The following is a 57,671-nucleotide window of genomic DNA, read 5'->3' as shown; positions in this document are numbered from 1 at the left end:
GGCACCGATAAGGCCAATGGGGTAATCCCCGCTTTTTAAACTGCGTTTGCGGATACGGGCATTTAAAACCGCCGCTTCAAGGCGCGGATTGCTGCCAATAATCAGCAGCGCATCAGATTCATCAATCCCGGCAATAGTCGGGTTAAAAATATAGCTGGCGCGGCCGAATTGCCCATGCAAGGCCGTATTATCCTGGCGGCAATCGACATTATCGGAACCCAGGGCCGCCAATAGCGCCTTCAGCGCGTACATTTCCTCTACCGTGGCCATATCGCCGGCAATAGCACCGATACTGCCTTTTTCAGCTTTGCTCACCGCCTGACGAATAGCAGCAAAAGCCTCTGCCCAGCCGGTTTCCACCAGGCGGCCGCGCGCCTGACGCAGATAAGGGCGGTCAAGCCGCTGGCGGCGCAGCCCGTCCCAGACAAAGCGGGTTTTGTCTGATATCCACTCCTCATTGATGGCCTCATTCACTCGCGGCAAAATCCGCATTACCTCACGCCCGCGCGTATCCACGCGAATGGCGCAGCCCATAGCGTCCATAACATCGACAGTTTCTGTTTTTGTCAATTCCCACGGGCGGGCATGGAAGGCATAAGGGCGGGCGGTCAAAGCGCCGACAGGGCAAAGATCAATAATATTGCCCTGTAATTCCGAGGTTAAGGCCCGTTGCAGATAAGTGGTAATTTCCGCATCTTCCCCGCGTCCTGTCAGCCCGATTTCATCACTGCCGGCAATCTCAGCGGTAAAACGCACACAGCGCGTGCAATGAATGCAACGCGTCATTACTGTTTTAATCAGCGGCCCGATATATTTATCTTCAACGGCCCTTTTATCTTCCGCATAGCGTGAAGAGGAACGGCCGAAAGCCATGGCCTGATCCTGCAAATCACATTCACCGCCCTGATCGCAAATCGGACAATCCAAAGGGTGGTTAATCAGCAAAAATTCCAGCGCGCCTTCACGCGCTTTTTTCACCATTGGTGTATTGGTAAAAATTTCCGGCGGCTCACCATTGGCGCCGGGACGCAAATCTCTCACCCCCATTGAGCAGGAAGAAACCGGCTTGGGCGGCCCTCCCTTCACTTCTACCAGGCACATACGGCAATTACCGGGAACAGATAAACGCTCATGAAAGCAAAAACGCGGAATCACCGCCCCCGCTGCTTCTGCCGCCTGCAATAAAGTATAAGAATCCGGAACCTCAATTTCCTTGCTGTCAACTATAATTCTCGCCATTTTCCTAAATCCGCTATTATTCCGCAATCCCGGCGGCTTTTTTATTGCTTTATATTGAGGCTTTTCAAATTCTCTAAACCGCTGCCGCCGGTTACAAAACATATTTTTGCCATCATCGCCGCCTTGTCCCCATAATCATTTCTCCTCCCGCCTGCGGCCAAATTTACCCGGCTGCCGCCAAAACATTATTCCGGCTTTGCACGGCGCACCGGGTATAGGCTTCAATCCGCTTTTCTATTTCCGGGCGAAAATTGCGGATAAGTGCCTGAACCGGCCAGGCAGCAGCATCACCCAAAGCGCAGATTGTGTGCCCTTCAATTTGTTTGGAAATGTCAAAAAGCAAATCAATATCGCGCTTTTGCGCCCGCCCCTCCACCATACGCGCCAGCAGGCGCATCATCCAGCCTGTCCCCTCACGGCAGGGCGTGCATTGACCGCAGCTCTCATGTTTAAAAAAGACAGATAAACGCCAGACAGCTTTAATAATATCGGTAGATTTGTCCATAATAATCACCCCGCCTGTGCCAAAAGAAGATTTTACCTCTTTCAACCCATCAAAATCCATAAGGACATTCATCATATCTTCTGCCCGCACAACCGGACAGGAAGCCCCGCCGGGGATAACCGCCAAAAGATTATCCCAGCCGCCGCGCACCCCGCCGGCATATTTCTCAATCAATTCACGAAACGGCACCCCCATTGCCTCTTCCACCACACAAGGCGTGTTGACATGGCCGGAAACCATAAATAATTTGGTGCCGACATTATTGGGGCGACCAATGGCAGAAAACCAGGAGGCGCCCCGCCGCAAAATAGCCGGAGCAACAGCAATAGATTCCACATTATTGACCGTTGTCGGGCAGCCGTAAAGCCCCATATTGGCAGGGAAAGGCGGCTTTAGCCGCGGCTGCCCCTTTTTACCTTCCAGGCTTTCCAGCAGCGCTGTTTCCTCGCCGCATATATAAGCGCCGGCACCGTGATGAACAATAATATCGCAATCATGCCCGTGTCTGGTATTTTTGCCTAACAAGCCGGCTTCATAACATTCGTCAACCGCTTTTTCCAGCGCCTCTCTCTCACGAATATATTCCCCCCGCACATAAATAAAAACTGTCCGCGCCCCCATGGCAAAACCGGCAAGGACACAACCCTCCAGCAAATAATGCGGCTCATGCCGCAAAATCTCGCGATCCTTGCAGGTTCCCGGCTCTGATTCATCGGCATTAACTACCAGATAATGCGGACGGCCATCACTCTCTTTCGGCATAAACGACCATTTCATACCGGTGGAGAAGCCTGCGCCGCCGCGGCCGCGCAGGCCCGAAGCCTTTATTTCACTGATAATCCAGTCACGCCCTTTGGCAATAATCGCTTTGGTATCTACCCATGAACCGCGTGCCGCAGCCCCCTTCAGACTTGTATCCTGCAAACCGTGTATATTAGTAAAAATACAGTCTTTATCAGCCAGCATAGTGCTTCATCTCTTTTAGTTACTACCAAAGGCGGCATAATTTATGCCGGAATTTATCTCAATGCTCTCGGACTATGCGACATAGTGAAATCACCTTTAATCGGGCGGCCGAAATGGGCAAGGACAGCAATAAGGCATATTTCAATGCACATGGCCCACCAAATATGCCCGGCAAGCTCAGAAAAATGCTCATACCAGGTCAAATTCCACGGCCAGCCTGTAATATCCTTATTCACCCCGACCATACGGAACCCGAATAAGGGAATAAAGAAATAATGCATAATCACAGTGATAATAATGCCGTAAAAAGCGCCATACCATGCGCGAATCTGCGGCCAATACATTGCAATAACAACATAGACAAAAGCGAAAACAAAACTAAACCCCCAATGATAAAGGCTAACCAGCCCCCAGACATTATTGCCGTTATAAACATAATCCAGCGAATGGGAATTAACGCCGAGCCAGCCCAGCCAGGCATCAATATTGGCGGCCGGCGGAACCATGTCACCGGGAGCGCGCGGCGGTGTATTAACTTCGCTGCCCCATTTCACCATAGAAGAAAAAAAGCCCCCGAGAATTGTCGTCCAAATGACAATTTTCACGTTAAGTTTATCCTGAAATTTTGCTAACATTTCCAAATCTTCCTATTCTTTTCTAATGTTTAACCAAACAGCAAAATCTACAAGGTAACACTACTAAGAACCCTCAATATCAGCAAAAAGAGTCAAAATGACCCCTGCTTCACTATAACGCCTTTCCTTCCACAATATTGTATCGGTCTTGATGCCTGGAAGATTTGCCTTACTCCCTTTAGCCTTCAATACCGTTTTTCAATCCACTATACCGACCCGTCACAAAATTATGTTTTGCTTTTTCCGTTTTTCTGCGCGCTAATCTTCGCAGGCACTCCAGCCGGGCAGATACAGGCTTCACCTGTCGATTCGGCGCGCGATCATCACTCGCGCTTACGGCGCGGCGCCTGCCTGTTATCAACCGCGCCGGTCATATAATAGCGCATGAAGACATAAGCCATTTCTATCACAAATCCCCAAATAATGCCCCCCCATAATTCGCTGACATGTTCTGTCCACGGCAAATTCCACAATGCAGGCCCGGCACCCCATAAAGGAATAAAAACATAATGCATGAGGATAGTAATGATAATACCGTAAAAAGCGCCGTGCCATAAACGGATTTTAGGATATTTTTCGGCAATCATAATATAAATAAAAGCAAAAACTATAGAAAAACCGTGATGAAACAGGCCGACAAGCATATTGACGCTATTACCGCCATAGACATAAACATAATCCTGTATACTCCCCCAGTCAAACCAGGCCAGGCTGTCATTTATCACTACTACCGGCGGTGCAATGCGCTCCGGCGGGCGCGGCGGCATATCATGCTCACTGCCATATTTTACCAAAGAAGCAAGATAGCCGGCGACCAATGTCGCCGCAATAATAAAGCCAGGGCGATAACAACGCCCCCCCGGCGGTACTATGGCCAACCGGCGGCCTGCATGAGGAACAGCCCGTTTATCCATTATATTTTCCTGTAATGTCCTGCCCTGCGGCGGATTGCAACTGCGACACCCAACACATTTGCTCAACTCCCCTCATTTTTTGCCCGGCTTTGCTCACAACGAACGGCAGCAGGACGATGCCCGCTTTGCGATCCGACAGGCACTTGCGCCCCCTTCCCCTGCTCAAAAGCATCAATAATTTCTTCCAGCCTTGCCGCTGTCATATCTTCATAATAATCTTTAAAAATCATCATGACAGGCGCATTGACGCAAGCACCCAGACATTCCACTTCTTCCCATGAAAGCGTGCCCGCATTATTGGTTTGCAGCGGCTCCTGATGAATGCGGCGGCGGCAAACCTCTCGCAGCTCTTCCGCCCCGCGCAACATACAGGGAGTAGTGCCGCAAAGCTGAATATGCGCTTTTGTCCCCACCGGCTGTAACTGGAATTGCGTATAAAAAGTGGCAATTTCCAGAACACGCATAGCGGCCATAGACAACATATCGGCAACATATTCAATCGCAGCGCGAGAAAGCCAGCCTTCCTGCTCCTGCGCGCGCATTAACAATAAAATAACCGCCGATCGCTGACGCCCCTTGGGATATTTGGCAATAGATTTTTTAGCCCAGGCAAGATTTTCCTTATTAAAGGCAAAAGCAGACGGTTGCACAGCTTCCTCTGCGAGACGACGAACAGACATTAGCGGTCAACCTCTCCAAAAACAATATCGAGCGAGCCCAGCACGGCCGCTATATCAGACAGCATATGCCCCGTGCATATATGATTCATCGCCTGCAAATGCGCATAACCGGGAGCGCGCAATTTTACCCGATACGGCTTATTGCTGCCATCTGCCACCAGATAAACGCCAAACTCACCTTTCGGCGCTTCCACGGCAGCATAAACCTCCCCCTTCGGCACATGAAAGCCTTCTGTAAATAATTTAAAATGATGAATCAGCGCTTCCATGGAATGCTTCATATCCGCCCGGCGCGGCGGCGTAATTTTATGATCAGGCACCATAACCGGGCCGCCCTTTTCTGCCCCCAGCAGGCGCTCCACACATTGGCGCATAATAGCGGCGGATTGACGCATTTCCTCCATGCGAATCAAATATCTGTCATAGCAATCGCCGTTTTTACCAACCGGAATATCAAATTCCAGTTCCTCATAACATTCATAAGGCTGGGTTTTGCGCAAATCCCAGGCCGCGCCGGTGCTGCGGATAATAACGCCGGAAAAGCCGCGATTCCAGGCTTCTTTTTGGGCAATAATGCCAATATCAACATTGCGCTGCTTAAAAATGCGATTGCCTGTCAACAAAGAATCAATATCGGCCACTGCTTTTAAAAACGGCTCAATAAATTTGCCAATATCCTCTATCAAAGCATCTGGCAAATCCTGGTGCACCCCGCCGGGGCGGAAATAATTGGCATGCAAACGGGCACCGCAAGCCCGCTCGTAAAAAATCATCAGCTTTTCGCGCTGTTCAAACCCCCAAAGCGGCGGGGTGAGCGCGCCCACGTCCATAGCCTGCGTGGTTATATTCATCAAATGGTTGAGAATACGGCCTATTTCTGAAAATAAAACACGAATAATGCTGGCGCGTTTCGGCACGACCAGGCCCAGCAATTTTTCTACTGCCAATATATAGGCATGTTCCTGATTCATGGGAGAGACATAATCCAGGCGATCCAGATAAGGTAATGCCTGCAAATATGTCTTTGTTTCCATCAATTTTTCAGTGCCGCGATGCAGCAGACCAATATGCGGATCAACACGGGTTACCACTTCGCCGTCCAGCTCCAGCACCATGCGCAAAACCCCATGCGCAGCCGGGTGCTGCGGGCCAAAATTAATATTGAAATTCCGGATACCAACCTCAGCCATAGTGCCGGCCTCCCTGCCGCCGGGCGGATATTACGGCGCCTCCAAACTTCAAGCCTGCCGCCCAATAAAATAAGGCAAACAGCACTATTATGCCGCATACAGGAAACCCCATTGCCCATTATCCTTTTTTAGCTTTTTCATCACCCGGGAGAATATAATCCGCGGCCTCCCAGGGAGAGAGAAAGTCAAAAGACCGCATTTCCTGGCGCAAAAGCACAGGCTCATAGACAATCCCCTTGACTTCATTATCATAACGGCACTCGACAAAACCGCTAACGGGAAAATCCTTGCGCAGCGGATAGCCCTGAAAACCGTAATCCGTCAAAATACGGCGCATATCCGGGTGGTCGCTGAAATAAACGCCATACATATCGTAAATTTCACGCTCATACCATTCTGCCCCGGCAAAAACAGCGCAGGCGGAAGGAACAGGTGTATTTTCATCAATATGCAGTTTAAGGCGCAGGCGCAGATTTTGCCGCGGCGACAAGAGATGATAACAAACGGCAAACCGCTTTTCTTTATCAGGATAATCGGCACCGCTAATATCTATTAAAGCGATAAACTGGCACTGAACATCATCACGCAGGAGAACCAGCGCATCAATTATGCGGGCAGCATTCACCGTGACAGTCAGCTCGTCATAAGCCAATTCCGCCTTTTCTACCACGGCACCCAGGCGCTCTTTTATATATTCGGCAATTTCACCCAGAGCTTCCGCAGACATAGCCTCTCCTAGCGCTCAATAGAGCCGCTGCGGCGAATTTTCCTTTGCAGCAGCAAAACACCGTAAAGCAAAGCTTCCGCCGTGGGCGGACAACCGGGGACATAAATATCTACCGGCACAATTCTGTCACAACCGCGCACAACCGAATAAGAATAATGATAATAACCGCCGCCATTGGCGCAAGACCCCATGGAAATCACATAACGCGGCTCAGGCATTTGATCATAAACCTTGCGCAAGGCCGGCGCCATTTTATTGGTCAAAGTGCCCGCCACCATCATAACATCAGACTGGCGAGGCGAAGCGCGCGGCGCATAACCGAAACGCTCATTGTCATAATGCGGCATAGAGCAATGCATCATTTCAACAGCGCAACAGGCCAGACCAAAGCTCATCCACATCAGCGACCCTGTGCGCGCCCATGTAATCAGCGCATCAGCCGAAGTTACCAAAAAACCTTTATCCGCCAATTCGGCGTTTATGTTCTCAAACATCGCATTATTCGCGCCGCCGGCCTTCCCCGTTTGCTGCAAGGGGACAGAGTCGCGCCCGGCAGCAGCCGCCTGTGGCCTGTTTGCCTCCTTTATGCCGATCAATCCCATTCCAGCGCTCCTTTTTTCCATTCATAGGCAAAACCTACCGTCAGTAACAGCAAAAACACCATCATTGACCAGAAGCCGAACAGGCCGATAGCGCGAAAAGAAACAGCCCAGGGGAACAGAAACGCAATTTCAAGATCAAATATAATAAAAAGAATAGCCACCAGATAAAAGCGGACATTAAATTTCATACGCGCATCATCAAAAGAATTAAAGCCGCATTCATAGGCAGAAAGTTTTTCCGCATCGGGGGCGCGATAAGCGACCATAAAAGGGATAAACAACAAGGCCCCGGCGATTACCGCAGCCACCGCCATAAAGATAAGGACAGGCAAATAAGAATGCAGCATATCAATCATAGCGTCTTCCGCCTTTGCTATAGTTGCGAAGAGCAGGCACAAAACGCTGAAATTAAAGACCGTTTCACCCCGTTTATCAAACGGCCGCAATAACAGATTGCGCCAACTGCCCCTGCAGCAGGGTTAACGCAGACACGGCCGGGACGCAAGCGGAAAAACAAAATTTCACACAAGCAAAATTTATGGCGAAACCTCTGCCGGCAAAATGCGCCTGCCGCAGCACTGACAGCACCACCCGCCAAATATAGCGAATCGACATTCTGTAACCGCAAATATTACAGCAAAGCAGCGAATATTCCACGCGGAAAATGGCGCGAGTGACGGGGCTCGAACCCGCGACCTCCGGCGTGACAGGCCGGCACTCTAACCAGCTGAGCTACACCCGCGCATCGCAGCGCGCTTCGATAACAGCGCATGGCGTTCGTTTAAGCTGTTCTCATAATGATGTCAAGCGCGGAATTGCAGACAGGCGGAAAAATCAATGCTGCCCGGCTAAAGCCCTGCTCTATATACTGAATCCCCTGATACTACCGGAATACCGATAATTTGCGCTGTTTTTCACTATAAAATCCGGCAATATTTGCCCGTCTCTCATTTAAATCGGGGAATAAATTTCCACATTTTTCGACTGCGGAAAACTTTCCCCTTGCATTCCGCTAAAGTTTTAATTAAAGCATGGAGGCACTTATAGAGCCGGGTTCTTCGCCGAAATAGTGATATTTAGGGGATTTGGCAATAAGGGTGCCATTCAGGGAATCAGGGCGATTAGCTCAGCAGGTCAGAGCGCCTCGTTTACACCGAGGATGTCGGGAGTTCGAATCTCTCATCGCCCACCAGAGGCTATAATTCTGCCATTATATATCGATAATTATTGCCTGCCTGCCGCTGTTGCAGGCTTGATTTCTCCCTCACTTTACTCCATTTTGCTTTTGTCTTTCCGCGTGTTTACGGCACTTGAACAATGCAGAATTTCGGTGGGGCGAATCTATGTTTCCTTATTATCAGACAGCAGTCGGCGGCAGGCTGAATTATGCTGTTTTTATTGCTTTATTAGCAATTTTTCTGCTTGCTGCCTGCACGGCCGGCCGACAGCCTTCTTCGCTGTCGCAAAATTTGCAGCAAGGTGAAAAAAGCAATATAGCGCATTTTTCCGCTCCTGCCTATGAGGGCGGTATAAGCGGACAAGCGGCAGCACCGGTCATAGACCGGGCTGCTGCTATTACAAGGCAGCATAATTATAAATATTTTCTGCTTATGCTTGATGAAGAGCAGCATAAAGCGACAATGCGGCCTCGTTTCGGCTTTTCTTACGGGCGCCAGCCTTACGGCTTTGGTGATGCAGGCGGCCTGGGCGGCGCTTTCGGCGCTGCGCCCGGTTTTGCCATTGGCTCTGATTTTTCTCCTCAGCGCAGCGGCGGAGCAAAGCCGGTGAAATGGACCATTTATATGATGCGACAGGCCGATAAACAGGCAGTTGACGCTTTATCTTTAAACAAAGCGGCGCTGGGTAAAACAGCCTATATTTATAGAGCGCAGGCAACTGCCCGTTCAGGAAACAGTGATCCCATTATTCTGCCTTTGCGTTAAATTTAGCCCGGAATTTCTGCTTAATAAAATTTTAAGGAAAATTGTCATGCCTGTTTCTCCTCCCATTATAACGGCTGCCATATTGGCCATTGGCGATGAATTGCTTTCAGGCCGAACAAAGGATAAAAATATTGCCTATCTGGCAGAAAGACTGACAGAATGCGGCATTGACCTGCGTGAAGTGCGCATTATTCCCGATATGGAGCAGGCTATTATTGCCGCTATCAATGCTTTGCGTCAGTCTTATCATTATGTCTTTACCTCAGGTGGTATTGGCCCGACACATGATGATATAATGGCCGAATCTGTGGCCAAAGCTTTCGGCCGCCTTTGTCTTTTTGACCCAAGGGCCGAAAAAATATTGTCAGCCTATTATCAGGCGCAAAAGCAGGAATTAACAGCAGGCCGGCGGTTGATGACGCGCATGCCGGAAGGCGCAGAGCTGATTGCCAATACTATCAGCGGAGCGCCGGGCTTTAAAATAGAAAACTGCTTTATTATGGCCGGCGTGCCGCAAATTTTTCAGGCTATGGTGCAGGAAATTTTACCTCTGCTTGAAAAATCTGCCCCTGTGCAAACCATAATTATCCCCTGCCCACTCGGCGAAAGCCGTATCAGTAAAAAACTGGGGGAAATTCAACATGCTTTTCCGCAAATTGCCATTGGCTCTTATCCGCAAATTTGCGATAAAGCCGGGCAGCGCTGGCGGCTGGAAATTGTCTTACGCGGCCGCGATCATGAAGCCCTGGCGCAAGCCGCCGCCGCAGTTAAAAAAATGCTTGCCGATTTTGAGGAGGAAACCTAGAATAAGGGGGCTGTTTATATAGGCCGGGTTTCTTTTCGGTCAGCCCCGATAATTCCGGGGCACGTTCTCTATTTCCTTTATGTGAGGTTGTTATGCCGCTCCCTGAAAAAGCTTTTCCTGTCAGTTGGGATCAATTTCACCGCGATTGCCGTGCACTTGCCTGGAAAATTGCCGGGCGGCAACAACAATGGCAGGCGATTGTCGCCATTACGCGCGGCGGCCTTGTGCCGGCAGCAATTATTTGCCGTGAGTTAAATATTCGTCTGATTGAGACTATTTGCATTGCGTCTTATCATGATTATTCCAAACAAGGCGAATTGGTGGTCAAAAAAGGCATTAGCACTGAGCTTACCAAAAACGGCGGCAAAAATGTGCTTGTTATTGATGATCTGGCCGATACAGGCAAAACAGCAGCTATTGTGCGAGATATTATCCCCAAAGCCTGTTTTGCAACTCTTTATACCAAACCGCAAGGCAAGCCGCAGGTGGATATTTATATCACCGAAGTCAGCCAGGATACATGGATCTATTTCCCCTGGGATATGGGCTTTACTTATCAGGAGCCGATTACCCGCGGCGGCGCCTGAAAGGCGGCGACCTTGCGCCGGCAATAGCGCCAAATATTATTTTGGCTGCCGGCTTAAGCTTTCCTATCTCCCGGCTTTATCCTTGTCTTTTCTCTCATTATCCCGCTCAGCGGCCAGACTTCCGGCACTTATTGCAGAAGGGTGCGAACGCTCTGACATATTTCCCGCCGGATCTGCTGCCGCAAAGCCCGCCGGCTGTGCCTCATTTGCCTCACCGTGATATTTACGATAATCAGGACGCGCTATTATGCGGCTTGACGGCACAAAAATCGGCCTTGGCGCTGTTTTTAAAACAGTCTCTGCCCCGGCGGCAATGACAGGGGCCGTTGCTTCTGCCCCGGCAGTTTTTGTGCCCTTTGCCGGCGGCTCATCGGCAAGATTGCTGCCAAATAATTCGCGAATTAAACTAAGCTCCAAAGCTTCTTCAAAACCTGTTTCTGCCGCTAAAGCCGGCATGGGAGCCGCTTTTGTTTCCGCCGCAGTTACAGATTTATCATCTTGCGCCGGGATTGCCGGCTGAGCTGCGTTTTTCTGCTCCCGCTCCCTGAAAGGCATTGATAATTTCGAATTGCCGATATTGTGCATACCGGCTCGATATGGGCTTGCTCTGCCGACCTCCGCAGCCTCTGCCTCGCTCGCCGCGGCTTCTCCTTTATATGGTGACGGCCGGCGCTCTATAGCGGCTGCCCGGCTTGTAAAAACAGTCTCCTGCCTGTTTTCAAGGCCGGAAAAATCAGACCGCTGCTCGTCAAAGGCAGAGAGTCTCTTCCGCATAAAAACAGGCAAAGGAGCCATTGCCGGCGCAGCCTGTAAGGTTCTGTCTGCTGCTTTTTTTGCCGGTGCCGGTTCTGTCTCGGCTATTTGTGCGGCAGCAGGCGCAGCGACAGTTTTCACCATATTTTCAGCAAAACTGCCGATTTCTGCGGGCGCTGCAGCCAGGTTCCGCAAAGCAGCTTCTGAAATTTCGCTGCTTCCCCCTTTATCCAGCCGGTCATTCGGCCCTTTATCTGCTCTGTCTTTACCGGCCGCTTCAGCCGGCAAGCCGGCTATCGCCTGTCGGCCGGGCAGCAATCTATCCGCCGCAATATCCGATTTAAGGCTGAAACCCTGCGTCCAACCGGCAGAAACAAGTTTGATTTTACGCGCTTCCTCGGTTTTATCCGCCATTATATAGGCAAAATCTGAAACTTCACTATGCGCCAGATCATAACGATTCAGATAAGAAACAGCCAGTTCACGAAAAATATAATCCAGAATAGAGCTGGCCTTCTTGATTGTATCATTGCCCTGCACAAGACCCGCAGGCTCAAATTTCGTGAAAGTGAAGGCTTTGACAAAATCTTCCAGCGGCACGCCATATTGCAAAGCAAGAGAGACAGCTATGGCAAAATTATTCATCATAGCGCGGAGAGCTGCCCCTTCTTTAGGCATATCGATAAAAATTTCGCCCAAACGGCCATCTTTAAATTCACCGGTTCGCAAATAAATTTTATGGCCGGCAATAACAGCCTTTTGCGTATAACCTTGCCGCCGGTCGGGCAGCTTCTCCCGTATCGGCGCGGCATTATCTATCTGCCCTGCCGCAATCCTGCCCGGCTTATGGCCTGTGTCAGAGCGCTCTTCCGCCATTGCCGCCGGGGGCATCACCGGCGCCTGCCCGGTTGCCGCCTCACTCTTGCCTGTATCTGCTTCTTCTGCCATCAAAGCAGCAAAATCCGCCCTTTGCAGCACGTCAAGCGAGGGACGACAGAGAGCATTAGCTTTCAGCCCCAGTTTCCACGCCAGCATTGCCGCTTTGGCGCAATCTTCTGCCAAAGCATGATCAGGCATATTTATCACCCCGGCAATACCGCCGGAAAGAAAGGGCTGCGCCGCCGCCATCATACGAATACGGCCTTCTACCGAAAGATAATGCGGCAGCAAATGCCCGCCCGACACGGCATAATCAAAAACGGCATAATCTTCTGCCCGCAAATGCGGCGCGCCTTCCAGGCATAAAGCACCGCAAATATAAAAATCGGCAGCGGCTATTTGCTGTTCAGAAAAACCCAAAGCCGATAAAATATCAAAAGATTCATCGCGTAATTGTGCTTCGGTAAAATTCAAATTCCGGCGGCAAAAATCTTCTCCGAGCAGGCTTTTGGTAAAAATCGCCCTGATATTGGCAGCGTCAGGCAAAACCGCATTTAAAACGGCAAGTTTTTCATCATTAAAACCTTTGGCCTTTAACGCCGCCGCATTAATGGCAGAAGCATTATCCAGCGAGCCGCAGCCAAGCGCATAAGCGAGAATATCGGCAATTTGTTCCGCTTTATAATCAAGGCGGCGCAAAGCCTGCGGCACGACGGAATTGATAGATTTAACCCGGCTGCCGTCAGCCTGTTGTTGAAATTTCACCAAAAATCTGTCAGGCTCCAGCCCCATTGCGGCACAATCCATCACCCGGCCAATGAGCGCATCGGCACCCAAAGCAGAAACCTGGGCATTACGAAAACCGTAAATCCCCCCCAAATGCAGAGCTTTGTCCCAAACAGAACGCGCCAGCTCCACCAGCTCAAGATCGGGGCAATCGGCTGCTTTTAACGGCACGGGGGCAATAGCGAGCTGTTCATAACCCTGCCCTTGCCCATAAACAGCGCGACGGTGATTGCGGATAATGCGCAGCATGGCCGGCGCATTGCGGGCATAGGCCTTGAAAGCCCCCAGTTCAGAAGCAATTTCAGCCGAGGCGGCATAGGCTGCACCGGTCATTAAAGCGGTAAGCGCAGCGCAAAAAGCACGGCCGCGATCTGAATCATAGGGAATAGCCAGCTCCATCAGCAGGCTGCCCAAATTATTATAACTCAGAGCCAAAGGCCGGTATTCATATGTGAGGCGCGCCAGTTTCTCATAAGGGAATTGCGCCATGCTTACTGAAACTTCCAGCACCAGCGTCCATAAGCGGACGGCATGGGCAAAAGCCGCGCTGTCAAAACGATTTTTGTCCTGCATAAAGCCCGTCACATTGACAGCGGCAAAATTACAGGCCGTATCATCAAGAAACATATAGGCCGAATCCGGGCTGGAAGCATGAATCCGCCCCGCCGCCGGGCAAGTAAGCCAGTCATTTATGCTTGTGTCAAAATGCACATGCGGCGCCGCAGAACCCCATGAAGCCAGAGCAATTTTATCCCACAGGCCGCGCGCCTTCAGCTTTTTGTGCACGCTGCCATCGGCGCGGCGGATAAGCGGCCATTCTTCATCTTTTTCAACAGCGTGTAAAAAACTATCCGACAAAGCAAGAGCATAGACGCAATTCTGCCCCAAATCGGCAGCGGCTGACTGATTCCCGCTTGCTTCATCAGCGGCAGCATTAACAGAAAAAGAGTCACCGTAAAGGCCGCGGCGGGCAGATTGAAGGATAGAGTGAATATAATCCGCCGGCACATAATCCTTCCGGGCGGCCCAAACAGCTTTTTTCACAGCACGATTATCGGCAAAATGCAAAGCCTCTTCCGGCGCAGTTTTATCATCTGCCCCGGTAAGGGAAGCCGGCACTCCTGCTGCAACAGTTTCAGGCGCCGCCGCCTGCCCGGCGGGGGAAGACGGCGCCAAAGCTTCATATAGTGCAGTTTCATGCTTTTTGACAATTTTTTCCCCTATCGCCAAAGACAGATACTCCTGCCGCTTTTCTGCCTCCCAGCCAATATAGGCCTCAATATCCGGGTGATCGGCATTCACCACTATCATGGCAGCAGCGCTGTCGGCGGAGGTTTTATCCGGTTTTATTGCTCCGGCAACAGCTTCCCCTATTTTCAAAAAAGACATTAAACTGCCGGAACGGCCAATTTCGCCGTTTATTTCCTCTGCCCCCCGTAAAGCAGAAAAATTGCCGCCGACCGCAGCACTATAATGCGCCGGCTGCATTTCGCGCTGCCATAAATCTGTAAAAGCGCCGGATATTACCTGTCTATCTTCATCTGCCGAATCATTTTGGGCAGAGCGAATATAACAACTGCAGGATTGCAAATGCGCATAAGCAGAAAGAGAGTGGCGAAACTCACCTGTTGCCGGGTCATGATAAAACTGTTTTTGCGCCGGCTCATCAAGGCCGTAAGCCCAATACAGCCCCGTATCAGACCATTGCGGCCTGTCAGGCGCAGCGCGCTGGGTCGCCAGCATAAAACAAATTTCGTCATGAAAAGCGCGGGCATCATTTTCCGAATCAAAATAGCCGCCCTTCCAGCCCCAATACGTCCATGCGCCGGCCAAACGATCAAATATCTGCCGCGCATCTTTTTCCACCGCGATTCGGTCGGGCGGGGGCAGCAGGCGCAGAGCGAGATCATCGGCCTCTGAACGCCATAACCATTCAGGCACATTTTTTTCCGCCATTTTTTTGCATTTTGCCGGCACGGCCACCTTACAAAAGCCGATTTGCAGCAAAATATCCGCCGCTTCCCGGCTGAAATGCGCAGGAATAGTTACAGTATCGACCCCATGAATATCGGGATTATCAGAGCCTTTAATATTGCCGCGAACGGAGTGAAAAAGAATATCAGTATAGGGGGATTGCCCTGCCCGGGTGAAGTGACGCGTAATTTTCATGATATAAATCTGCCCCGCTTGTCTCAAGAGAATTGCGCTATTGGCTATAGGGAAGGATAAACATTATGCGCGCAGTTTTCGCAAACCGGTTATCACAACAAAACCGCGGGCAAAAGGCGCCTGTGCCGACAATCCGTTTACGTGCATATATAATCTCTTATGCAAACTATATATGGCACACGCCCCTCGCTATTCAGGCCGGCTTTCCTGCTATTATCCCACTATAGCCGCAAGCAACATATATAAATTTTCATAATGGCGCAATAATAGAAAAAATCTTTATAGGCTGCCCTCTTCAAATCAATCCTGTAACAGCGCTCTTTCCCTTAACTGGAGCTTATTTTCGCCCCTTCCCTGCAACCGTATCCGCGATTGAGAGGCGCGCTCTGCCCTCATTCAGAGGTCATCTCCAGCAGAAGAACTGCGTAGAAGGACACTTTAAATCAGATAATTGCCCTTATGTTGCAGGCGCGGTTATCAAGGATATAGAGGAATTTTTATCTGGCGGGAATTCAAAGCGGCAGCCCCGCGCAACTCAGTATTTCAACAATCCCCGGCGCATAGGGGATAATTAAAAATCACCGCCAATAAAAGCAGCATGGTCACGCAAGCACCATTATATTTCACCGTCACCCCAACCTTGGGGCCAAAAGGCACATCGCATTAACAAACCGGGGCACGGATTCGCCGCGAGAGGTTTTATGGCCCTCAAACAGCCTTTCCCCCGCAAAACAGCAATCAGGAAACTGGTGACCGACAAAGCCGCCGCAATAATCACCTGGCCGTTTTCACAGGGGTAAGCAATTCATCTAATCCGGTGCGATGGAGCATTTCTTCCCGCACACGATCCATCACGGCAAAAGTGACATTGGCACCGTCTTGTGACGGGTCGATATGAACACGGAAAGGCCGTTTGCCGTATGGCATATCAACGATATGGGCAACGGCTTTGGCAACTTCTGACACGTCCGCATCTGGAGGAACGATTTTGGCAAAAGCATTCTGTATTTTCCCGCCATAGCCTTTATACGGCCCATTTTCATATTCTTCCGCGCGGGCTTTATCGGCAGGACAGGTCGCATGGGCGAAGTGATTTGTCCCGCTTGTAAAAGCGCCGGGCACGATGATCGAGGTTTCAATTCCCCATAATGTCAGCTCGCGGGCATATTGCACGGCAAGCGCGTCCATTCCAGCCTTGGCGGCAAAATATGGCGCAAGATAAGGCGGGGTGCCACCGGCAACGCTGCTGCTGGAAATCCAGACCAGCAGGCCCTGGCGGCCTTTGCGCATATGCGGCAGCACAATACGATTCACACGCTGAGTGCCAATGACATTAATATCATAAAGCTGCGCATATTGTTCGGGAGTGAAGGCTTCCGCCGGGCCATACACCATATGGCCGGCATTATGCACCAGAACACCAAGCCTGCCATGTTTTTTGATAATCTGATCAACGGCTTTTTTGATAGATACGTCCGATTGCACATCAAGCTCAACAGGGCGCAGATCTACATTATTTTCTTTGGCATATTCTTTGATGCTTGCGGCCTGCGGCGCATTACGACCGGCTATGTCGCGCATGGAGGCATAAACGCTATGGCCGGATTGAGCAAGGGTGTTGGATATTAAACGGCCAAAGCCGCTTGAGGCGCCGGTCACAAGGACAGTTTTCTTAGGCATGATAGCCCCCTTTTCCTGGAATCTGTTAAAATTCTTGTCTCTCGCAGTTTTTAAACAATGCCGCCATTGACGCGCAATGTTTGCCCGTTTACCCATGCCCCGTCAGGCCCGGCGAGAAATGAAACGGCGGCGGCAATATCCTCCGGTGTTCCCAGGCGCTCCAATGGCGGCATTTTGGCCAAATGCTCGATTTGCTCCGGTGTTTTGCCGTTGAGGAACAGATCCGTTGCGGTTGGCCCCGGTGCTACAGCATTGACAGTAATATTGCTGCCGCGCAATTCTTTCGCAAAAATATGGGTCATTGCTTCAATAGCGGCTTTAGTCCCCGCATAAACGCTATATCCCGGCAAGGCCAGACCGACAACGCTGCTTGAAAAATTCACAATGCATCCGCCCGCCTGAAGATGCCTGGCGGCAAGGCGCAATGTATTGAAGGTTCCTTTCAGATTGATCGCAATAAGTTTGTCAAAAAGCGCGTCATCAGTATCAGCCAAATTCACAAAGCCCGGCTGCATAATGCCGGCATTATTGACCAGAACATCAACTCTGCCAAAAAGCGCAACGGCCTGATTGAACAGGGCAGAAACTTCGGCAGGAACAGAAATATCGGCCCGAATAGCGGCGGCATGGCCACCGGCAGCTTTGATTTCTTTGACGACTGCATTGGCATCATCTACACGGCCGGCATAGTTAATGATGACGCTGAAACCGTCAGCGGCCAGTCTTTTGGCTACGGCTGCACCAATGCCGCGGGACGACCCTGTCACCAGAGCGACTTTGTTTAAAGTTTTGGTACGCATAATAGTCTCCTCATATTTGTTGCACTATATCCAATAATGCGTGATCCAATAGTGCGTGCGATCTTATTATACGCGCCTTTGCCGAAAGGAACAATAGCGGGGCGCGGCATCAAGAACCTGGTGACCGACAAAGCGCACATGCTGCAATCCTCCCTCAATCGGAAGCCATCTCCGGCTGTTTTGGTAAATACCAGAGCGGCCCATATTAGTAAGCCTGTCCAGCTTAAAAATGACAGTATATTCGGTATGACCATGTATGACGGAAATGGGTGTAGAGCCTGTTGGTGTAGCGCTCCCTTATTTGGAGGTCATCTTTAGCGCGGCTGCCGCCCTGTCCGCTTGCTGTAGCACCGGAGGCACTGGGGCGGCCTGTGCCGGCACCATCGGGGCTACCTGCGCTGGCTGCGAGGTCTGCGTCTGCGCGTTGGTTAATAGTCTGCCCAGATTGCGGTCTCGTGGCAGCGTCCCTTGCCCTGTCCAGCCGTACTTGTGCTTGAGATTCTCGACTGTCGTTAGTATCATTAGCCAGTCCCGGGTCGGGATGCGCTTGACTAGCTCCGGCGGCACTGTCTGCCCGCCCAGTAGCGCCTGCGTCATCAGAAAGTATAGATGCGCCAAATCCTTGTAGTCTTTTGGCGGGAGTTTGAACTCCTTTATCTTCCGCACCGCTTTCCGCGCCTCTAGCTTCGCCCCCGTAAGCGTTTTTGATTTCTGCATAATAGTCCTCCATTGTTTGATGTGTAGCGCGCTCGACCGCGTTGGCTACTGCCGCTTCTGGTGATGCCGCGTTCGGGTCAGCGAATGCGTCTAGAATGATAGTGTCGGTGTAGTCCTCCCTTATTTGGAGGTCATCTTTAGCCGTCTTTAATCCGGCCGAAGCCATTGTATCGGTGTAGTCCTCCCTTATTTGGAGGTCATCTTTAGCAGTAGTCTGAACAGAAGCCAATGTTTTTGAGGTGTAGTCCTCCCTTATTTGGAGGTCATCTTTAGCTGCGGCGTGGTAGAAGAACTGACAAAATTTGGTGTAGTCCTCCCTTATTTGGAGGTCATCTTTAGCTTGGCACCTTGTTTATATAGGTGCCTGTCCGGTGTAGTCCTCCCTTATTTGGAGGTCATCTTTAGCAATGCTAATGAAACACAGCAATTAACTTCAGGTGTAGTCCTCCCTTATTTGGAGGTCATCTTTAGCCGGCAGCGGTATTGCCGGGCAGGGCATTACGGTGTAGTCCTCCCTTATTTGGAGGTCATCTTTAGCGTATTGCACTAACTTCTTTTCCTGTCAACAATTTTTGTTTTTCTGAAAAGAAAAATTCGTTCATTGTTCCCGTTATGCCCCCAGTCTCTTATCCATTTTTTTAATATAGATTCTTTGTATATTTTATCTTCCAATCACTCTCCTGTAAATAAAGACTTAGCCATAGCTATAAAATGGGAATCACATAGCTCTTCTACAATTTTATTATTACCGGATTCTTTATCTAAATGAAAGGCTTTTGCAGAAGAGATAAAAGAAACCTTTTCCAGCTTATGATCAGCGCCCATAGACCACTTTAATTCTATGGTTTCTCTTTTTAATAAATCAATTACAGATTTTGTCACCGCATTTTTTAATTTACGATCATAAGCCATTAACCGGCGCGCTTTATCAATCTCTGCGGTAAGATTGACAGGAAAATATTTTACTTTCAGCGTATCAAAATGATCAAAGCCGTTTCTTATCTCTTTTGTTTCTTTCTGATTCAAAAGATCTGCAACTTTGGCTTGTAGCCCAGTATCTTTTAACTCCCTGAGAGCAACCACAATCTGCCCGTTTTCGAGCTTTGCACCCTTATCCTTAAACTGCTCTGCAATATCCTCAGTTTTCACACCCTTCAGGTGCAGCCGCGCCAGCAGAACGAAATAGAGATCGCGCTCCCACAGGCCGGCGAAATCTACCAGACGGCCTAATATTTTTATCAGCAGGCGGTGCAGGCGCACATGGCTTTGCAGCATAACTTGCGCGGTCAAATGGCGATATTCTGTCACCAGCTTTAAAGCTGATTTATAGGCGGTTTCTTCTTCTGCTCCCCATTTTATATCATTTTTGCGATTTTTACTTTTCACCCAGTCCCGATGCAGGTGTTTAAGCTTACGCTGCTCTTGGGCGATAATCTTTTCCAGCTCTTGCCAGCGCGCTACCGATGTGCCGGTGATTTTATGATTTTCATAGAAATTATGCAAAAGGCTGGTGCCGAAGCGCTGCATTTCCCGTAGTCCGCGAATCGGCAAATGCTCATCTTCCACGCCGTCCTTTTTCTCCGGGAAAATCTGCCGGAAATCCCCCGGGTTGACAAAAAGCGCTTGCGCCGTTTTTTTATCTAACTCCAGAGAAGCCAGCTCCGCGCCGGCAAACTGGGCATCGTGCATAGCAATATAGAGGTCAAACACGGCAAGCAGCCTGGTTAGAATATCCCCGCCTCTACCCTGTTCGCCGTGGCTTTTATCGGTCACAATTTCCCATTTTTTTAATTGCTGGCGCAAGCTGCCGGCCTCTTCTACCGGCATTAAATGCAAGAGAAAATACAATCTGCTTTGCCACGGCGCGCCGGCGCTGTTTGATTCCACCCGCAAACGGTCATAAATGCGGCTTCTCCTCAGCTTTTCCCAGCGCTTTTTATCACAAAAAGCCGCTATATTTCTGTTGGTGGAGATTGACCGTGTTTCTATCCACGCTCCCGTGAAGGGAGCGACAGGCGCTAGCGACGACACTTTGCGGCTAGCCGAGTTTCTATCCACGCTCCCGTGAAGGGAGCGACTCAAATTGGCGTATTCCTGCCTCCACAAAAAGTAGTTTCTATCCACGCTCCCGTGAAGGGAGCGACCAAGGCCAGCCACTTCATGCAAACGCGCCGGTCTGTTTCTATCCACGCTCCCGTGAAGGGAGCGACTAGTAGAGCAGTCTAGCGGTGTTTGCTATGTGGAGGTTTCTATCCACGCTCCCGTGAAGGGAGCGACGAGCTGGCAAATATATTATCCATCAAAGATTTGATTGTTTCTATCCACGCTCCCGTGAAGGGAGCGACATTTTGCAACCGATTGATGTTATCAAGCGCTTTAAGTTTCTATCCACGCTCCCGTGAAGGGAGCGACCTCTTGAGGGTGAGCAGCAGGCTGCTCACGGTTAGTTTCTATCCACGCTCCCGTGAAGGGAGCGACCACGAGCAATAGGCGGATTTTCAACAATAAAAGACGTTTCTATCCACGCTCCCGTGAAGGGAGCGACTCACGATTTTGAGCTTGCTGGCTCTTATTACCAAAGTTTCTATCCACGCTCCCGTGAAGGGAGCGACGCAGGTAGAGCAGTCAGAGGTTCAGACTGATATTATGTTTCTATCCACGCTCCCGTGAAGGGAGCGACTAAAAAAAATAAAACAGAAGATATACTTGATTTAAGTTTCTATCCACGCTCCCGTGAAGGGAGCGACCTTGCTTCATAGCAATTCTCCCTGTTTAAAGAGTTTGTTTCTATCCACGCTCCCGTGAAGGGAGCGACATAAAATGGTTAATGTTATTGAGACGATTAAGGGGTTTCTATCCACGCTCCCGTGAAGGGAGCGACATTTCCATTATAAGGATAAATACCATGGCTTGCGTTTCTATCCACGCTCCCGTGAAGGGAGCGACATACAAGGAATGGCCAGACCATGCCGGAACAAATGGTTTCTATCCACGCTCCCGTGAAGGGAGCGACACCCCTCTTTAGGGGTATTTAAATCCCCTCCCTCGTTTCTATCCACGCTCCCGTGAAGGGAGCGACGTCATGCTATCTGCCTTTCTACGGAAACGCTAATTGTTTCTATCCACGCTCCCGTGAAGGGAGCGACTTGCCACTCTCTTGATGCAGGGGAAGGGAAATATCAGTTTCTATCCACGCTCCCGTGAAGGGAGCGACCCGTCAAGTTTTATTTATCATCTATAGCTGCCTCTGTTTCTATCCACGCTCCCGTGAAGGGAGCGACGACATCTCTTTCTCTTCCTTGCCGTATTCTCTCCAGTTTCTATCCACGCTCCCGTGAAGGGAGCGACTCGGCCTCAAATTCAATCTCCTGATAAACAGGCTTGTTTCTATCCACGCTCCCGTGAAGGGAGCGACCCCCACCAAAAGAGACCAGTTGCGCGCTATTAACGTTTCTATCCACGCTCCCGTGAAGGGAGCGACGACTTGATTGATAAGTTCGTTAATCAGGGTTTGCGGTTTCTATCCACGCTCCCGTGAAGGGAGCGACGAGCGTGGTGCGCCCATACCGCTCGACAATCGGCTGTTTCTATCCACGCTCCCGTGAAGGGAGCGACATTATGATTTTAGCGTTGGCGATTATGTTGGTCAGTTTCTATCCACGCTCCCGTGAAGGGAGCGACAGGATATAAAAATTATATGACCGGGGGCTTCACTAGTTTCTATCCACGCTCCCGTGAAGGGAGCGACGCGCGCCATGAGGTTGGCAAATTGCACCACCTCGGTTTCTATCCACGCTCCCGTGAAGGGAGCGACCTCCAGCGCCTCTTCAATGCGCCGGTATTGCAGCAGTTTCTATCCACGCTCCCGTGAAGGGAGCGACTAACCACTTTTCCGGCCGCTTTTGCCGGGCCGGTTTCTATCCACGCTCCCGTGAAGGGAGCGACTGCCGCAGGGGGGAGTGTGTAGGCAGCCGGCCGGGTTTCTATCCACGCTCCCGTGAAGGGAGCGACGACAGAGCAAACAAAAGCAGCGCTGCAAGTCCAGGTTTCTATCCACGCTCCCGTGAAGGGAGCGACCAGACACCGGGGGGTGCCACACAGACACCCCATAGGTTTCTATCCACGCTCCCGTGAAGGGAGCGACAGCCCGCAATTTAGAGTTGTATTGGATAGAGAAAGTTTCTATCCACGCTCCCGTGAAGGGAGCGACGATGGGACGATGCTTTCTTGCGGCAGCGACAACGCAGTTTCTATCCACGCTCCCGTGAAGGGAGCGACTTTTGGGTAAAGCTGGGATGGCCGGGCGGGGTTTCTATCCACGCTCCCGTGAAGGGAGCGACATACGCTCCAGCCGCAGAGCGTGCGCTCAACACCAGTTTCTATCCACGCTCCCGTGAAGGGAGCGACGCTTTGACCTCTTTTGCCTATAATCACGGCACCAGTTTCTATCCACGCTCCCGTGAAGGGAGCGACGCCGCCTATGAAGCGGCTGTTTCAGGGGCCGCACCGTTTCTATCCACGCTCCCGTGAAGGGAGCGACGTAAATTGATCGAGATTTACGATGCTAAAGTAGCGTTTCTATCCACGCTCCCGTGAAGGGAGCGACTATGTTCAACCCGCTTTCTTCCCCTTTCAGCAGTCAGTTTCTATCCACGCTCCCGTGAAGGGAGCGACATCAGGCAGCGCGGAATTGGGGTCTATCGGCACCAGTTTCTATCCACGCTCCCGTGAAGGGAGCGACAATAATAGATTTAAAAACCTGCTCAAATAGCCTTGTTTCTATCCACGCTCCCGTGAAGGGAGCGACATTGTGCGGCAGGGAGACAAAGGGAAATACCTCATTGTTTCTATCCACGCTCCCGTGAAGGGAGCGACGTGTCGTCAATCCCGCCCCGTTTTCCAGATAGCGAGTTTCTATCCACGCTCCCGTGAAGGGAGCGACGATAAATTTGCCATAAAATTGCGGGCGATTCCTTGTTTCTATCCACGCTCCCGTGAAGGGAGCGACAAAAGAATTATTTAACGAAATAAAGGAAGAGATGGTTTCTATCCACGCTCCCGTGAAGGGAGCGACAGAATCAGTTGGATAATACCCGCGATATGACAATGTTTCTATCCACGCTCCCGTGAAGGGAGCGACGCTCCGTATCTTTTCGATGATATGAACAAAATTATTGTTTCTATCCACGCTCCCGTGAAGGGAGCGACACGTTCCTGATGGGTTATATATGTATCTAAAAAAGTTTCTATCCACGCTCCCGTGAAGGGAGCGACGCACAGTGCTCGCCGCTTGCCCTTCCTTCGCGTGAGTTTCTATCCACGCTCCCGTGAAGGGAGCGACATGCTCCACCGCTTCGCCGCAGGCTGTGTAATTTGTTTCTATCCACGCTCCCGTGAAGGGAGCGACAGCAGACCAGTAAATGCGATTTTTCTTTTCGTCAGTTTCTATCCACGCTCCCGTGAAGGGAGCGACGCAGGTCAAGCAAAGCGTCAGCTCCCCCGCGCGTGTTTCTATCCACGCTCCCGTGAAGGGAGCGACATATAAATACCCATTGAGTTATCCGGGAGAGTGTGGTTTCTATCCACGCTCCCGTGAAGGGAGCGACGAAATAAGGCGGCTATAGGTGCGGTCAACCGCTTGTTTCTATCCACGCTCCCGTGAAGGGAGCGACCGGCAAACCGGTTCCCCCACCGTCCGGCATATCAAAGTTTCTATCCACGCTCCCGTGAAGGGAGCGACGCGGAACTATTTCCGTCTGTGGTTCCTTTATAGCGGTTTCTATCCACGCTCCCGTGAAGGGAGCGACGCTTGTAAAAGATTTATTTAATATTGCTAATAAACGTTTCTATCCACGCTCCCGTGAAGGGAGCGACTCAAGCCGGCCGCTCCAATCCTGCATATGCGGCAGTTTCTATCCACGCTCCCGTGAAGGGAGCGACCCTTAGCGATGGTTATGGCACTAGCACCAGTAGCGGTTTCTATCCACGCTCCCGTGAAGGGAGCGACGACAGAGCAAACAAAAGCAGCGCTGCAAGGCCAGGTTTCTATCCACGCTCCCGTGAAGGGAGCGACTTATTTAATGACGGGATAAGGTCAAAAAAGCGATGTTTCTATCCACGCTCCCGTGAAGGGAGCGACTTATGGAGAGGGGTATCGCCTTGTTAACCGTAAAGTTTCTATCCACGCTCCCGTGAAGGGAGCGACTTCCTTACATCAATTTTTACCCTGGAGACTATTTGTTTCTATCCACGCTCCCGTGAAGGGAGCGACGGAACTATTTCCGTCTGATAGGTTCCTTAATAGAGGTTTCTATCCACGCTCCCGTGAAGGGAGCGACGCTCGGTCAATCTGACACATTTTTTGGGTGAGGAGTTTCTATCCACGCTCCCGTGAAGGGAGCGACACTGCCGCGCGATAAGCAGCGGCCATGGAAAGTTGTTTCTATCCACGCTCCCGTGAAGGGAGCGACAGAATGGCGTCAATTTGCCCTTGACGCTTATGATGTTTCTATCCACGCTCCCGTGAAGGGAGCGACGCGTGAGTTATTCATATCCAAATAAGCAGGTCTCAGTTTCTATCCACGCTCCCGTGAAGGGAGCGACTTTCCCGTATCGTGCTTACAATCTTATTTACAATGTTTCTATCCACGCTCCCGTGAAGGGAGCGACATACAAAAATTATATTACTGGGGGTTTCACGCGGTTTCTATCCACGCTCCCGTGAAGGGAGCGACAGTTTCAACCCGACAGTGCGCTCAACGCCGTTAGCAGTTTCTATCCACGCTCCCGTGAAGGGAGCGACCAAGCTGGGATACACGCTGGAAAGCTATAATTGGCGGTTTCTATCCACGCTCCCGTGAAGGGAGCGACGGGGCGACAGTGAGGGAAATGGGAAAACATACAAGGTTTCTATCCACGCTCCCGTGAAGGGAGCGACCCAAAGACATGTTTAAGACTCCTGCTTATATGGCAGGTTTCTATCCACGCTCCCGTGAAGGGAGCGACATGGATAGCTGCAAATCCTGTTGCGGCTGTTAAGGTTTCTATCCACGCTCCCGTGAAGGGAGCGACACAACATCAAAGTTGCCAAAATCACTAATATCACCGTTTCTATCCACGCTCCCGTGAAGGGAGCGACCTCTCTGCCGGTTTGTCGCCGGCAGAGAGCAATCAGTTTCTATCCACGCTCCCGTGAAGGGAGCGACAATAGGGTAAACACCTTAAAAAATGCTCAAAAAAAGTTTCTATCCACGCTCCCGTGAAGGGAGCGACTTGTGGCAGATTTTTCGTCTCCGGTACCTGTAGCTGTTTCTATCCACGCTCCCGTGAAGGGAGCGACATTTTTTTTATTCAGACAAATGGAGAAGAGTGATGGTTTCTATCCACGCTCCCGTGAAGGGAGCGACACGGTATGGTTTTTATATCTCCCCCAATATCAATGTTTCTATCCACGCTCCCGTGAAGGGAGCGACTTTTAAAATCGGCGACAAATATTTGATGACGGCGGGTTTCTATCCACGCTCCCGTGAAGGGAGCGACAAGACGAAGAATCCGCTGGTTTGCGTGATTATTGGTTTCTATCCACGCTCCCGTGAAGGGAGCGACACCGGCGCTGCCGCCGGAGGAGCGCCAAATCCAGGTTTCTATCCACGCTCCCGTGAAGGGAGCGACTTTTACCCGCATATGCGGCTCCGGGCATTCCGGTGTTTCTATCCACGCTCCCGTGAAGGGAGCGACTTCAGCATTGCGCGGCCTGCTTTTGGACAATGTGGTTTCTATCCACGCTCCCGTGAAGGGAGCGACTTCTTCTGCACCGGCCCGACCCGATGCCTCTCTTGTTTCTATCCACGCTCCCGTGAAGGGAGCGACGCAAAAGGTGCGGTGGATCAAAAACAACCAGACTGTTTCTATCCACGCTCCCGTGAAGGGAGCGACAAATCACCGCGATTCCGCTTATTGGCAAGCGCAGTTTCTATCCACGCTCCCGTGAAGGGAGCGACGACGGCGTCCGCTGCAAGGCAAGGTTTGATTACCTGTTTCTATCCACGCTCCCGTGAAGGGAGCGACTACCGGCCAGACACTGAATATTGGATTCACGCGTGGTTTCTATCCACGCTCCCGTGAAGGGAGCGACATCGGTATGCTTGTTGCGTATGGATAAAATAAACGTTTCTATCCACGCTCCCGTGAAGGGAGCGACCTGTGCGGATTTGGTAGCGTTGCTCGAGTGAAATGTTTCTATCCACGCTCCCGTGAAGGGAGCGACGCAGGGCTAAATTACCGTAATTCAATTCAATTTTTTGTTTCTATCCACGCTCCCGTGAAGGGAGCGACATATACTATAGCCGCGGAAAGGGTGCTTTCCGATATGTTTCTATCCACGCTCCCGTGAAGGGAGCGACTTTGACCAGACCACGGGGGCGACAAATTGACAGTGTTTCTATCCACGCTCCCGTGAAGGGAGCGACCCAATTCAACAGAATTATCAACAAAGATATTCTGCGTTTCTATCCACGCTCCCGTGAAGGGAGCGACTGTGAAATTAGGAGGCTTATCGCCGGAAATTTTACAGTTTCTATCCACGCTCCCGTGAAGGGAGCGACGTAAACTTCTTATAGCTGTTAATAGCGGCAATAAGTTTCTATCCACGCTCCCGTGAAGGGAGCGACGAGGCAGGAGTTAAGGGTGAAGTAAATGCCGTAATGTTTCTATCCACGCTCCCGTGAAGGGAGCGACGGGCAAAACCCCCAAATATTCAGCTAATACAGGTGTTTCTATCCACGCTCCCGTGAAGGGAGCGACGCATGATTATCGTTGATAATCATGTATTTACCTTGTTTCTATCCACGCTCCCGTGAAGGGAGCGACATCGCTACATTATTCGCGTCAGTTGGCATTTCATAGTTTCTATCCACGCTCCCGTGAAGGGAGCGACTTCAACATGCCATCAATTAGCTCATATTGGTCAGCCGTTTCTATCCACGCTCCCGTGAAGGGAGCGACTCAACGACATCGGCGGCCTCCTCCCGCTCAGTAGGTTTCTATCCACGCTCCCGTGAAGGGAGCGACCGCAAAGATTTATCATCAATGCTGCGCGTAATTGGTTTCTATCCACGCTCCCGTGAAGGGAGCGACGCGGTGCAGGGTAATGCGGCTTTAACCGCCGCGCTGTTTCTATCCACGCTCCCGTGAAGGGAGCGACACCCTCGCTTTAGCACGACCCAGACTACGGCGGGTTTCTATCCACGCTCCCGTGAAGGGAGCGACGCGACCGGGAAGAGATAGGCAAAGTCCTGTCTCTGGTTTCTATCCACGCTCCCGTGAAGGGAGCGACCGCTGGATAATTACGGCACAGATTGGCTGGCAGGGTTTCTATCCACGCTCCCGTGAAGGGAGCGACCAGCCTGAGAAGGGTCAGTATCATATTTATAAATTGTTTCTATCCACGCTCCCGTGAAGGGAGCGACTCAACTTTCAAAAAGTGGTCAATGATTACCTGAGGTTTCTATCCACGCTCCCGTGAAGGGAGCGACGGGGTTGCAGGAATGGGATTTGCCGATAGATTATAGTTTCTATCCACGCTCCCGTGAAGGGAGCGACCAAAAATATTATGCCGTTGGAGCAGCGCTCCATGAGTTTCTATCCACGCTCCCGTGAAGGGAGCGACTCCTGCACGGCCATTACGAGCGGGCTATTTTAAGCGTTTCTATCCACGCTCCCGTGAAGGGAGCGACGCACGCCCTTCAAGCTTATCAGCCTTACGGCTAAGTTTCTATCCACGCTCCCGTGAAGGGAGCGACGTATTACTGCGGCTGCTGGTAATATTATTACGCCGGTTTCTATCCACGCTCCCGTGAAGGGAGCGACTGTCGCTGCTTTGCGGGAGGCTGGCTTTCGGGGGGTTTCTATCCACGCTCCCGTGAAGGGAGCGACATCAGTGAGCGCTGTGCCAGCATGAGCTATATTGATGTTTCTATCCACGCTCCCGTGAAGGGAGCGACACTGCTTAAACATTAAAGCAGACGCATAAGCGACGTTTCTATCCACGCTCCCGTGAAGGGAGCGACGATAGACATTCCCTTCCGCGTCAACAAAACGGACTGTTTCTATCCACGCTCCCGTGAAGGGAGCGACGGCCACATCGTCAATGTAATCCGTAAAAATGTCGGTTTCTATCCACGCTCCCGTGAAGGGAGCGACCGATAGACATTCCCTTCCGCGTCAACAAAACGGACTGTTTCTATCCACGCTCCCGTGAAGGGAGCGACAAACGCATTATCGTGGCGATACTGTTAACGCACCTGTTTCTATCCACGCTCCCGTGAAGGGAGCGACCCTCTCCTCATTCACTTCTATCTTCAAAAATAATGTTTCTATCCACGCTCCCGTGAAGGGAGCGACCACGCTTCAGCGTAAAATAGCAGAATTACTGGAGGTTTCTATCCACGCTCCCGTGAAGGGAGCGACCGTAAACGAAATTGCGGCAGAGGCGAGAAGCGGTGTTTCTATCCACGCTCCCGTGAAGGGAGCGACCGTCTATTATACCATCTATGCCCCCACCTCATAAAGTTTCTATCCACGCTCCCGTGAAGGGAGCGACTTTTCCGTTATCCAGCGCATACAGGATTTGGAAAGTTTCTATCCACGCTCCCGTGAAGGGAGCGACGCATCGCGGCCGCAAGCGCCGTCAATACGCGTCAGTTTCTATCCACGCTCCCGTGAAGGGAGCGACGCTTTAATTTTCAACCGCAGCGCCGCGGAATTTGAGTTTCTATCCACGCTCCCGTGAAGGGAGCGACGCTTTCCCCCGCTGTGGCTAAATATATGGACTGGGTGTTTCTATCCACGCTCCCGTGAAGGGAGCGACCACGATTTAGATAGCACGCGCAAATATCAGCTAATTGTTTCTATCCACGCTCCCGTGAAGGGAGCGACGCATTCTTGCCCTGTTATAGGAGGCTGGAAATATGGGTTTCTATCCACGCTCCCGTGAAGGGAGCGACTTTTAATGATCAGAGCCTTTGCTCCATCATCATTTAGTTTCTATCCACGCTCCCGTGAAGGGAGCGACATGCGCGCGCGCGCGCGTAATTATAATGAGTCAAAGTTTCTATCCACGCTCCCGTGAAGGGAGCGACAAAAGATTGCTGTCAATCGGCGAAACTAGCGATGGTTTCTATCCACGCTCCCGTGAAGGGAGCGACCTGCGATTGCATAGTTTTTGCAATCGTTCATAATAGTTTCTATCCACGCTCCCGTGAAGGGAGCGACTTTAAGCGCATTGCAAGAAAATTTGTCTTTGGCTGTTTCTATCCACGCTCCCGTGAAGGGAGCGACCAGCCTGAGAAGGGTCAGTATCATATTTATAAACTGTTTCTATCCACGCTCCCGTGAAGGGAGCGACAAATCAGCTTCCTCAATATTACCCCCATTAAAAAGTTTCTATCCACGCTCCCGTGAAGGGAGCGACCGCCGCAGCGTTCGCTGATTGGCACCGAGTGCCAGTTTCTATCCACGCTCCCGTGAAGGGAGCGACTCACCCAAAATGTAAACGATTTCTATCCATAGGAGTTTCTATCCACGCTCCCGTGAAGGGAGCGACCCATTATTCGGCGCAGCCAGCACCTCTAAATTGTAAGTTTCTATCCACGCTCCCGTGAAGGGAGCGACTTTCCTCTTTGAAAATTTAGATAGTATACAAGAGGTTTCTATCCACGCTCCCGTGAAGGGAGCGACGTATGATTATCTGGCTGACGCAAGCAGTGGGGAGGTTTCTATCCACGCTCCCGTGAAGGGAGCGACGCCGTCACGCTAACATATTAAAATATAAAAGAAAATGCTTTTCGTAGCGCGAGTCTGTGCAAAAAAGTGAGGAAATACGGCCAAAGAAAGATACCCAAAAAAAATAACATATAAAAATCAATGGAGTAATGAGGTGCGAACCTGCCTGGAAAATGAGTCAGGCTCCAGGTTCGCGCTCGCTGCGTTTATCTCGTCTGCAGAAGCTGCATTATATTATAGACACGACTATGCGCTACAAAATTCGCGCTCAGAATCATCTATTAACTATATAATAACTTAGACGCAATTTCGTGCAGCACGGCACAATGCCCTCTCCGCAACACAACATAGCGCAGCATTATAATTAGAAAACTTTGAAAATCAAAAAATTATGGGAGCATTGAGATCCATTGCCGGTTTTGCCCCGATATGTTCCACCCGTCTTTGCCAATTTGCACCCAAGTGATAATAGCGCAAACTATCACAAGACATATCAATAATGCGCTCTAAGCGATCCTTCAACGTGATCCATTGCGCCGGTTCCACCTCAATTTCAAAAACAGAATATTGCACCCGCTGGCCAAAATCTTTGCAGGCTTTGGCAACATGACGCAACCGCCTGGCGCCATTGCCTTGCGTCAAGCAAACATCATATGTTACGAGCACCATCATAAATTTGTAAACTTTCAGCCTGTTTCTATCTACGCTCCTGTGACGGGAGCAATATTACAGCGCCACCCGCCATTATTTCCAAAACCACGGCGGATAGGCCTCCAGATCGCTGCGCAAATGGCGCGCCATAAGCTGCGCCTGCAAAAAAGGCACAAGCCCGTAAGGCGCTTTTTCGCCGATAAATTCGTGCAGCCTTTCTTCCTTCTTCCGCTCTTGCCAGGCTTGCAAAACTGTTTTGCGCGCCTCGTCCGACATCAACACGGCGCCGCTCTCCTCTTTCTTGAAATCCTGAGCGCGCACCTGCCGCCGGTTAATAAGAGAAAGAGCAAGGCGATCGGCAAAAACAGGGCGCAGCTCCTCCATTAAATCCAGCGCCAGGCTTGGCCGCCCTGGCCTGTCGCGGTGCAAAAAGCCAACGGCCGGGTCAAGCCCCACACTTTCACAGGCAGCGCGACAATCATGCGTCAACAGAGTATACAGAAAAGACAGAAGCGCATTCACCGGATCCAATGGCGGCCGCCGAGAGCGTTTTGTCCAGCGCATATCCTCATCAGGTGAACGGATAAGATAATCAAAAACCGAAAAATAAAGCTGTGCCGCCTCCCCTTCTTTGCCGCGTAACTGGTCGGCGCTCAGGCTCTGTTTTTCAACATATTGCATGATGAAAACCATTTGCTTAACCACGTGCTCTATTTCGCCCGCATTATCGGCAGAGCACTCAGCGCCATAATCACGCAAAAAGCGTTGCAGCACAGCACGCTGATTGGCGATTTTGCCAATCAAAATAGAGTGGATAATATCCTCCGGCGTGTCTGACATTTTATATTGCGCGCGGCGCAAAAGCACATTGCCACTTATCGGCCCTTCTATTCTCGCCTGAAATTTGCCGTTAAAGCCAAGCAGCACGCAACATATGCCCTTAGCCGCCATATCACCCACAAGCGCAGGGGAAATATGAACCGGAGCAAATGCCACAACAGAGCCGATCATATGCAGCGGAAGCTGCCTTTTTTCTTTTACCGGCGGATCACCTTTTTCCATCTCCACCACCAGGTTTTCACCATCTTTGCGCAAGGCGGCACAGGGTGTGGTAATATAGACGGTATTCAAAAGCTTTTTCATTTTTCACCCCTCACCAGCAATCTGCCGCACCATACGCGCCCGCCATGCTTTAACCGGACGCGCAACAATATCGGGCTGGCACAGCTCCAGGAGAGAACAAGAGCGACAGCGTTTTCTATCCTCTATTGGCGGCGGGGTTTTGCCGCTGGCCAATATAGCGGCAAATTGTTGGATAATCTGCCCGGTTAGCTGTCGCAGCTCGGCATCAATCAGCACTTTTTGCCGCCGCCTGGTCTGCCAGTAAAATAAAGCGCCCTCTTCTACCCTCTGGCCTGTCATCTCCTCCAGACACAGCGCTTGGGCGCATAATTGCACCGCATCAGCGCAGTGCAGCTTTGGCCTGCCGCGCTTATATTCCACCGGCACAATAATCTCGCGCCCGTCTGATTGTTTGATAAACTCCACCAAATCCGCTTTACCGGCAATATTCAACCGCTTTGAAGCCAGCGATATATCGCAAAGGCGGCGCGTATCTTTGATCTGGCGCTTGCCGCCTTTATCGACAACGGCATGAAGAACATTGCCCTGCGCGGTAAAATAATTATCGTCCCATAAACGCTCCAAATGAATGAGAGCCGCCTGCCGCAGACAAAAGGCAGCGTGCTGCAATGCTGAAATGGGGACAGGATCACCCACTACCTCGGCGAATTCTCGCTTTGCTATTATAAGGGCGGCAGCAAAATCGGAAGCGGCTTTTTCTGATTTCTTTGGCACGCTCCCTCTCCTTCAAATTTGCTGCAAACATTGTCACAACAATAACAGCGCGGCCTGCAAAACTTAGACGCGCTCGATAATCTCAACGCCTTGCGGCAAATTATCGCGATTGATGCGCACCTTATAATCACTATAATTACGCGCGGGCAGTTGATGGTCCAGCTCTTTGCCAATAGTCTTGAACTCACCGTCAATATTGCGGCTGATTTGCACCCGCTCAAACAATGTCTGAGCCGGCGCATTGCCCAAAGCGCTTTCGTGCTTGAAGATAATCAGCCTACGGGTTGACATTTCACCGCGCGCGGCCGAGCGATCATGCTCAAACATATTGGCCAGAGCTTCCCACAGCAATTCTAAATCAGCTTCACCAAAGCCGGTTTTCTCGGCAAATTTAGCGGAAATATAGCCATGCGCGCGATAAAGCGCATAGGGAATGATATATTTGCGCCCCATTGTGCGGTTTTCTGTCCGTTGATCATCGCTGCCTTCCTCTTGTTTTTTCTTCTCGCCCTCATTAGTCGCGGCCATGCGGGTAATAGTGATTTCGCTTTGGCTTATCGGCTCTAGTGAAGAGGCAAAAGCGATTTGCACCGCGCCCTTTACCTGCCCGCAATTGATGCCGGTGGACATTACCGCGCCGAAAGTGCGGACATCATAAAAATTATCGCACATAAATTGGCGCAATTTATAGGCTTCTTCATCAGTTTGCGGGTTCAGCTTCTTATCATTAGGCGCATTATCACCGCGCACAGCTTTATAGGCCTCACGGTTTTTCTCGTTGAGAACTGAGCCTTCTTCCACATAAATATGGTTGCCCTCTGTGCCTGCTTTGGCCAGCTCGACATAATTGCGGATTTTGCGCTTGAGGCAGACATCAGAAACCAAGCCAATGCGCGTTTCATCGTCCATGCGCGGCATATTGCCGGCATCAGGGTCACCATTCGGATTACCGTTTTTAACATCAAACAATAACACAAATTCATAACGATTTTGAATGGCAGACATTATTCTTGCTCCTCTGTCTCGATCTGAGAATCTGATTTCTTTTTGAAAAATTCTTGCCTCTGATGATAATAGCCTAGGCTAAACAGAGCCTGCTGCTCTGGGGTAAAAGTCTTTGGCCAGACACCATCTTTCGGCGTTGCAATGCTTAGAATATCAGACTTTAATTTATCTAAATTGACGGCCTGGCCGGTTCTTTCCTTGCGCAATTTGGCCTGATGCGCGGCGGAATTACGCTCCAGAACAGAAAAAATCTTTTGCGGTTGCACCATAGCGGAAGAATAAAATTTATCTTTTATCGTGGCATTGACATTCCTGCCCAGAGCCGCGCTTTGCATTTGCTCATAAACAGCAAAGAGCCGCCCAAACAAATAGCCTTTCTCATGGCATTGCATATCTAACATGGCTTTTAATTCTCCCTTGCGATTATCTTTGTCTTGCTCTATTTGGCTGCCGTCTGCTTTTTTGCCGCGGCCATAATTGCGCATCAGCACCGCTTTTAAAATAGCGGCGCGCAAAGCATTAACCTTACCGCCTTCGCGCGCTATCCGCGTTAAAATGGCGCTCAGCAGAGCTTGCGGGTAAGGCTGGCCGGTCAACACCGCCTGGAACCATTCTGTCGCCAAATGCGGGTTCACATTCTCGCGCTTGCGCAGCAATGCCGTTTCCAGCAAATATTGGCAGAATTGCGGATAAGGCAGCCCTGCCGGTGGCTCAATGCGCATTTCCTCAATAAATTGCCGATAATTTTCAACAATATGGCGGAAGCTTCTGCGCAAGAAAAACCGCACCACCAAGCGCGCGGCATTGGGCGCTAAGCCTAAAATATAAAAGCCAATGTCCTTGCCCAGCAGGTCTTCAACCTCGCTATCCAAATGCGCCATCTCTTTGCCTTTGCGGACATAGCCTAATAGGCGATCAATCTCCTCTGTCCTCTCCTTTTCCGCTGTTTCTTTAATGTCTTTAGTTTCTTGCGCACTCAACGCATCACTAAAGAGCAGCAGATAGCTGGCCTCAGCGCGTTTGCGCACTTCTTCCTCAGAAGCCTCTGCCCAAAAAGTCAATGTCGTATCAGCAAGGCGCATATTATGGCCGCTCCCGCGCTCCAAAAACAAGTTCAGAGCGCCGGTGTAACGCTCAGCCACCGCTTGCGATATTTGCGCATTATCCCCTTGCTCATGGCCATAAGAGGTAAAAGCATCTTTATTATAAGAAATAAGCGAAGTGCCGGAAGATTGCCCGCCCATGACGCCTTTAATGCTCGGGTGCAACGGGGCGATGGCAGCCTGATCACCAACTATCGGGCAAAAACGCAGTGCGCCCTCCGTTCCGGCAGCTTGCGCCCGCGCCCATAAGGCTTCTGCGGCCGGCCGGTCATGCAAATAGATTTTGTGATTAAGATCCTCGGCCTGATCCAAAATAAAAACAATATTGCTATCCAGCAGTTCATCGCTCCAACCGAGCGGCATGGTGTGCTGCCTCTCTTCTGGGTTCCACCGATCCAGAAAAGCTAAAAAGGCTTGTAATCCGGCATCATCACTACCGGCTAAAAGCTTTTTATGATAGTCAACAAAATATTCATGCTGCTGCGCTGTTTTCTCATTTGGGGTTGCTGTCAAACCCACAGCATAGGGCGTTTTATCCCACAAGAAACTACAGCTCAGCCCCGAAGTTCTTTTGGGCGGAATCGGCACGCTCATAGGAATAGGCGCTGGCTTTTTCCCGCCTAGCTGTCGCATATCGCGCACTTCCCTCACGCTGCCATCACTCTGCAAAACAAAAACCGCGCTGATTTTTTGTTGGCTGAACCCCAGCTGTGGCGCGTTGGGAATATGCTTATAGGCTTCAGCTAAAGCAGAAATAATACTCATTGCCGAACTTCCTTCCCTTTGACCTGCATTATGCCGCTTTCTAGCTCAGCGCGGAAAAACAGCGAAGGCCGCCCGGGCGTTTGATGGGCAATGTCCCACAGCATAAAGCCTAAATCGCGTTTGCTGCCAAAGCCTAAATCACGGCGCTGATCTTCCGTTAAAGCGGGGTTTTCATCTATGGCAGAAGGCAAAGGCCTGTCGCGCCCGATTAACTCAAAATGCGCGGGGAACTCACGCAACCCCAAGCAAGGCTGGGCAAAGCATTGGCCGCTGGCGGCGCGGCGGTTGAATATATCCAAATGCTTACCGACATTGTCCTCCGCACCGGCTTTTTCTGTCAGCTCAAAATGCGCCTCAATAATATAAGCGGGCTTGACCAGCACCAGCGCTGTGCGCTGCTGCCGGTCTTCATCAGCGATAAGCTGCAAGCCACCAATATCGCCGCGCTTAAAGGCGCTTTTCACATTATGGTAAGAGATTTTGCTGCCCACTTCATTACGGCGGATAGATTGAAATTTTATCGGCCGCAGCACATGGATAGCATCAATCACCCATTTTATCGCCGGTTTCCAGTGGATAGATTCTAAAATGCCGCGCGCGGCTGAGGGTGTCATCACATCATAGGATACCGGCTCCGACTTCAGCTCCGGGCGGGAAAAACAGCCATACTCGCCCCACACTTTTAAACGCACACCATAAGACATCGGCACCTCATATCACGCCTTACTGCCTTCAACAGCGAAAGCAATAACGACTCAAATTATATTTTTTCAAGCTAAACTGTGTCGGTGTGATAGTCCATCGCTGCCCCCATATTTTTTTTGCAGGACAACAGCGAAGCAAAAATCATTGACGCGGCTTATGAGCAATGCAGAGAATAAGGCAAAAGAATCTCAAAAGCCCAGACTGCGTCTCTGTATTAACCGCCACAAAAATCACAGCCAAGAGCAATAGCAGAATCATAACAGTCAATGACGCTCTCATGATAAAGTCTCCATATTTAAAGCTATAAGACCAGCATATAACTTCTTTCTGTACCTGTCAACAACACTATAGAAGGTAATTTAGTGAATTGAATAAATTTTTGCTTTTTGGGAAATTTCCTGTATATTAGGCTTCGTCACTCTCTTCATGGGAGTGTGGATAGAAACACTAAATTCCCTTCTATGGACAATGGAGAGAAGGCAGCAGGGTTACGGCTCTGCTGCCTGATGATTTTGACTTCAATATATGGATTGTTCAAGAGTTAGATAATCTGCTTCTTCCCACAGCAGGCCGCGCTCTTTATTATAAAGACCTGTTGCCGTCAGCACGGCAAACTGGTCACCGCGTAATTCTCTCGCCATAAACTTTACATGGCTGTTGACAATAAGCTTTGCCCGCGCTTTAGGCGGTATCTGCACAATATAAGGCTGCAACTGGCGCGCCAAGGCGCCGCTGGAAATGGCTTCCACGGACATTTGACCAATAATTTCTGTCACTTTATCATCGATACCAGCGATAATCACCGGCTCCATGCCGCTCTCGATCATCTGGAATTTTTCGCCTATCTGGCGCAGCGGATAATGCAAATTAAGGACTTTCAAATCTTCCCGGATAATATTTTTAGCGTCCAACTCGTCAGACCAATAAGTCTTGCTAAAATAGGTCTCAATGGCTTTCGGACTGTATAATTTGTCACCATATTCGGCGATAAGTGTTTCCAAAATTTTGGCCTGCTTTTTTATGTCATACGGAACCGAATACGATTTTTCTGCCTCAAACACTGTCACAATGCTTTGCTCGCGCGGGCGCAGACCTTCTCTGTTGCAACGCCCGGCCGCCTGCAGCACAGAATCCAGCCCAGCTTCCGCCCGCCACACACGCGGAAAATCAAAATCTACCCCTGCTTCCACCAGGCTGGTGGCAATGACGCGGCAAGGCCGGCCTTGCTTCAGTTTTGAGCGAATTTCTGCAATAATCTGCTTGCGATGTATTGCGGCCTGCCGCGTGGTTAAATGGATAAGGCCGGTTACACCGGCTTTTTTCGCTTGCTCATAAAGCTCATAAGCGTGCTTGCGGCTATTGACAATAATCAGCCCTTGCTCGCTCTCTGCCAAAGCGGCAATAAGCGCGTCATTGCTCATTTCGCCGGCAAATTCTATCGTAGCGCGGTGCAATTCTTCCGCCAGCTCTTGCGGGTCGGGCGCCAGCTCCTTCCCCGCCAGCGGCAAAGCGGCAATTTTTCTCTCTGCCACCATATGCGCCTCATCAAGCGCCGGTTGCGTTGCCGTGCAGAGTACCACCGTGCACCCAAACAGCCGCACCAGGCTATCTAAAGCGCGGACGCAAGGCGCCAAAAGCGGCAACGGAATAGTTTGCGCTTCATCAAGAATAATAAGGCTATTGGCGATATTTTTCAGCTTGCGCGCCGTGCTGGCTTTGGCAGCATAAAGGCTCTCAAACAGTTGCACATTGCTGGTGACGATAAGCGGGGCGTTCCAATCTTCCATTGCCGCTTTTAGCCGCTCTCGGCTTTGCTGCTGCTTTTCACCGCCTTCACCTTTTTCCGGCAAAGCAAAATTGGAATGATGTTCCAGCACATTATCCTCACCCAACAGTTTTTTGAAAATCTCAGCCGTTTGGTCAATAATTGAGGTAAAAGGCAGCGCGTAAATAATGCGCTCCAGATTATGCGTTTTAGCATGGCGCAAGGCAAAGCCCAATGATGTCAAAGTCTTACCGCCGCCGGTTGGCACATTGAGCGTATAAAAGCTTTTGGCCTGGCTGGCTTTTGCCAGCACTGTATCCAGAATTTTATTGCGCAGGGTATTAAGTTTTTGATTGGCGGAACTATCCGTTTTTTCCGCCGCTTGGCGCATAGACGCCATGAAGCTTTGATAACTTTGCAAAAGATCTGGCAAAATTTCCGCCAGCGAGCGATAGCTTTCCCGCTCTTTTTGCTCACAAAATTCCTGCGTATTGCGCCTATCGGCATCAATCAGGCACGAAAATACCATGCGAATGATAAAGGATAAATCCACGCCTTTGTAAGTGGAAGTCCGCAAAGCCGCCATTAGCGGTTGCGATAAAGCCAAACCCTCAAGTGATGGGTAGATTTCTTTTTGCCATTGTGGGCTTAAATCTTTGCCTTCTTCTTCATAAAAATATTTTAGGCGCTGTTCCAGCGAGCGGCCTTTTTCTGCTGCGCTCGCGCTATAATCCGGCAAACCGGCATGGTGACCAAGAATGCAATATTGGATAATTTTTGCGCAGAGTTTTTGCACCATATCGGCATTTTCTACTATCTCCTCAACAATCTTGGCTCCTGCGGTAGAGTGGTTAACGGCAACCGCCTCACCTGCCAGTTTATTTTGAAAATCGGCATTATATTTGCCCAAATCATGCAGCAAACCGGCTAGCCGCGCCACAGCGCCTAAGCCGATTTTATCGCCGCTTTTCCCTGCCAGCTCGGCGGTTTGCCGCAAATGGTCGCTCAAGCTTTGCCAATCGCTTTTACCTTCCCAATCTTGACCGGAATGCGCATAAAATATCATAAAACTACCCTTCAAACCCCTTTTATAGTTTCATGAAAACAAAAATTTTATCAGACTTTTTTGGAGCAGAAACGGCAAAAGAAATAATAAAACCGCACTATTCACTATATATTTTCGTGGCATGAAACGGGCTCTGTAAAATTACAAAAAACGGGAGACCTTATGTGCCTCCCGTTTTCAAAACCTATATTCCAGAGCGCGGACGCACACTCTATCCTGTCTTGTCAAAAACAGACAGAAAGCGGCCTTCAGCTTTTTTCAGCTTTAGTGACATTTTCCTTCTCCGCTCCCTCAGCTTCACTCTTATCTTTAGCTTCTGTTGCGTCTTTAACCTTTTTGACGCCAGCGCTCTTTGCCTTTTTCGCAACAGTGGCGGTCTCGATCTCTTCTTCAGCAGTTAATTCAGCCACTGTCACTTTTTTGTCGCTCACTTTGATTTTGCTCAAAAGGTGATCAATAACTTTTTCTTCAAAGATCGGCGCACGCAAATTAGCTACAGCTTCCGGTGAGCGGCGGAAATATTCCATTACCTGCTTTTCCTGACCGGGAAATTGCTGTAATTGCGCATAAACTGCTTTTTGCAACTCATCTTCTGTCACCGTCAGGCCGGCAGCCTCGCCAATTTCCGACAAAACAAGGCCAAGACGCACACGGCGTTCCGCCAGGCGGCGATATTCCTCACGCGCCTCCTCCTCGGTCATATCTTCATCTTCAAAACTGCGCCCCGCTTGTTTAAGCTCCTGGCTTATTTGCGCCCAGATAGTATTAAACTCTGTCTCAATCAGCTGCTGCGGCGCCTCAAACTGATAGTCTTTATCAAGAGAATCCAGAATCTGCCGTTTGACTTTTTGCCGTGTCAATGCGCCATAGCGGCTTTCAATCTGGCCGCGAACTGCCTCTTTCAATTTATCGAGTGACGGAAGGCCCAGTTTTTTAGCTGTCTCATCATTGATTTCCAGCGCTTCCGGAGCAGCAATCGCCTTCACCGCAACCTCAAAAACCGCCTGACGGCCAGCCAAATGCGCCGCCTGATAATTTTCAGGGAATGTTACTGCGATTTCTTTTTTATCACCGGCAGCAACACCAATAAGCTGCTCTTCAAAACCGGGAATAAACATATTGGAACCAAGGACAAGCTGGGCACCTTTGTCGGCGCCGCCATCAAAAGCTGCGCCATCAATCTTACCCAGATAATCCAAGGTAATCCGATCGCCTTTTTCGGCCTTGCCTTTTTTCTCGGTGTAAGTGCGGGTAGAAGAGGCAAGGCGCTCTAATTGCTCTTCCACTTCTTTTTCCGGGACATCAACAATTTCACGGATAATTTCAATCGCCGCAACATCTTTAAGCTCAATTTTCGGCAAAATTTCATAATTCAGGCTAAAAATAAAATCAGCCGCGCCGCCCAGAACTTTTTCCGCCTCGGCCTCATCTTCGCTCATCTCCACTTTTGGCTGGGCGGCGGCGCGCTCACCCCGCTCGGCCAAAACAGAGCGCGGCGTCTCGGCCAGAATTTCGTTAACTACTTCAGCCATAAAGGATTTGCCGTAAATTTTGCGCAAATGCGCCGGCGGCACTTTACCGGGGCGAAAACCGTTCAAATTCACCTTTGCGCGGGCATTATCCAAGCGCTCGGTCAGTTTTTCTGCCAGTTCTTCTGCGGGAATGACAATTTTAATTTCGCGTTTCAACCCGTCCTTAAGCGTCTCGGTAACCTGCATTGCACACCTTTATCTTTTCAACTTACACTCTGCCGAAAGGCAGCGCCTGCCGGCTTGCGCCTGTAGTCAGGCCTCGTTAATGTTCCGCCTGTCTTCTATAGCCAAATTCGCCGCTCAAGGGAAGCCCTTACCCTAAGGAAAATACTGGTGCGGATAGAGGGAGTCGAACCCCCACGGTTTCCCGCCGGAACCTAAATCCGGTGCGTCTGCCAATTCCGCCATATCCGCCTGGACTTACTCAATAAACCACTACTCCTCCGACCCGGCACTTCAGCCGAAGCTCTGCTGCCCTCTATATTCCTATAGCAGTTTCCTGTTTTTGTTCAAGTAGAAAGCTCCCGGTTTGACTATGTTTCCGCCTTCAACAGGCGAAACGGGCAGGCCTCTTCTCAAACCGGCAAAATTACTTTATCTGTTACTGCGTGTATCAGGGTGACATTATGGTGCAAAAGCAGACGGAAATTCTTCATATTATTGGCGGCGGTCTGGCCGGCAGCGAAGCGGCCTTTCAGGCAGCCAATGCCGGCATAAAGGTTATTTTATATGAAATGCGCCCGCATAAAATGACACAAGCGCATAAAAGCGGGGCGCTGGCTGAGCTTGTCTGCTCCAATTCCTTCCGCTCTGATGATAGCAGCACAAATGCCGTGGGCCTGCTTCATGCTGAAATGCGCCTCGCCGATTCGCTTATTATGCAGGCGGCTGATGCTAATCAGGTGCCGGCCGGCAGCGCTCTGGCAGTAGACAGAGAAGGTTTTGCCCAGGCTGTTTCGGCACGCATAGCAGCGCACCCCAATATAAGGCTGGAGTGCCGGGAAGTAGAAGCCGATTTTCTGACTGAAGCGCTGGAGCGCAATTATCGGCTTATCCTCGCCACCGGGCCGTTAACCTCACCCGCTCTGGCCGCAGCAATCCAGCAGCAGACAGGTGAGGATTCCCTGGCTTTTTTTGACGCTATTGCGCCGATTATTTATAAAGACAGTATCAATATGGATATTGCCTGGTTTCAATCGCGCTATGACAAACAGGGGCCAGGCGGCACCGGCAGGGATTATCTGAACTGCCCGCTGGATAAAGACCAGTATGAAGCCTTTATTGCCGCCTTACTGGCCGGTGAAAAAACAGAATTTCGCACCTTTGAAAAGACCGGTTATTTTGACGGTTGCCTGCCGGTTGAAATTATGGCTGAGCGCGGGGCGGAGACTTTGCGCTTCGGCCCGATGAAACCGCGCGGCCTGACCAATGCCCATAAACCGCAGGACAAGCCTTATGCTGTCGTGCAATTACGGCAGGATAACAAACTTGGCACGCTTTATAATATGGTGGGCTTCCAGACCAAGCTGAAACATGGCGAACAAACCCGCATTTTCCGCATGATACCGGGGCTTGCGGCGGCGGAATTCGCCCGGCTTGGCGGTTTGCACCGCAATAGCTATCTTAATTCTCCAGTTTTACTGGATAGCCAATTATGCTTGAAAACATTACCAAACTGGCGCTTTGCCGGGCAGATAACCGGTTGTGAAGGCTATGTTGAATCGGCGGCCATGGGGCTATTGGCCGGGCGTTTTGCCGCGGCCGAGTTAGGCGGCAGAGAGCTGGCGCCGCCGCCGGCAAGCTGCGCTTTTGGCGCTTTGCTCAATCATATTACCGGCGGGCATATAAGCGCCGAGGCTGAAATTGAGGTTGAGGCTGAAGCAGAAGACCAACAGGATAAGCCGGCGCAAGGCCGCAAGCCGCGCAGCTTTCAGCCGATGAATATCAATTTTGGCCTGTTTCCGCCGATTAATTTGCCGGAACCGGCGGGGCAAAGGCAGCGCGGCAAAGAAAAAACGCAGGCGAAAAAACAGGCTTTAAGCGCGCGCGCTTTGCAGGACTGGCAGGCCTGGCTGGCTGAAGCCGACAAATAAGCAGGAGAAAAGGAACATGACTAAAAAACCGATACTTGTTTTTGATCTGGACGGGACTTTGGCGGCAACCGCGCCGGATTTATTGGATAGCCTCAATTATTGTCTGGAAAAACAAGGGGTTGAAGCTATCTCTTCACCTGACTTAAGCCAATATATCGGCCATGGCGGCCGCGCGATGATTGAACAGGCGCTGCGGCAGCACAATATTGCGCCTGAGCCTGCTTTGGTGGAGAACCTGCTGGCCGATTTCATGGCTTATTATGCTGCCAATATTCCGGGTCAATCGCATTATTTCGAGGGGGCGGTGGAAACCTTGCGGCAATTTTCTGCCCGTGGTTTTTTATTGGCTGTTTGCAGCAATAAGGCGGAAATTCTGGTAAAAAAACTGGTTAACGCCTTGAATAAACAGCTCAAAACGCCCCTGCCCTTTGCCGCTGTCAGCGGCGGTGACAGCTTTGACTGGAAAAAGCCGGATCCGCGTCACATTTTCAACGTCATTGACCAGGCCGGCGGCGATCGCGCCCGGGCGGTGATGATTGGCGACAGTGCCCCGGATATTATGGCGGCACGGGCAGCAAAAATCCCCGCTATTGCCGTGCGCTTCGGCTATAGCGATATTCCGGTAGAAGATCTTGACGCCGATAAAATTATTGATTCTTATGCGGAATTGACAATGGATTTGGTAGAGAGGCTTATGGCAGACAACGCCCTACAGCCTAAGTGAAATTTCAAAACGGCGCATCATCATAGCCAAGCTTTTTAATCTGTGTTTCCAGAGCGGCTATTTCCATACTTTTCTCACCCGCCTGCCGGGCAGTGCTCACATGGCGCAGCTCTTCTCTCGCCTGTTGCAATTTTTGCAGCAGAATTTGCTGCTCCCCCAATTTGCGTGACCGAACAAACCTTACCCGCTCCCTCTGTTCATCTCATTCCTTCAAAGATGGGATAGGCGGTATAAACGGTATAGACGGCGGGGGTGCAGCTCTCTGCTGACTTTCCCCAGGCGTATTTGTCCCAATAGGCCATGGTATGGGAGGTGCCACGACTCCGTATATCGGCTGCGTTACTTCATTTTGTCGTCTCTGTAAAGCAATAAGAAGATTTATTTGCTCGCTTAGTTCCTCAAGCTTTTCGCTCTGATATTGTTCTTCCGGCACTTCCTGATTGTGAATTTTCGCCGGCACAATCTGGCCAAAATTCTTTAAAAACGGACTATAAGTTTTGTCTTTTCGCGCCGCCTCATATGTTGACCGCAATTTTCCTCTTAGCTCTTCCTTAAAATCTACAATTTTAGAATAACGCAAGGATTTCGGATAGGTCACATGCTCAATAGGTGATGTATCGAAACTATATTCTGTCTTGTCGTCTTTGATAATAATAGTCGCTTTATCAAAAGCCAGGCGCATACCCAGCTCAAACATGACATTGGCGTTTTTGCCGCTGACGTCACAAACGACGATTTCACGATTATAAAGATTTTGGATAATCGTTTTTTGGATAACACTTATCTCGGCCGTGGCGCTGACCAAACGCGGCTCAAAGCCCGCGGCTTTGATTGCTTCATCAAGAATATTAACCACATCTCTCCAATGCTGCTCGCTATAATCCGGCAGCATAGCGGAAATCGGCCGGATAATGCCGCAAACCGGCTTCTCTTTTTCCGGCAGTGATTTGTCATTATTCTGGCCGCCGGCATTATGCTGCGTTTTTTCTTCTGGCATTATTTAAGCCTCCCCAATGCGCCGTATTGCCCGCTATTACATAATATTTTTCGCACCGGCGCAATAAAAAACCGCCGCTCAAAGCAAGCGGCGGTTAGAATTTTCATTCAGTGAAAACCCGGCAATACTCTGCCTGCCAAAGCAGCTCGGCCATCGGCCAAAAACACCTTTAAACCGGCACTTATTCCGCTACCGCAACCGGCTCCGGCGCAGTATCTGCCTGAGACTCTTCGGTCATATCGGTCAACATGGCCTTGGCTTCTTCCGCCCCGGTCGCCTTGCGCCGCTCGTCGACAATCATTTCATCGCGCGTAGTGGCGATACGGCGAATCTGGGCAATAGCGCCGCCAGTGCCGGCCGGGATAAGGCGGCCGACAATGACATTTTCCTTCAAACCCTGCAAAGTATCCATTTTGCCGGCAACCGCTGCCTCGGTGAGAACCCGCGTTGTCTCCTGGAAGGAGGCAGCCGAAATAAAGGACGGCGTCTGCAAAGACGCTTTGGTGATACCCAGCAGAACCGGATTGCCGATTGCCGGTTTTCTACCTTCAGCCGCCAGCCGCTCATTGACTTCTTCCAGCTCAATGCGGTCGACATGATCGCCGGCAATATAAGTGGAATCACCAGTCTCGGTAATTTCAACCTTTTGCAGCATTTGCCGCACAATGACTTCAATATGCTTGTCATTGATCAGCACGCCCTGCAAACGATAGACTTCCTGAATCTCATTAACCAGATAAGAAGCCAAGGCCTCAATCCCCTTAATTGCCAGAATATCATGCGGCGCCGGATTACCGTCCAGGATATAATCACCTTTTTCAATCTGATCGCCGTCTTGCAGGTGGAAAGGCCGTCCTTTCGGAATCAGATATTCTACCGGCTCCACTGTATGATCATCAGGCTCAATAATAATGCGGCGTTTATTTTTATAATCCCGGCCAAAGCGCACTGTTCCCGACATTTCGGCAATAATGGCGTGGTCTTTTGGCCGCCTTGCTTCAAACAGCTCAGCTACACGCGGCAAACCGCCGGTAATATCTTTGGTTTTTGTGCTTTCAGTCGGCAGACGGGCAATAACATCACCCGCTTTCACATGATCACCCGGCTCAACCGAAAGGATACTCTCCACCGACAGCAAATAACGCGCTTCACCGCCTTTCGGCAATTTGACGATTTTGCCTTTTTTATCTTTAATGATAATAGCCGGCTTTAAATCCGCGCCGCGCGGATTGGCCCGCCAGTCAATAACCTGACGTTTGGTGATACCGGTCGATTCATCAGCCGCTTCAGAAACGGAAAGCCCGTCAACCATATCTTCAAAGCCAATATAGCCTTCCATTTCCGTCATAATCGGCCGCGTATAAGGATCCCATTCGGCAATACGGCGACCGCGTTTGACCGTGTCGCCATCATCAACGAACAGGCGGGCACCATAAGAAACACGCTGGCTGGAACGCTCTTTGCCGGCTTCATCTTTGATAAGAACCGACATATTGCGCCCCATAACCACCAAATGCCCTTCCGAATCGCGCACTACATTGCGGTTTTTCAGCTCAATCACCCCTTCATAAGAGGCCTCGAGATAAGAGGAATCCACCACTTGTGCCGTGCCGCCAAGGTGGAAAGTGCGCATGGTTAACTGCGTGCCCGGCTCACCGATAGATTGCGCCGCAATCACGCCGACAGCCTCACCCTGATTAACCGGCGTGCCGCGCGCCAGATCACGCCCGTAACATTTGGCGCAAACGCCAATGCGCGTTTCGCAGGTCAAGGCTGAGCGAATCTGCACCGACTGAATACCGACTTTCTCAATTACTGCGACATCAGCCTCTTCAATCATACGGCCGCCTTCGACAATAACAGCGCCGGAAACCGGGTGCAAAATATCAAACAGCGCCGTGCGGCCGAGAATACGCTGCCCCAATGAGGCAACAATCTGCCCGACATCAACAATAGCCTGCATGGTCAGGCCCTTATCCGTGCCGCAATCAACTTCTGAAATAATCGCATCTTGCGCCACATCAACCAGACGGCGGGTCAAATAACCGGAATTAGCAGTTTTAAGCGCCGTATCGGCCAGGCCTTTCCGCGCCCCGTGCGTAGAGTTGAAATACTCATTCACGGTCAGACCTTCCTTAAAATTGGAAATAATCGGCGTCTCAATAATTTCGCCCGAAGGTTTTGCCATCAGGCCGCGCATGCCGGCCAGTTGTTTCATCTGATTGGCAGAACCGCGCGCGCCGGAATGCGACATCATATAAATGGAATTCATCGGTAATTGCCGGCCTGTCTCCGGGTCAAATTTGACCGCCTGAATACCTTTCATCATTTCTTCGGCAATACGATCCGTGCATTTGCCCCAGGCATCAACAACTTTATTATATTTTTCACCCTGCGTAATCAGGCCTTCATTATATTGCTGCTCATATTCCTTGGCCAAAGCCTCCGTTTCTTCAATCAGTTTTGCTTTGGTTTCCGGTATCACCATATCGTCCTTGCCGAAAGAAATACCGGCGCGGCAGGCATAAGAAAAGCCAAGCTGCATAATCTTGTCGCAGAAAACAACCGTCTCTTTCTGGCCGCAATGGCGATAGACATGATCAATCAATTTGGAAATATTTTTCTTGGTCATTTCCTGATTGACAATATCAAACGGCACATTGACATTTTTCGGCAGCAACTCGCCGATAATCATGCGCCCGGGCGTAGTATCATAAAGCCGGGCTGCCGGCGCGCCCTGCGCATCAACCGAAACATAGCGCCCCTTCACCTTGCTGTGCAAAGTGACAATACCGTTTTCCAGCGCGTGCTGCAGCTCACCCTGATCGGCAAATATCATGCCCTCACCCGGCTCTTTTTCCACCATAATCGACAAATAATAAAGGCCGAGCACCATATCTTGTGACGGCACAATAATCGGTGCGCCATTGGCAGGGTGCAAAATATTATTGGTCGACATCATCAAAACACGCGCTTCCAACTGCGCTTCCAGCGAAAGCGGCACATGAACCGCCATTTGATCGCCGTCAAAATCGGCATTAAAGGCGGTGCAAACCAGCGGGTGCAGGTGAATAGCCTTGCCTTCAATCAATATCGGCTCAAAGGCCTGAATACCCAAGCGGTGCAAAGTCGGCGCCCGGTTCAGCAAAACCGGGTGTTCGCGAATCACCTCATCGAGAATATCCCAAACTTCCGGCCGCTCTTTTTCCACCAGCTTCTTTGCCTGCTTCACCGTAGAAGAATAGCCTTTGGCGTCAAGCCGCGCATAAATAAACGGCTTGAACAATTCCAGCGCCATTTTCTTCGGCAAACCGCATTGGTGCAATTTCAGCTCCGGCCCGGTCACAATCACCGACCGGCCGGAATAATCCACCCGCTTGCCCAGCAAATTCTGGCGGAAGCGCCCCTGCTTGCCCTTCAGCATATCAGAAAGCGATTTTAGCGGGCGGCGATTGCCGCCGGTAATCACCCGGCCGCGGCGGCCATTATCAAACAGAGCGTCAACCGCTTCCTGCAACATGCGCTTTTCATTGCGGATAATAATACCCGGCGCTCGCAATTCCATCAATCGTTTCAGCCGATTATTGCGGTTAATCACCCGGCGATAGAGATCATTGAGATCGGAAGTGGCGAAACGGCCGCCGTCCAGCGGCACAAGCGGGCGCAGATCTGGCGGAATGACCGGCACTACTTTCATAATCATCCATTCCGGCCGATTACCCGAATCCATAAAATTCTCAACAATTTTCAGCCGCTTCATCAGCTTTTTCTGCTTGAGATCCGAGCTTGTCTCAGCCAGCTCAACCCGCAAGGTTTCAGCCAGTTTCGGCAGCTCCATGGCAGCCAGAATTTCATAAATCGCTTCAGCACCAATCATAGCGGTAAACTGATCTTCGCCAAATTCATCAACTGCCATTAAATATTCTTCTTCCGACAGTAATTGATGCATTTTCAGCGACGTCAGGCCAGGCTCGGTTACAATATAATTTTCAAAATACAAAACCCGTTCAATATCTTTCAGTGCCATATCCAGCAGCATGGCAATCCGGCTCGGCAAAGATTTCAAAAACCAGATATGTGCCACCGGCGCCGCCAGCTCAATATGCCCCATACGCTCGCGGCGCACGCGTGACAAGGTCACTTCCACCCCGCATTTTTCGCAGATAATGCCTTTATATTTCATGCGTTTATATTTGCCGCACAGGCATTCATAATCCTTGATCGGGCCAAAAATGCGCGCACAAAACAGCCCGTCTCTTTCCGGCTTGAAAGTGCGGTAATTGATAGTCTCCGGCTTTTTGATTTCCCCATAAGACCATGACAGGATCTTCTCCGGGCTGGCAATAGAAATCCGGATAGAATCAAAGGCTTGCGCCGGCGTCTGCGGGTTAAGATTCATAACCTCTTGGTTCATGCCGTTCTCCTTGAAGAGCTTTTATCCAAAGCCCGTTTGCAATGGCCAGATTGTGCCATCTCACCTGTAATAGACCAAACATCGCTTAAAGCGGTGACAAAGCAAGGCCTTTATCATAAAGGCCTTGCTCCTTTGCTATTCCACCGCTTCTGCCGCAGTTTCGCTGCGCGTCAGCAATTCACGCGTATCGTCCAGCTCAACATCAAGACCCAGCGACCGCATTTCCTTGACCAGCACATTGAAGCTCTCAGGAATACCGGCTTCAAATGTGTCGTCACCGCGAACAATAGCCTCGTAAACTTTGGTTCGCCCGGCCACATCATCTGATTTCACCGTCAACATTTCCTGCAACGTATAGGCTGCGCCGTAAGCTTCCAGCGCCCAGACCTCCATTTCGCCAAAACGCTGGCCGCCAAATTGCGCCTTGCCGCCCAAAGGCTGTTGTGTCACCAGCGAATAAGGGCCTATCGAGCGCGCATGGATTTTATCATCGACCAAATGATGCAGTTTCAGCATATAAATATAGCCGACTGTCACCTGGCGATCAAAAGCCTCGCCCGTTCTACCGTCATAAAGCACGACCTGCCCTGAAGTAGACAGACCCGCTTTTGCCAAAGCCGCATCAATATCGCTTTCATGCGCTCCGTCAAAAACCGGTGTAGCAATGGAAACACCATGCCGCATTTGCCCGGCCAGACGGAGAATACTGTCGTCATCATAAGAAGAAACAGGCTCATTACGATCATTATCCGGGATAATTTCGTTAATTTTGCCGCGCAAAGGCGCAACATCACCATTCTTCCTATAGGCTTCCAGCAAATCGCCGATCTGCCGCCCCATGCCGGCGCAGGCCCAGCCCAAATGCGTCTCCAGAATCTGGCCGACATTCATGCGGCTCGGCACACCTAACGGGTTGAGCACAATATCAACATGGGTGCCGTCTTCCAGAAAAGGCATATCCTCTACCGGCATAATGCGCGATACCACGCCTTTATTGCCGTGGCGGCCGGCCATTTTATCGCCCGGCTGGATTTTGCGCTTGACCGCGACAAAAACCTTGACCATTTTCATGACCCCGGGGGGCATTTCATCGCCGCGCTGCACTTTTTCTACTTTATCCATAAAGCGGCGTTCCAGCAGCTTTTTGGATTCATCATACTGGTTGCGCAAAGCTTCAATTCTACCCTGCAAAGCCTCATCTTCAACGGCAAACTGCCACCATTGCGACCGCGGATAATCCTGCAACAGCGCCGCATCAAGCTTTGTGCTTTTCTTGAAACCTTTCGGCCCGGCAATAGCCGCGCGTCCTGCCAGCATTTCTGCCAGGCGGCTGTAAATATTGCGATCCAGGATTGACTGCTCGTCATCACGGTCTTTCGCCAGGCGCTCAATTTCCTCCCGCTCAATCGCCATAGCGCGCTCATCTTTTTCAATGCCGTGGCGGTTAAACACGCGCACTTCCACCACTGTGCCAAATGTTCCGGGCGGCATACGCATGGAAGTATCGCGCACATCGGCAGCCTTTTCACCAAAAATGGCGCGCAGCAGCTTCTCTTCCGGCGTCATTGGGCTTTCGCCTTTCGGTGTAATTTTGCCGACAAGAATATCACCCGGCTGCACTTCGGCACCAATATAGACAATACCGGCTTCATCAAGATTTTTCAGCGCTTCTTCCGAAACATTGGGAATATCGCGGGTAATATCTTCCGGCCCCAATTTGGTATCGCGCGCCGCTACCTCAAATTCTTCAATATGAATGGAGGTGAAAACATCGTCAGCGACAATCCGCTCTGAAAGCAGAATGGAATCTTCATAATTATAGCCGTTCCACGGCATGAAGGCGACCAGAACATTGCGCCCCAAAGCCAGATCGCCCAAATCGGTTGAAGGCCCGTCAGCAATAATATCACCTTTCTGAATCATATCGCCAACATGCACCAGCGGGCGCTGATTGATACAGGTTGATTGATTGGAGCGCTGGAATTTTTGCAATCTATAAATATCCACACCGGTTTTTGCCGATTCAATATCTTCTGTCGCGCGGATAACAATACGCGTTGCATCAACCTGATCAACAACGCCGCTGCGCCTGGCCGCAATAGCAGCACCGGAATCGCGAGCGACAACCGGTTCCATACCTGTGCCGACAAATGGCGCTTCGGTTCGCACCAGCGGCACAGCCTGACGCTGCATGTTTGACCCCATCAAGGCCCGATTGGCATCGTCATTTTCAAGGAACGGGATAAGAGCCGCCGCCACAGAAACAAGCTGCTTGGGCGAGACGTCCATTAAATCAATCTGATCGCGCGGTGCCATTAACACTTCGCCGGCATGGCGGCAGACAACAAAATCTTCCGTCAGATTATTGCTGCCGTCCATGAGCGAATTGGCCTGCGCCACATAATGTCTGGATTCTTCCATTGCCGAAAGATAAACAACTTCATTTGTAACCTTGCCGCCGGTAATTTTGCGGTAAGGACTCTCAATAAAACCATATTTATTGACACGGGCAAAAGTAGCCAGCGAATTGATAAGACCGATATTCGGCCCTTCCGGCGTTTCAATCGGGCAGATACGGCCATAATGCGTGGGGTGCACATCGCGCACCTCAAAACCGGCGCGCTCCCGCGTCAAACCGCCCGGCCCCAAAGCAGAAAGCCGGCGCTTATGGGTGATTTCCGACAGCGGATTGGTCTGATCCATAAATTGCGATAATTGTGACGAGCCGAAAAATTCGCGCACTGCCGCCGCTGCGGGTTTGGCATTGATTAAATCCTGCGGCATGACTGTATCAATCTCAACCGAAGACATGCGCTCTTTAATGGCACGTTCCATACGCAACAGACCAATGCGATATTGATTTTCCATCAATTCGCCGACTGAACGGACACGGCGATTGCCCAAATTATCAATATCGTCAACTTCACCGCGGCCGTCACGCAGCTCAACCAGCATTTTAATAACGGCAATAATATCTTCCTTGCGCAAAATCCGCACTGTATCGGGGCAATCAAGCCCTAAGCGAATATTCATTTTAACGCGGCCGACAGCCGACAAATCATAGCGCTCGGAATCAAAAAACAGTGACTGGAACATGGCCTCGGCCGTTTCCATAATCGGCGGCTCACCCGGACGCATAACACGGTAAATATCAAATAAAGCGTCTTGACGGCTCTCATTTTTGTCAATAGCCAGACTATTGCGAATATAAGCGCCGACATTGACATGATCAATATCCAGCAGCTTAATCTCGTCTATGCCGATTTCAGTCAAAACCTTCAGCGCATTTTCGTCAATTTCATCACCGGCTTCAAGATAAATTTCACCAGTCTCGTAATTGACAACATCTTCCGCCAGATAAAGACCGAAAAGATCCTCATCTGTCGCTTTAATAGCCTTCAGACCTTTTTCTGCCAGTTGTCTGGCGGCGCGCGCTGTCAGCTTGCGCCCAGCTTCTGCCGCAACTTCACCCGTATCGGCATCAATAATATCGGCAACAAGCTTCACACCTTTAAAACGCTCAGGTGAATATGGAATACGCCATTCTTTGCCGCTTCGGGCATAAGTCAACGTCTTGTAATAAGTGGACAATATTTCCTGTCCGTCCATTCCCAGCGCCATCAGGAAGCTGGTGACCGGAATCTTCCGGCGGCGATCAATGCGGACATAAACAATATCCTTGGCGTCAAACTCAATATCCAGCCATGAACCGCGATAGGGAATAATACGCGAAGCAAAAAGCAACTTGCCAGAAGAATGAGATTTGCCTTTATCGTGATCAAAGAAAACACCGGGAGAGCGGTGCATTTGCGAGACAATAACCCGCTCAGTGCCGTTGACAATAAAAGTCGCATTTTCTGTCATTAGCGGCATATCGCCCATATAGACATCTTGCTCTTTAATGTCTTTAATAGATTTTGCCCCTGTATCTTCATCAATATCAAAAACAATGAGGCGCAGGGTAACTTTTAAAGGCGCAGCATAAGTCAGATCACGCTGGCGGCATTCTTCCACATCAAATTTCGGCGCATCAAACTCATAACGGACAAATTCAAGCATGGACGTCCCGGCAAAATCCGTAATCGGGAAGACGGATTTAAAGACTGTTTGCAAGCCTTCGTCCGGGCGCCCTCCTGCCGGCTCCTCCATCATCAGAAATTGATCATAGGAAGCCTTTTGCACTTCAATAAGATTAGGCATTTCCGCCACTTCGGGGATTCTGCCAAAAAATTTGCGCACGCGCTTACGACCATTGAATGAAAGGGTCTGAGCCATCATTGATCCTTGATCTTTTCTTCCGACAGATAATTGCGCCGGAACCGCTTCCGTTTGCTGATTTTCATCAGCATCTCCCGGATATGGAACTTTGTTCCCAAAGCCCGCAATCCATGCAAAACCGTATCAGACTCCCCTTGTATTTTACCGGCCCCAAACACATAGCGGCACAATCAGGAAAATCTGCAAATTCTTTTATCCCCTTCAAAACAACCAAACCCATTTCCCGGCAGCAATAAACCACCGGAAAATGAGCCATCATCAGAGTATAAATTCACTACGGCCAAATCTCCCCCAAACTATAATTGCCGATTATTATGCGGCATATTAAACGGATTCAACCATATATGAACGGAGCATTCTCTCACAATTTGCAACGGCAAATCCCATTTCGAGAAGCGCCTCATGTCTTAAAGCAGAAAACTCAAACGAAATTATTTAAGTTCAACCTTGGCACCCGCACCTTCCAGCTGAGCCTTGATTTTTTCGGCTTCGTCCTTGGCAATAGCCTCTTTAACGGCTTTAGGAGCAGCTTCGACCAGATCCTTGGCTTCTTTCAAACCAAGACCGGTAATAGCGCGAACTTCCTTAATCACATTGATCTTCTGCGCACCGCCTTCAACCAGAATAACATCAAATTCTGTCTTTTCTTCGACAGCAGCAGCACCGGCAGCAGCGCCGGGAGCAGCAGCAACAGCCACCGGAGCAGCAGCAGAAACGCCCCATTTATCTTCCAGCATTTTAGACAATTCTGCAGCTTCCAGAACAGTCAAAGTTGAAAGAGTCTCAACGATCTTTTCAAGATCAGCCATATTCATATTCCTCACATATAACACAAAGTTCAAACATTACAAGAAACGACCTTAAGCCGCTTCGCTCTTCCGGGCATAAGCACCGATAACCCGCGCCAGCTGGCCGGCGGGAGCAATGGCAATTTGCGCAATGCGTGTAGCCGGGGTAGAAACCATAGCCACCAGTTTTGCTCGCAATTCGTCCAGAGAAGGCAAGGAGGCCAAAGCCTTCACACCTTCCGCATTCAAACTGGAAGAGCCCATTGCGCCGCCAAGAATAACGAGTCTATCGTTAAGCCTGGCGAAATCTACGGCGATTTTTGGCGCCGCAACCGGATCAGAAGAATAGGCAATCACTGTTTGCCCTTTAAACAAATCAGCGATTGTTGCAGCCTCTGTGCCCTGAAGAGCGATTTTGGCAAGGCGGTTTTTCGCGACTTTAACGGAACCGCCAACCGCACGCATCTTGACCCTGAGATCATTCATCTGGGCGACGGTGAGACCCGAATAATGCGCCACAACAACCGAACCGGACTCTTTCAAAGTCCCATTGAGCCATGTGACAAATTCGCGTTTTTCCGCTTTATCCACTGTCTCTCTCCATTTGGCAGATTGGCAACCCAATCTGCCGGGTTTCACTCAGCCCCGCAAAACAGCTTGCAGAACCGCTCTCAACTCCTGTCCCCTTCTATGTGCAGGACACAGAGAAAGTAACATATCAGGTTCAAACTTCATGTCCTTTTCAAGAAAAGGCTTTATGTTTTCCCCAGTCTCATGCGGGTTTTCATTTTTAAGATGCAAGCATCACCAGCAATCTCGGACAGGATTGTCAGGATTGCTCCCGACTTTTTCAGGCTTGCGCCCGAACAGGCAGTTTCCCGCTTATAGCGGCAAACAATCTCATTTTGCGCCGAAAAAATCCGACACAAACCGGAATCAGGCAGAACGGACTGACCCGACATCAATTTTGACACCAATCCCCATAGTAGACGAAACTGCAATGCGTTTGACATATTCGCCTTTGGCACCGGCAGGTTTGGCCTTAATAACCGCTTCGGCAAAAGCGCGAATATTTTCAACCAGTTTCTCAACACCGAAAGAGGCTTTACCAATACCGGCATGGATAATACCCGCTTTTTCTACCCGGAATTCTACGGCACCACCCTTGGAAGCCTTGACGGCAGCAGCAATATCAGGCGTCACCGTCCCGACTTTGGGATTAGGCATCATACCGCGCGGCCCCAGAATTTTACCCAGGCGTCCAACCAAAGGCATCATGTCAGGAGTGGCGATACAACGATCAAAGTCAATTTTACCGCTATTAATATTCTCGAACAAATCTTCCGCCCCGATAATATCAGCACCGGCTGCTTTTGCTTCATCAGCTTTGTCGCCGCGAGCGAAAACAGCAACCCGGATAGAGCGCCCTGTTCCATTCGGCAGATTAACCACACCGCGCACCATTTGATCGGCATGACGCGCATCAACACCCAAATTCATTGCAACTTCAATAGTTTCATCAAATTTGGCAACAGCACGATCCCTGACCAAAGAGACCGCCTCATTCAGGGAATAAAGCCTGTTTCTGTCAACACCCTCGCGGATTTTCTGAAGTCTTTTTGCAAATTTTGCCATAATCTCAATCCACTACCTGCAATCCCATTGAACGTGCCGAACCCTCAACCATCAGCATTGCTGCTTCAATATTATTGGCATTGAGGTCTTTCATTTTAGCTTCGGCAATAATGCGAATTTTATCACGACCAATACTGCCGGCGCTCACTTTGCCCGGCTCTTTTGAGCCGCTCTTCAATTTCGCCTCTTTTTTGAGAAAATAAGAAACGGGCGGCGTTTTCATGACAAAAGTGAAGGATTTATCCTGATAATAGGTAATGAGAACAGGAACAGGCGAACCTTTCTCCATTTCTTGCGTAGCAGCATTAAACGCCTTGCAAAATTCCATAATATTAATGCCCCGCTGGCCCAAAGCAGGGCCGATCGGCGGAGAAGGATTTGCCGCAGCCGCGGGCACTTGCAATTTTAACTGGCCTGCAATCTTTTTAGCCATTATAACCTGCCTTTACTATATTGCCTAAACAACAGCTTAACTTTGTTGATACAAACAGAAAATTCAGCATCAACCACGCAGTAGGCGGTGCGAAACAGCAAACGGCTAGTTTTCACTGTTTCTCCCGCCTATCACACAGAGGCCACAAGACCTCTTCATTTAGAGAGTGAAATACCCTCTAAAAGCACATATTGCCTAATCCGGATTATCAGCGGATTTTTTCTACCTGATTAAACTCCAGCTCCACCGGCGTTGCCCGCCCAAAAATAGAAACTTCCACCTTAAGTCTTGCCCGTTCTTCTTCCACTTCCTGAACAACACCGTTGAAAGAAGCAAAAGGCCCATCGGCAACCCGAACCTGCTCACCAATATCAAAAGAAATAGACGGTTTCGGCCTGTCTGCTCCATCTTTCACCTGATTAAGAATCGATTTCACTTCGCTGTCTGAAACCGGCACAGGCCTGGAATCGGAACCCAGAAATCCCGCTACTCTCGGCGTATTTTTTATCAAATGAAAGACGTCATCGGTCAAATTGGCGCGGACAAGAACATATCCAGGAAAAAATTTGCGCTCCGAATCCACTTTGCGTCCACGCCGAACCTCAACAAATTTTTCAGTCGGAACCAGAATCTGTTCAAAATAATCAGACAGCCCCTTACGCTCCGCCTCCTTCTCTATTGCTTCGGCCACTTTTTTCTCAAAATTTGAATAAGCCTGAACGATATACCAACGAAATGCCACCGCTTTCCCTTTGCCAAAATATTGAAACAAAAGCTTATCAGAACAAGCTGCCCAAATAATTTATTCCCCACCCCAAAACCGATGAGATAATCCAATCTGCCACAAACAAAAACAAAGCCGCCAAAATAACCATAATTACGACCATAACCGTAGAAACCCAGGTTTCACGGCGTGTAGGCCAGGTTACCTTTGCCATTTCGGCACGAACCTGCCGAAAAAATGTAATGGGACTGGTTTTTGCCACAAATATACCTTCCGCACAAATTACAGGAGACACCCCATAAGCGCGCACTCCTTCAAACAAGGCGCCAAATATGACGCAAAAACACAAATCCACACATCAGGGGCGCAAAATAGACTATCATTTAAAGAAAAGCAAGCCCCTCACACAATATTCCCAGATTAGCACTATTTAACGCAAAATCTACAGCCAATAAACCTATTAACGGCAAATCCACAGCTATTCATTACAAACCACAATCCCACCCCCTTGACACGCTTTATCTTCACTCTAATCCCGCATAACAGGCCGCAATCTCATGGCAGGGGCAGCAGGGGTCGAACCCGCGACCTACGGTTTTGGAGACCGTCGCTCTACCAACTGAGCTATACCCCTAGAGCCGCATATGAAGGATACCCCCATAATAAAGTGCAAACGGGAACGAGATTAAGCCTCCCGGCACGGGCAGCCTGTTTAGCTGCCCTGCCTTGAGCACTCAAACCTATTCTATAATCCTGGAGACTATACCCGCACCAACTG

The 57,671-nt window shown here is 50.2% G+C and carries 37 protein-coding genes, 4 tRNA genes and 2 CRISPR repeat arrays (1 of these 43 running past the window's edge); of the genes, 6 read left to right on the top strand and 35 right to left on the bottom strand.

Annotated features, from left to right (window positions below):
• The 10 genes from nuoG to DPQ22_RS06110 form a co-directional block, all read right to left on the bottom strand.
• Positions 1-1,239, bottom strand: partial view of an NADH-quinone oxidoreductase subunit NuoG gene (gene nuoG / locus DPQ22_RS06155; RefSeq protein ID WP_150214190.1) — the 5' portion only. It extends 870 nt beyond the left edge of the window; 1,239 of the gene's 2,109 nt are visible here — the first part of the coding sequence; the start codon lies at positions 1,237-1,239; its stop codon lies off the left edge, out of view.
• Between the two features lie 163 nt (positions 1,240-1,402).
• A complete protein-coding gene (gene nuoF / locus DPQ22_RS06150; protein WP_150214188.1) occupies positions 1,403-2,710 on the bottom strand; it encodes an NADH-quinone oxidoreductase subunit NuoF in 1,308 nt (435 codons plus the stop codon).
• Positions 2,711-2,763: 53 nt separating this feature from the next.
• Positions 2,764-3,345, bottom strand: coding sequence for a DUF1440 domain-containing protein (locus tag DPQ22_RS06145; protein WP_150214186.1), 582 nt, complete (start codon positions 3,343-3,345; stop codon positions 2,764-2,766).
• A gap of 323 nt (positions 3,346-3,668) precedes the next feature.
• Positions 3,669-4,259 carry a DUF1440 domain-containing protein gene (locus DPQ22_RS06140; RefSeq protein WP_150214184.1) on the bottom strand — a complete coding sequence of 197 codons (591 nt, stop codon included), beginning with the start codon at positions 4,257-4,259 and terminating at the stop codon, positions 3,669-3,671.
• A gap of 62 nt (positions 4,260-4,321) precedes the next feature.
• A complete protein-coding gene (gene nuoE / locus DPQ22_RS06135; RefSeq protein ID WP_150214182.1) occupies positions 4,322-4,939 on the bottom strand; it encodes an NADH-quinone oxidoreductase subunit NuoE in 618 nt (205 codons plus the stop codon).
• Positions 4,939-6,129, bottom strand: a complete 1,191-nt coding sequence (locus DPQ22_RS06130; RefSeq protein WP_150214180.1) for an NADH-quinone oxidoreductase subunit D — start codon at positions 6,127-6,129, stop codon at positions 4,939-4,941. Before DPQ22_RS06130 ends, nuoE begins: the two co-directional genes overlap by 1 nt.
• Before the next feature lie 118 nt (positions 6,130-6,247).
• Complete coding sequence (locus DPQ22_RS06125; RefSeq protein ID WP_150214179.1) at positions 6,248-6,856, bottom strand: NADH-quinone oxidoreductase subunit C; 609 nt, start codon at positions 6,854-6,856, stop codon at positions 6,248-6,250.
• A gap of 8 nt (positions 6,857-6,864) precedes the next feature.
• Positions 6,865-7,479, bottom strand: coding sequence for a NuoB/complex I 20 kDa subunit family protein (locus tag DPQ22_RS06120; protein WP_150214177.1), 615 nt, complete (start codon positions 7,477-7,479; stop codon positions 6,865-6,867).
• Positions 7,449-7,814: an NADH-quinone oxidoreductase subunit A gene (locus DPQ22_RS06115; RefSeq protein ID WP_150214175.1), complete on the bottom strand. Its 366-nt coding sequence runs from the start codon at positions 7,812-7,814 to the stop codon at positions 7,449-7,451. The genes DPQ22_RS06120 and DPQ22_RS06115 overlap by 31 nt, the downstream gene beginning before the upstream one ends.
• A 309-nt stretch (positions 7,815-8,123) precedes the next feature.
• A tRNA-Asp gene (locus tag DPQ22_RS06110) sits at positions 8,124-8,200 on the bottom strand.
• Positions 8,201-8,573: 373 nt separating this feature from the next.
• Here DPQ22_RS06110 and DPQ22_RS06105 point away from each other — a divergent pair.
• From DPQ22_RS06105 to gpt, 4 genes are all read left to right on the top strand, one after another.
• A tRNA-Val gene (locus DPQ22_RS06105) sits at positions 8,574-8,650 on the top strand.
• A gap of 151 nt (positions 8,651-8,801) precedes the next feature.
• Positions 8,802-9,401, top strand: a complete 600-nt coding sequence (locus DPQ22_RS06100) for a hypothetical protein (protein WP_150214173.1) — start codon at positions 8,802-8,804, stop codon at positions 9,399-9,401.
• A gap of 46 nt (positions 9,402-9,447) precedes the next feature.
• A complete protein-coding gene (locus DPQ22_RS06095) occupies positions 9,448-10,206 on the top strand; it encodes a competence/damage-inducible protein A (protein ID WP_150214171.1) in 759 nt (252 codons plus the stop codon).
• A 92-nt stretch (positions 10,207-10,298) separates the two neighbouring features.
• The gene (gene gpt / locus DPQ22_RS06090; RefSeq protein ID WP_150214169.1) at positions 10,299-10,793 is read left to right on the top strand and encodes a xanthine phosphoribosyltransferase; all 495 of its coding nucleotides are present in this window, start codon (positions 10,299-10,301) and stop codon (positions 10,791-10,793) included.
• A 63-nt stretch (positions 10,794-10,856) separates the two neighbouring features.
• On the opposite strand, the gene DPQ22_RS06085 is transcribed toward gpt, so the two are convergent.
• From DPQ22_RS06085 to DPQ22_RS06020, 14 genes are all read right to left on the bottom strand, one after another.
• A complete protein-coding gene (locus tag DPQ22_RS06085) occupies positions 10,857-15,380 on the bottom strand; it encodes a vitamin B12-dependent ribonucleotide reductase (RefSeq protein ID WP_150214167.1) in 4,524 nt (1,507 codons plus the stop codon).
• Positions 15,381-16,154: 774 nt separating this feature from the next.
• Complete coding sequence (locus DPQ22_RS06080) at positions 16,155-17,060, bottom strand: SDR family oxidoreductase (protein WP_150214165.1); 906 nt, start codon at positions 17,058-17,060, stop codon at positions 16,155-16,157.
• Between the two features lie 50 nt (positions 17,061-17,110).
• Positions 17,111-17,860, bottom strand: a complete 750-nt coding sequence (locus DPQ22_RS06075) for an SDR family oxidoreductase (protein ID WP_150214163.1) — start codon at positions 17,858-17,860, stop codon at positions 17,111-17,113.
• Between the two features lie 297 nt (positions 17,861-18,157).
• Positions 18,158-18,577 carry a hypothetical protein gene (locus tag DPQ22_RS06070; protein ID WP_150214161.1) on the bottom strand — a complete coding sequence of 140 codons (420 nt, stop codon included), beginning with the start codon at positions 18,575-18,577 and terminating at the stop codon, positions 18,158-18,160.
• 106 nt (positions 18,578-18,683) lie between these two features.
• Positions 18,684-19,115: a CRISPR direct-repeat array (repeat unit 36 nt; unit sequence GGTGTAGTCCTCCCTTATTTGGAGGTCATCTTTAGC).
• 134 nt (positions 19,116-19,249) lie between these two features.
• Complete coding sequence (gene cas13a, locus DPQ22_RS06065) at positions 19,250-20,533, bottom strand: type VI-A CRISPR-associated RNA-guided ribonuclease Cas13a (RefSeq protein WP_256371586.1); 1,284 nt, start codon at positions 20,531-20,533, stop codon at positions 19,250-19,252.
• Positions 20,534-20,558: 25 nt separating this feature from the next.
• Positions 20,559-30,379: direct repeats of the CRISPR family, unit length 32 nt; unit sequence GTTTCTATCCACGCTCCCGTGAAGGGAGCGAC.
• 360 nt (positions 30,380-30,739) lie between these two features.
• Positions 30,740-31,030 carry a CRISPR-associated endonuclease Cas2 gene (cas2, locus tag DPQ22_RS06060; protein WP_150214156.1) on the bottom strand — a complete coding sequence of 97 codons (291 nt, stop codon included), beginning with the start codon at positions 31,028-31,030 and terminating at the stop codon, positions 30,740-30,742.
• Positions 31,031-31,102: 72 nt separating this feature from the next.
• Positions 31,103-32,152, bottom strand: coding sequence for a type I-C CRISPR-associated endonuclease Cas1c (gene cas1c, locus DPQ22_RS06055; RefSeq protein WP_150214154.1), 1,050 nt, complete (start codon positions 32,150-32,152; stop codon positions 31,103-31,105).
• Between the two features lie 3 nt (positions 32,153-32,155).
• Entirely contained in the window at positions 32,156-32,866 is a 711-nt protein-coding gene (cas4, locus tag DPQ22_RS06050; protein WP_246681517.1) for a CRISPR-associated protein Cas4, read from the bottom strand.
• 63 nt (positions 32,867-32,929) lie between these two features.
• Complete coding sequence (cas7c, locus tag DPQ22_RS06045; protein WP_150214152.1) at positions 32,930-33,871, bottom strand: type I-C CRISPR-associated protein Cas7/Csd2; 942 nt, start codon at positions 33,869-33,871, stop codon at positions 32,930-32,932.
• Positions 33,871-35,739: a type I-C CRISPR-associated protein Cas8c/Csd1 gene (gene cas8c / locus DPQ22_RS06040; RefSeq protein WP_150214150.1), complete on the bottom strand. Its 1,869-nt coding sequence runs from the start codon at positions 35,737-35,739 to the stop codon at positions 33,871-33,873. The genes cas7c and cas8c overlap by 1 nt, the downstream gene beginning before the upstream one ends.
• The gene (gene cas5c, locus DPQ22_RS06035; protein ID WP_150214776.1) at positions 35,736-36,443 is read right to left on the bottom strand and encodes a type I-C CRISPR-associated protein Cas5c; all 708 of its coding nucleotides are present in this window, start codon (positions 36,441-36,443) and stop codon (positions 35,736-35,738) included. The genes cas8c and cas5c overlap by 4 nt, the downstream gene beginning before the upstream one ends.
• 519 nt (positions 36,444-36,962) lie before the next feature.
• Positions 36,963-39,275, bottom strand: coding sequence for a CRISPR-associated helicase Cas3' (gene cas3, locus DPQ22_RS06030; protein ID WP_150214148.1), 2,313 nt, complete (start codon positions 39,273-39,275; stop codon positions 36,963-36,965).
• 248 nt (positions 39,276-39,523) lie between these two features.
• Positions 39,524-40,993: a trigger factor gene (tig, locus tag DPQ22_RS06025; protein ID WP_150214146.1), complete on the bottom strand. Its 1,470-nt coding sequence runs from the start codon at positions 40,991-40,993 to the stop codon at positions 39,524-39,526.
• Between the two features lie 145 nt (positions 40,994-41,138).
• Positions 41,139-41,221: transfer RNA gene (locus DPQ22_RS06020), tRNA-Leu, on the bottom strand.
• Positions 41,222-41,433: 212 nt separating this feature from the next.
• Between DPQ22_RS06020 and trmFO the strand changes: the two genes are divergently transcribed.
• Together trmFO and DPQ22_RS06010 are read left to right on the top strand one after the other, a co-directional pair.
• The gene (gene trmFO / locus DPQ22_RS06015) at positions 41,434-42,900 is read left to right on the top strand and encodes a methylenetetrahydrofolate--tRNA-(uracil(54)-C(5))-methyltransferase (FADH(2)-oxidizing) TrmFO (RefSeq protein ID WP_150214144.1); all 1,467 of its coding nucleotides are present in this window, start codon (positions 41,434-41,436) and stop codon (positions 42,898-42,900) included.
• A gap of 16 nt (positions 42,901-42,916) precedes the next feature.
• On the top strand, positions 42,917-43,624 hold the full coding sequence (locus DPQ22_RS06010; RefSeq protein ID WP_150214142.1) for an HAD hydrolase-like protein: 708 nt from the start codon (positions 42,917-42,919) through the stop codon (positions 43,622-43,624).
• A 4-nt stretch (positions 43,625-43,628) separates the two neighbouring features.
• Here the strand turns inward: DPQ22_RS06010 and DPQ22_RS08920 are convergent, their stop codons facing one another.
• From DPQ22_RS08920 to DPQ22_RS05960, 11 genes are all read right to left on the bottom strand, one after another.
• The gene (locus DPQ22_RS08920) at positions 43,629-43,784 is read right to left on the bottom strand and encodes a hypothetical protein (RefSeq protein WP_190323169.1); all 156 of its coding nucleotides are present in this window, start codon (positions 43,782-43,784) and stop codon (positions 43,629-43,631) included.
• Between the two features lie 42 nt (positions 43,785-43,826).
• Positions 43,827-44,621 (bottom strand): hypothetical protein, encoded by a 795-nt coding sequence (locus DPQ22_RS06005; RefSeq protein WP_150214140.1) that lies wholly within the window; start codon positions 44,619-44,621, stop codon positions 43,827-43,829.
• A 181-nt stretch (positions 44,622-44,802) separates the two neighbouring features.
• The gene (rpoC, locus tag DPQ22_RS06000; protein WP_150214138.1) at positions 44,803-49,035 is read right to left on the bottom strand and encodes a DNA-directed RNA polymerase subunit beta'; all 4,233 of its coding nucleotides are present in this window, start codon (positions 49,033-49,035) and stop codon (positions 44,803-44,805) included.
• Positions 49,036-49,170: 135 nt separating this feature from the next.
• Complete coding sequence (rpoB, locus tag DPQ22_RS05995; protein ID WP_150214774.1) at positions 49,171-53,310, bottom strand: DNA-directed RNA polymerase subunit beta; 4,140 nt, start codon at positions 53,308-53,310, stop codon at positions 49,171-49,173.
• A 434-nt stretch (positions 53,311-53,744) separates the two neighbouring features.
• The gene (rplL, locus tag DPQ22_RS05990) at positions 53,745-54,122 is read right to left on the bottom strand and encodes a 50S ribosomal protein L7/L12 (protein ID WP_150214136.1); all 378 of its coding nucleotides are present in this window, start codon (positions 54,120-54,122) and stop codon (positions 53,745-53,747) included.
• Between the two features lie 51 nt (positions 54,123-54,173).
• Positions 54,174-54,692, bottom strand: a complete 519-nt coding sequence (rplJ, locus tag DPQ22_RS05985) for a 50S ribosomal protein L10 (protein WP_150214772.1) — start codon at positions 54,690-54,692, stop codon at positions 54,174-54,176.
• 345 nt (positions 54,693-55,037) lie between these two features.
• Positions 55,038-55,736 carry a 50S ribosomal protein L1 gene (gene rplA / locus DPQ22_RS05980; protein WP_150214134.1) on the bottom strand — a complete coding sequence of 233 codons (699 nt, stop codon included), beginning with the start codon at positions 55,734-55,736 and terminating at the stop codon, positions 55,038-55,040.
• A 4-nt stretch (positions 55,737-55,740) separates the two neighbouring features.
• On the bottom strand, positions 55,741-56,169 hold the full coding sequence (gene rplK / locus DPQ22_RS05975; RefSeq protein ID WP_150214132.1) for a 50S ribosomal protein L11: 429 nt from the start codon (positions 56,167-56,169) through the stop codon (positions 55,741-55,743).
• A gap of 208 nt (positions 56,170-56,377) precedes the next feature.
• Complete coding sequence (gene nusG, locus DPQ22_RS05970) at positions 56,378-56,911, bottom strand: transcription termination/antitermination protein NusG (RefSeq protein WP_150214130.1); 534 nt, start codon at positions 56,909-56,911, stop codon at positions 56,378-56,380.
• A 37-nt stretch (positions 56,912-56,948) separates the two neighbouring features.
• A complete protein-coding gene (gene secE, locus DPQ22_RS05965) occupies positions 56,949-57,155 on the bottom strand; it encodes a preprotein translocase subunit SecE (RefSeq protein WP_150214128.1) in 207 nt (68 codons plus the stop codon).
• A 296-nt stretch (positions 57,156-57,451) separates the two neighbouring features.
• A tRNA-Trp gene (locus tag DPQ22_RS05960) sits at positions 57,452-57,527 on the bottom strand.
• Between the last annotated feature and the right edge of the window lie 144 nt (positions 57,528-57,671).

The organism is Candidatus Tokpelaia sp. (assembly GCF_008636115.1).
Taxonomy (GTDB): Bacteria; Pseudomonadota; Alphaproteobacteria; order Rhizobiales; family Rhizobiaceae; genus QLZD01.
The sequence above is the reverse complement of the archived record's forward strand: the minus strand, read 5'-3'. Positions and strand labels throughout refer to the sequence as shown.

Coding starts and splice junctions, on each gene's coding strand:
- DPQ22_RS06010 (WP_150214142.1), top strand. CDS start 42,917: ATGACTAAAAAACCGATACTTGTTTTTGATCTGGACGGGACTTTGGCG.
- nuoE (WP_150214182.1), bottom strand. CDS start 4,939: ATGTCTGTTCGTCGTCTCGCAGAGGAAGCTGTGCAACCGTCTGCTTTT.
- gpt (WP_150214169.1), top strand. CDS start 10,299: ATGCCGCTCCCTGAAAAAGCTTTTCCTGTCAGTTGGGATCAATTTCAC.
- DPQ22_RS06115 (WP_150214175.1), bottom strand. CDS start 7,814: ATGATTGATATGCTGCATTCTTATTTGCCTGTCCTTATCTTTATGGCG.
- rpoC (WP_150214138.1), bottom strand. CDS start 49,035: ATGAACCAAGAGGTTATGAATCTTAACCCGCAGACGCCGGCGCAAGCC.
- DPQ22_RS06125 (WP_150214179.1), bottom strand. CDS start 6,856: ATGTCTGCGGAAGCTCTGGGTGAAATTGCCGAATATATAAAAGAGCGC.
- trmFO (WP_150214144.1), top strand. CDS start 41,434: ATGGTGCAAAAGCAGACGGAAATTCTTCATATTATTGGCGGCGGTCTG.
- cas1c (WP_150214154.1), bottom strand. CDS start 32,152: ATGAAAAAGCTTTTGAATACCGTCTATATTACCACACCCTGTGCCGCC.
- DPQ22_RS06145 (WP_150214186.1), bottom strand. CDS start 3,345: ATGTTAGCAAAATTTCAGGATAAACTTAACGTGAAAATTGTCATTTGG.
- nuoF (WP_150214188.1), bottom strand. CDS start 2,710: ATGCTGGCTGATAAAGACTGTATTTTTACTAATATACACGGTTTGCAG.
- rplA (WP_150214134.1), bottom strand. CDS start 55,736: ATGGCAAAATTTGCAAAAAGACTTCAGAAAATCCGCGAGGGTGTTGAC.
- DPQ22_RS06070 (WP_150214161.1), bottom strand. CDS start 18,577: ATGCAGAAATCAAAAACGCTTACGGGGGCGAAGCTAGAGGCGCGGAAA.
- rplK (WP_150214132.1), bottom strand. CDS start 56,169: ATGGCTAAAAAGATTGCAGGCCAGTTAAAATTGCAAGTGCCCGCGGCT.
- rplL (WP_150214136.1), bottom strand. CDS start 54,122: ATGGCTGATCTTGAAAAGATCGTTGAGACTCTTTCAACTTTGACTGTT.
- DPQ22_RS06130 (WP_150214180.1), bottom strand. CDS start 6,129: ATGGCTGAGGTTGGTATCCGGAATTTCAATATTAATTTTGGCCCGCAG.
- DPQ22_RS06085 (WP_150214167.1), bottom strand. CDS start 15,380: ATGAAAATTACGCGTCACTTCACCCGGGCAGGGCAATCCCCCTATACT.
- DPQ22_RS06075 (WP_150214163.1), bottom strand. CDS start 17,860: ATGCGTACCAAAACTTTAAACAAAGTCGCTCTGGTGACAGGGTCGTCC.
- DPQ22_RS06120 (WP_150214177.1), bottom strand. CDS start 7,479: ATGGAAAAAAGGAGCGCTGGAATGGGATTGATCGGCATAAAGGAGGCA.
- rpoB (WP_150214774.1), bottom strand. CDS start 53,310: ATGGCTCAGACCCTTTCATTCAATGGTCGTAAGCGCGTGCGCAAATTT.
- cas5c (WP_150214776.1), bottom strand. CDS start 36,443: ATGTCTTATGGTGTGCGTTTAAAAGTGTGGGGCGAGTATGGCTGTTTT.
- tig (WP_150214146.1), bottom strand. CDS start 40,993: ATGCAGGTTACCGAGACGCTTAAGGACGGGTTGAAACGCGAAATTAAA.
- cas7c (WP_150214152.1), bottom strand. CDS start 33,871: ATGTCTGCCATTCAAAATCGTTATGAATTTGTGTTATTGTTTGATGTT.
- cas8c (WP_150214150.1), bottom strand. CDS start 35,739: ATGAGTATTATTTCTGCTTTAGCTGAAGCCTATAAGCATATTCCCAAC.
- DPQ22_RS06140 (WP_150214184.1), bottom strand. CDS start 4,259: ATGGATAAACGGGCTGTTCCTCATGCAGGCCGCCGGTTGGCCATAGTA.
- DPQ22_RS06005 (WP_150214140.1), bottom strand. CDS start 44,621: ATGCCAGAAGAAAAAACGCAGCATAATGCCGGCGGCCAGAATAATGAC.
- cas2 (WP_150214156.1), bottom strand. CDS start 31,030: ATGATGGTGCTCGTAACATATGATGTTTGCTTGACGCAAGGCAATGGC.
- cas3 (WP_150214148.1), bottom strand. CDS start 39,275: ATGATATTTTATGCGCATTCCGGTCAAGATTGGGAAGGTAAAAGCGAT.
- DPQ22_RS06080 (WP_150214165.1), bottom strand. CDS start 17,060: ATGCCTAAGAAAACTGTCCTTGTGACCGGCGCCTCAAGCGGCTTTGGC.
- DPQ22_RS06095 (WP_150214171.1), top strand. CDS start 9,448: ATGCCTGTTTCTCCTCCCATTATAACGGCTGCCATATTGGCCATTGGC.
- DPQ22_RS06100 (WP_150214173.1), top strand. CDS start 8,802: ATGTTTCCTTATTATCAGACAGCAGTCGGCGGCAGGCTGAATTATGCT.